Below are 57493 nucleotides of genomic sequence, written 5' to 3'. Positions count from 1 at the left end.
CAATAGGTGAAGCCGAAGAAGACCAGGGTCCATTTCCCGTTCAGGATCGTCTGGTCGACGACCTGGCCGTCCTGATTGGTCAGGGTGAAGTCGCCGCCGACCAGGGGCTGGCCCGTCGCGACGTCCGTGGTCTGGGTCGCCTGCTGGCGGCTGCCGACGACCACCATGGTGATCAGGCCCAGCGCCAGGGCGATGACCGCGCAGGCGGCGGCGAACAGGATCACGGGACGGCGGGGCATGGCGTCTCCTTATCGGGAACGGAAGTCGTTTCGGCGGCCGCGACACGGCGAACCGTGCAGCCGCTCTTCGCCCGGTCTATAGAAGAGCGGTGAGCCGTACAGAAGCCCCCATCCCGTCGCACGCCCATCCCCACGCCCCGCCGCATCTGCTGGCCCAGGCGGGCGGCGAACTGGCCGGTCTGCCGGAACTGCCCCGGCGCGGGCGGGGCCTGTCGCTGCGCACCTTGATCGTGCTGCGCTGGCTGGCGGTGATCGGCCAGACCTCGGCCATCCTGACCGCCTATTTCGCCCTGCACTTCCCCTTGCCCTTGTGGGAGTGCCTGACCGTGATCGGCGCGGGCGTGGTGATGAACCTGGCCACCATGGCGCGGGCGCGGCGCATCGACGGCAGCCTGCCCGACGGGCCGAGAACCGCCGCCCAGCTGGGTTTCGACATCCTGCAGCTGGCGACGTTGTTGGCCCTGACCGGCGGTTTGGCCAACCCCTTCTGCCTGCTGCTGGTCGCGCCGGTGACGATCGCGGCGGCGGCCCTGCCTGCGCGTCAGGCCGTCATTCTGGGCGTCATGGCGCTGATCGCCGTGGGCTTCCTGTTTTCCTGGTCCCTGCCGCTGCCGTGGCGGCTGCATGAGCATCTGGAGCTGCCGGGCCTCTATCGCCTGGGGCTGGGGCTGGCCCTGGTGACGGGGGTGCTGTTCACGGCCGGCTACGCCTGGAAGGTGGCGGCCGACGCCGACAAGCTGGAGCTGGCCCTCGCCACCACCCAGGACGTGCTGCAGCGCGAGCAGAGGCTGGCGGCCCTGGGCGGACTGGCCGCCGCCGCCGCCCATGAGCTGGGCACGCCCCTGGCCACCATCCAGGTCGTCGCCAAGGAGATGTTGCGCGACGCGCCCGCGGGCAGCCCGGCGGCCGAGGACGCCGCCCTGATCCTGCAACAGGCGGAACGCTGCCGCGCCATCCTCAAGCAACTGTCGTCCCAGCCTGAGGAAGGCGACGCTCTGTTCGCCGACATCGGCCTGAAGGCCCTGCTGGAGGAGGTGGCGGAACCGCATCGGGGCTTCGATCTCGATTTCGACATCGCCCTGAAGATTCCGCTCGGCCAGGAGGCCCCGCGCCTGCGTCGCCTGCCCGAGATCGTCCACGGCCTGTCCACCCTGGTCGAGAACGCCGCCGATTTCGCCACCGCTCGCGTCCAGCTGACCGGGGTGGTCGACGCCGGGTGGATCGAGATCGACATCGTCGACGACGGCCCCGGCTTCGCTTCCGAAATCCTGCCGCGTCTGGGCGAGCCCTATGTGACCAGCCGTCCTCAGGCCAAGGCCCGCCGCGCCCTGGCCGCCCAGATCGCCTCGGCCACCCGTCCGGCCCGCCGGGAACGCCGCGCGCCGCCTCCGCCGGTCACCGCCCCCATCGCTCCCAGTCAGGGCGGCATGGGCCTGGGCTTCTTCATCGCCCGCACCCTGCTGGAACGGTCCGGCGCCAAGGTTTCGGTGGGTTCAGGCGACGCCGCCAAGGGTCAACCGGGGGGCGCCCGCGTCTCGGTCCGCTGGCCGCGCCAGGCCCTGGAAGTCACCGCCTCGGCCATGGAAGGCGATGGAACCTGATGTCGCAGTCGCGAGCTTGGCCCTTGACCCTGCGTCCCTGACGCACGACCTGAACCCGCAGGAGAATTTCATGTCCGAACTCGAGACCCAGATCACGGAACAGATTGCGGCCCTCAGCGACAAGTCCTTGTTGCTGCTGGACGATGATCAGGCCTTGCGCACCCGCCTGGGTCGGGCGCTGGAATCGCGCGGTTTCGTCGTCGCCCTCGCCGGCTCCGTGGCCGAGGCGAACGACGCCCTGCGCCAGTCGGTCCCCGCCTTCGCCGTGCTGGACATGCGCCTGGAGGACGGCAACGGCCTGAAGGTGGTCGAAATGATCCGCGAGCGCCGCGAGGACGCCCGCATCGTCATGCTGACCGGCTACGGCGCCATCGCCACGGCCGTCGCGGCGGTGAAGGCCGGCGCCGTCGACTATCTGCAGAAACCCGCCGACGCCGACGACGTGGTCAAGGCTCTGCTGTCGACCGGCGAGGCGCCGGAGCCGCCGGAAAACCCGATGTCGGCCGACCGGGTGCGCTGGGAGCATATCCAGCGCGTCTATGAGCTGTGCGACCACAACGTGTCGGAGACCGCTCGCCGCCTGGGCATGCACCGCCGCACCCTGCAACGCATCCTGGCCAAGCGCGCGCCGCGATAGGCCTTTTTTGCGCGCTATGCTCGCGGCGCGGTCGCTCGCGGCTTGAGCGCGCGCCTTATTGTCCTTCTCCCCTTGTGGGAGAAGGTGGCAGGCGAAGCCTGACGGATGAGGGGTCTTGCGTCCTCAATCCGTCTGCCTGTTCTCAGCGTGCAGAAACCCCTCATCCGGCCCTGGCGGGCCACCTTCTCCCACAAGGGGAGAAGGGAGACTCTAGAAGAACAGCGCGTCCGGTTGGCGCTCTTGCGGCGGGGCGGGGCGCGCCGCCGGGGGCTGTTGCGGCTGCGGGGCCTGGCCGTCGATGACGACGGGCGGCGGCGCGTCCTCATAGGGCTGGGCCGTGGCGTAGGGATCCTCGACCTGACCCATCAGGTCGCCGACGGGATCGGGCGGGATCCAGCCTTCGGGCAGGGGCGGGCCGTTGGGGATGGCCTGAACCGCCAGCTTGGGCAGGGCCGCCTCCATGAAGCCGCGCCAGATGGCGGCGGGCGAGGAGCCGCCGGTGACGCGGGCCATCGGCTTGTTGTCGTCCTTGCCGACCCAGACGGCGGCGACGAAGCCGCCCGTGTAGCCGACGAACCAGGCGTCCTTGTAGTCCGAAGTGGTGCCGGTCTTGCCTGCGATGTCGCGCCCGCCGATGGCGGCCGAGCGGCCGCTGCCCGAGGTGATCACCCCGCGCAGCATCTGGTTCATGTAGTAGAGCGGCGGATTGTTGATGGCCTGGCCGCCTTCGGACGGGCCGTGGGTGTAGATGACTCGGCCGGACGGGGTGCGGATGCGGCTGATGCCATAGGCGTCGACGCGGCGGCCGCCGTTGGCGAAGGCGTCATAGGCCTGGGCCATCTCCAGCGGGCTGACCTCGACGGCGCCCAGGGCCATGGACGGCTGCAGGCCGATCTCGCTCGAGATCCCCAGACGGCGTGCGGCGCGGGCCACGCTGTCGCGCCCGACCTGATCGGCGACATAGGCGGCGACGGTGTTGGTCGACTGGGCCACGGCCTGGGCCAGGGTCATCTGACCGGAGAAGCGGCCGGAATAGTTGCGCGGCGACCAGCCGCCGATGGTCACGGGCTGGTCGACCACCGGGGTCTCGGGCGTATAGCCGGCCTCGACCGCCGCCAGATAGACGAAGGGTTTCCAGGCCGAGCCGGACTGGCGACGCGCATCGACGGCGCGGTTGAACTGGCTGTCGCCGTAAGAGGCGCCGCCGATCATGGCGCGCACCCGGCCGTCGCCGTCCAGGGCGACCAGGGCGGCCTGTTCGACGCCCTTGCCCTTGTCGCGATCCAGGATGCGGCGCACGGCGCGCTCGGCGTCGGTCTGCAAGGTCAGGTCCAGGGTGGTCTCGACCACGAGGTCTTCGGTCGGCTCGCCGACCAGCCCGCGGATCTGCTTGTCCAGCCAGTCGATGAAGTATTGGGCGTGCTGGCTGGCCAGGGTCTTGGACACCCGCACCGGTTCGGCCACGGCGGCTTCGCGCTGGGCCGGGGTGATGGCGCCGACCTCGACCATTTCGTTCAGCACGACGTTGGCGCGGGTGGCGGCGCGCTCGCTCTCGGATACCGGCGAATAGCGCGAGGGCGCCTTCAGCAGGCCCGCCAGCAGGGCGGCCTCGCCGACCGTCAGCTTGTCGGCGCTCTTGTCGAAATAGCGCTGCGAAGCGGATTCGATGCCATAGGCGCCGGCGCCGAAATAGACGCGGTTCAGATAGAGGGCGAGGATCTCCTTTTTGGAGAACTTCATCTCCAGCCACACGGCCAGCATCAGCTCCTGAACCTTGCGCTTCATGTTCTGATCGGGCGTCAGGAACAGGTTCTTGGCCAGTTGCTGGGTGATGGTGGAGCCGCCCTGGACCACGCGCCCGGCCTTCAGGTTCGAGGCCATGGCGCGGCTCATGCCGATCGGGTCGAAACCTGGGTGGTGATAGAAGCGGCGGTCCTCGATGGCCACAAAGGCGGCGGGGACGTAGTCGGGCAGGGCGTCCAGATCGACCGGCGGCGCCATCTGGGTGCCGCGCACCGCGATCAGGGCGCCGGAGCGGTCCAGATAGGTGATCGAGGGCTGGCGATCGACCTCATACAGGCTGGAGGTGTCCGGCAGGTCGCGCGCGAAGACGGCGAAGAAGACGACGGCGAAGATCAGGCCCCAGACGGCCAGCACCGCGCCCCAGTAGAAGAGGCGGCCCATGAAGGTCCGGCGCGGTTTTCCTCCGCCCTGATCGTTCCTGTCGGGTCCGCGGTCTTTGCGCGCCATGAACATCCCTCTATGCCAGCGGCGCGAACCCTAGCCGTTCGCATCGCCGACGAAAACGCCCCCGTTTCCGATCACGGCAGCGTGAGCGCCTATTTCGCCGAAAGAATGGCGCGCCGGGCCAGCCAGACGCCGTTGTCGCCAGCGTTCTCCACCGTCAGATCGGCCTCGGTCAGCAGGGCGCGATAGGCGTCGGGGTCCAGACTGCCGTGATAGAGCGCCTCGCCGCGCCATTCGCCGATCGCCTCGCCGTGGGCGGGGCCGGCGGTGAACATCAGCCGTCCGCCGGGCGTCACACGGGCGGCCAGGGCGGGCAGGACGGCCGTCTGGGCCTCCGGCGTCAGATGGAACAGGCTGTGCCAGGCCAGCACGCCGTGAAAGGCCCCCTCTGGCAGGCCGTCGCGCATGTCGCCGATGCGCCAGTCGCCGCCGGGCAGGGTCTCGCGCGCATGGGCGATCAGGTCGGGCGAGGCGTCGAGGCCGACCACCTCGAACCCACGTTCCAGCAGGGCGGCGCCCATCGGCCAGCCCGAGCCGCAGCCGACGTCCAGCATGCGGGCGCCGGGCGGCCAGCCTTCTGTGAAGCGATCCAGCCAGGCGGCCTCGTCCCAGTCGCCTTGGTGCCGGCTCAGGGCGTCGCCCCGGTCGCGAATCCAGTCCGCCGCCTTGTCCTGATACAGGCCGACGATCCGATCCGCAGCTGGGTGGCTCATTTGGCCAGGAAGGCGTCCAGTTCGCCGTAGAAGGCCGTCGGCTGGTCGAACATGATGAAGTGGGCGCTGTCGTCGATGCGCTTCAGCTTGGCGCCGGGCAGGGTTGCGAAGGACATCTGATAGATGGCGTCGGTGACGGCGTCGGTCATGCGGGCGTCGTTGAACTTGACGTAGAGCACCTCGGTCGGGGCGGTGATCTTGGCCAGTTCGGGGCGCAGGTCGGTCGTGACCAGTTCGCGGAAGGCGGCGGCCGAGACCTTCTGGTCGCTGTCGCGCATGTCCTCAAGCGCTTCCTCGCGGCGGCTTTCCGTATTGATCATCCCGTTGATGGCGGTGGTGGCCTGGGCGACGTAGGCCTCGCGCGGGCTGGCCGACTGGGCGGCCCAGATTTGATCGGCGACGGGGGTCACGCTTTCGGCCGTTGCGCCGGGCGCGCCGAACATGGCGCCCATGAAGGGGATCATGTCCACGACCATCAGCTTGCCGACCAGGTCCGGGTGACGCGCGGCCAGCATCATGCCCATGGTGCCGCCCATGGAGTGGCCGACGACGGCGGGCTTGTTCAGATGTTGTTCGCGGATGTAGCGGGCGATTTCCTCGGCCACGGGGGCGCCGACCGGCTGGGGCGCATCGCCTTGCGCATTGGCCTGCGGCGCGGCGCCCGCGAAGCCGGCGACGTGGATGCGGTGGACGCGATAGCGCCCGGCCAGGTGATCGACCGCGCCCTGCCAGATGTCGGGCGAGGACGACAGGCCGGGGATCAGGATCAGATCGGGCGCGCCCTCCGGCCCGTCGACGCGGACGCTGAGGCGGTCGGAGGCGAAGGCGGCGTGCGCCGCGTCGTGGGCCGCATGGTTGACGTGACCGTCCTGAGCCAGGGCGGGCGCAGCGGCCAGCAACAGGGCGGCGGCGATGAAGGCGGCTGAGGCGGTGCGGATCAAGGCGTCTCTCCCAAAGAGAATTTGCGCCAGATTAATTCATCGGCTGAGGAAGGGAATGGCCTTTGGACGGCCGCCCGTCCCTGCTGCTACAAGGCGGCCATGATCGCAGACGCCGCGCCCGCACCTTCCGCCACGCCCGAAGCCAAAGCCCCGCCGACCGCCTTCGGCAAGGGCTTCATCACCGACGCCTGGTATTTCGTCGCCCTGGCGCGCGACGTGCCGGTCGCCAGCCTGAAACGCTATGAGATCATGGGCGAGCCGGTCTTGATCGGCCGCACCCGCGCGGGCGAGGTCTATGGCATGCGCGACATCTGCCCCCATCGCGCGGCGCCGCTGTCGGCCGGGCGGCTGGTCGAAAAGCCCGGCGAGGGCGAGACGATCGAATGCCCCTATCACGGCTGGCGCTTCCGGCCCGACGGGGTGTGCGCGGCCATTCCGTCCCTGGTCGAGGATCAGGCGTTCGAGGCTGAGCGCATCAAGGTCCGCGCCTATCCGGTGCGCGAGAGCCAGGGCATGGTCTTCGTCTGGATGGCGGCCGACGCCCGCAACCCGTCCGAGCCGGATCAGGAACCGCCGCAGTTCCCCGGCGCCGTCGGCCAGCCGCGTTTGGTCGAGTGGATGGATTTCGACAGCCATATCGACCACGCCGTCGTCGGCCTGATGGACCCCGCCCACGGCCCCTATGTCCACCAGCAGTGGTGGTGGCGTTCCGAACATTCGATGCACGAGAAGGCCAAGACCTTCGCCCCGGTCGACTTCGGCTGGGCCATAGTGCGTCACGCGCCGTCGTCGAACAGCCGCCTGTACAAGGTGCTGGGCGGGGCGCCCGCGACGGAAATCACCTTCCGCCTGCCGGGCTATCGCTGGGAGCATATCCAGGTGGGCGAAAAGCAGGTGCTGGCCCTGACCTGCCTGACGCCGGTGAATGAGACCAAGACCCGCATCACCCAGATCTTCTGGTCCGACCACTGGGTGTTCGGCATCGCCAAGCCCTTCCTGCGCATGGGCGTCGTGGCCTTCCTGAAGCAGGACGGCGGCATGGTGAACCTGCAGAACGAGGGGCTGAAATACGACCCGGCCCTGATCTGGATCGACGACGCCGACAAACAGGCGAAATGGTACCAGCAGCTGAAGCGCGAATGGCTGAAGAGCCGCGCCGAGGGCCGCGCCTTCGTCAATCCAATCAAGGAGACGGTGCTGCGCTGGAAGAGCTGACGGTCAGGGCGGGCGGGGGCTCTGGTCGTCGGCGCGGAACAGCGTAATCATGCGGCCATGAAGCGGATCGCGCGCATCTTCCGTCTGCATTTCGCCCTGTGGCTGGGGCTCGCCGTCCTGGCGGTCGCGGTGATTTTAACGCCTGCCGCGTGGGACTGGCCGATGCGGATCGCCGCCGCCTGGGACGCCAGCGTCTGCATCTTCCTGACGCTCACCTTCATCCGCCTGTATCGCCATCGCACGACGGCGGCTATCCGCAAGCGAGCGGCGGACCTGGATCAGGCGGGCGGCGCCGTCCTGCCGCTCAGTTTGCTGGCGGCGGCGGCCAGCGTTTTCGTGATCGTCATGGAGACGGCGGACGGCGGAAAGCCGAGCCTGGGCGAGGCGTTGTTCTCCATCGGCACCATCGCCGCCTCCTGGCTGTTCACCCACGTCCTGTTCGCCCTGCACTACGCTCATGAATTCTATGCGCCCGCCCACGGCGGCGGCGATCGGCGCGGGCTGATCTTTCCCGGCGAAGAAGAGGCGGACTACGGCGACTTCCTGCATTTCTCCCTGATCATCGGCGTGGCCAACCAGACGGCCGACATCCAGATCAGCAGCCGTAAACTGCGCCGGATCGCCACCGTGCACAGCCTGATCGCCTTCGTCTTCAACACGGTGATCCTGGCCCTGGCGGTGAATATGGCCGTGAGCCTGCTCTAGGCTTTCGCACGCCCATTCCAGCCGGGCGCCTTGACTTGGCCGCTATTGAGGCCCATCTGCGCTGCATCGCACAATGCGATGACCGGCGCGTTCCAGCGCGTGTTGGGCTTCCCTCCCCGGAAGGCCTGTCTGTCGAGCGGCCGGATCATTCGATTTCATACGTCGTCCATACACGCGGGGCGGCGCCCGTTCCCCGCCCGAGCTTCGGGCAGGCGACGTGCGCCCTTTGTGAAACCGGCCTGTCCGGCTGCGCCCGTCGTCGTTCGTGAAAGATAGACGTGAGCGAAATTACCTTTGAATCCATGGGCCTGAACAAGGCTCTCCTGACCGCCCTGGCTGCGACCGGCTATGAGAAGCCGACGCCGATCCAGGCCAAGGCCATCCCCGACGTGATGAAGGGCAAGGATCTGCTGGGCATCGCCCAGACGGGCACCGGCAAGACGGCGGCCTTCGCCCTGCCGATCCTGCATCGCCTGGCCGAGAACCGCGTGGCGCCGCGCCCGCGCACCACGCGCGCCCTGATCCTGAGCCCGACGCGCGAGCTGGCCACTCAGATCGGCGACAGCTTCAAACAGTACGGCGCCCACCTGGGCTTCCGCGTGGCGGTCATCTTCGGCGGCGTGAAATACGGCGCCCAGGAACGCGCCCTGCAGCAGGGTCTGGACGTTCTGGTGGCCGCGCCCGGCCGCCTGCTGGACCACATCCAGCAAAAGACTCTGGACCTGTCGACCTGCGAGATCTTCGTTCTGGACGAAGCCGATCAGATGCTGGACCTGGGCTTCATCAAGCCGATCCGCCAGATCGTCAGCCGCATCCCGGCCAAGCGTCAGAACCTGTTCTTCTCGGCCACCATGCCGTCGGAGATCGGCAAGCTGGCCGGCGAGCTGCTGAAGGATCCGGTCAAGGTCCAGGTCACGCCGCAGGCCACCACGGTCGAGCGCATCAAGCAGTCGGTGATCTGGGTCGAGCAGGGCAAGAAGCGCGCCCTGCTGACCGAACTGTTCTCCGACCCGGCCTATACGCGCTGCCTGGTCTTCACCAAGACCAAGCACGGCGCCGACAAGGTCGCGGCCTATCTGGAAGCGGGCGGCGTCGAGGCCGGCGCCATCCACGGCAACAAGAGCCAGCCGCAACGCGAGCGCGCGCTTGAGGCGTTCAAGAACGGCAAGTTGCGCGTCCTGGTCGCCACCGACATCGCCGCGCGCGGCATCGACGTGGACAAGGTCACCCACGTGGTGAACTTCGAGCTGCCCTATGTGCCGGAAGCCTATGTCCACCGCATCGGCCGCACGGCCCGCGCGGGCAAGGACGGCACCGCCATCAGCTTTGTCGCCGGCGACGAGATGAAGCTGCTGAAGGACATCGAGAAGGTCACGCGCCAGAAGATCCCCGCGATCGACCGCCGCAACGACAAGGCGCTGGCCCAGCTGGACGCCTCCATCATGTCGGCGGGCGTGGCCAAGAAGGCGACCCTGCCCGAGCGTGAAGGCAAGCCGCAGGGCGAAGGCCGGGGCGGCCGTGGTCGCGGCGGTCGCAATCCGCACCGCGAGGGCGTCAAGCTGGAGGGCGGCGGTCAGCCGCACCGTCAGCGTCGCGGCCGCAACGGCGCGCCTGCGGCCGAGCGTCCGGCGGCGGCCTATGATCCGATGGCGGGCGACCGCGCCCGTTCGGCCGCGCGCGCGACGCCTGCGGCCGAGCCCAAGCCGGTCGGCGAACTGCAGCGCCGCCCGCGTCGTCGTCGCCCGTCGAACGGCGGCAAGGGCCACGCCGCCCAGGGCTGAGGTCGAGATTTCCTCCCCATGATAGGGGGAGGGGGACCACGAAGTGGTGGAGGGGCTTGACCGTCTGCGGAACCAGGCAGCCCCTCCGTCTCGTTCGCTGCGCGACCGATCCACCTCCCCATGACATGGGGAGGACATAAAAACGGCGGCTCCTTTGCGGGAGCCGCCGTTTCCTTGTCCGCCGTCAGGCCGGGATCAGAAGGCCCAGCGCGCGCCGATCGAGGCGACCAGGGCCGAGCCTTCGGCCTCGCCGCGCAGGTGCGAGGTCACGGCCGCCGGGGTGCCGGCGTAGAAGGTGCGGTCGTCGTGGATGGTCGAGTCGCTGAAGGCGATGTAGGTCAGACCGGCGTCGAAGGTGACGCCTTCGGTCACTTCGGTCGAGCCGCCGACCGAGAACAGCCAGCGGTCGGCGTCGGGGATGCGGGCCGTGCGCAGGCTGTCGCGGGTCGGGGTCGGGTCATAGCCGACGCCGGCGCGCAGCGTGGTCTTGTCGCTGAGGGCGTAGTCCAGGCCGATGGCGCCGGTGGTCACGTCCTTGTAGTTCTGATGGATGACGTCGCCGCCGCCCGTGTATTCGACGGTGATGGCGTCGAACTCGGACCAGCCGATGCGATTGACCTGGGCGTTCAGGGTCAGCTTGTCGTTGACGGCGTAGCGGACCGAGGCCGAGGCGAACCACGGGGTGTTGAAGCTGGCCTTGCCGCCGGTCGAGACGTTGGCGCCCGCCAGCGGACCCAGCAGGCCGGCCACGGTTACGTCGCCTTCCAGTTCGTGCTCGATCTTGGAGCGGTAGCTGAGACCGAAGTCCCAAGGCCCCTTGTGCACCTGGGCGCCGACGTTCCAGCCGAAGTCCCATCCGTCGCCTTCCAGGCTGTTGGAGCCGTCGGGCAGCAGCGGGGACAGGTTCGGCATGGCCGAGGTCAGCTTGGCCTTGACGAACTGGGCGTTCAGCCCGGCGCCGACGTCCAGCCAGTCGTTGACTTGATAGGCCACGGTCAGGCTGGCGTCGCCCGAGCGCAGCTCCGACGTCAGGGCGTCATAACGGGCGAAGGAGCCCTGTTCGTACTTGGTGGTGAAGTTGTAGGGGGCGGCCACCGAGACGCCGACGGCGAAGCGGTCGCCGATCGGCGTGGCGAAGGCGAAGTTCGGCACCAGGCCGCTTTCGATCGGATCGACTTCGGTGTTGCGCGGGTTGCGCACCGGCGCGTCCACGCCGCCCGGATAGGTCAGGTAGGAGCCGGCGTTCTTCACTTCGGAATCGATGCGGATGGCGTGCAGTCCGACGGAGACTTCGCGGCCGCTGCGGGCGATGGAGGCGGGGTTCCACCACATCGAGCCGACGCCGCGATCGGCGGCTTCGCCCGAGAAGGCGCGTCCAGCGCCGCGCACGGACTGTTCCTGCAGATAGAAGGAGCCGGCGAAGGCCGGGGCGGCGACGCCCGTCATCAGGGCGGTGGTCAGTGCCAGGCCGCCGAGGCGGGCCATATTCCTGGGGGTCATTACGCTTCACCTATGTCGTGGGCCGGCCATTGGAAAAGCGGACGGCCTTGGTTCGGGGAGAGCCGCCACGCTACTCATCACAGCGTCCGTGTCATGAAAGCGTTGCGTCCAAGGCCGGTGTCGGACCGCTTCTCGGCGAAAGAGTGGCGCAAAAATCGCACAATTTCACACCTTGGTGAGGTTACGTAGCGGCAATTTCGATGCCTGCAGAGCGTAGGTTTGCAACAAGATCGTGTTCCGCTGCGTTAACTTCGGCCGAATCCCGTCCCCGGATCACCAGGTGGGTTCCGACCTGGCCAGGCGTCTGATCGACGCTGAATCCGAAGGGGTAGGAGCCGAAGGACAGGTGCGGCCGCGCCTCGGCCGCGGCGCGCAGGATGTCGGCCACCGCGCCTTCGCCGACGCCGGCGACGCGCAACGAACGGCTATGGACCGGGACGCCCGTCTTCAGGCGCGGCGCCACGTCGTCCAGCATGGCCTCCATGATCTTGGGCACGCCGGCCATGACGAAGACGTTTTCGACCTGAAAGCCCGGCGCGCCGCTGACCGGGTTGGCGATCAGCACGCCGCCGTCGGGCACGCGGGCCATGCGGCGCCGCGCGGCGTTGAACTCGCCCGGCGCATAGCGGCGCGCGAGGATGGCGAGCGCTTCGGGGTGTTCGCTGACCGGAACGCCGAAGGCGGCGCCGACTGCATCGGCGGTGATGTCGTCATGGGTCGGGCCGATGCCGCCGGTGGTGAAGACATAGTCGTGGGCTGCACGCAGGGCGTTCAGGGCCCCGACGATCTGATCCTGACGGTCGCCGACCACCCGCGCCTCCATCAGATCGACGCCCAGCGGCGCCAGAAACCGGGCCAGGGTGTTCAGATTGGTGTCGCGCGTGCGGCCCGACAGGATTTCGTCGCCGATGATCAGGACGGCGGCGGTGGGGGAGGGGGCGATCTGGGGCATGGCTCGTAGATAGGATGGGCGCGGCCCTGCGTCAGCGGCGAACCCTGACGGGCTTGAGGTTTTGTGCTAGTCTGACCATCTGAAGTCCTCAAAGCAGCCTCTTCGCCCGTTCCGCGCCCTTGCGGAGCGCGCGCCTCCCCGAAAGCCGAGCATGTACGAGACCCCCGACCTGGAAACCGACGTCTTCGTCCGCAGCCACGAAATCCGCATCTATGACGCGGAAGGGTTCGAGGGCATGCGCAAGGCCGGCCGTCTGGTCGCCGAGGCGCTGGACATGATCGGCGAGCATGTGAAGCCGGGCGTCACCACGGGCGAGTTGGACGACCTGGTGCGCGAGTTCACCCTGGACAACGGCGGCGTCCCCGCCTGCCTGGGCTACAAGGGTTACACCAAGACGGTCTGCACCTCGATCAACCACGTCGTCTGCCACGGCATTCCGGGCGACAAGGTTCTGAAGGAAGGCGACATCGTCAACATCGACCATACGGTCATCGTCGACGGTTGGCATGGCGATAGCAGCCGCATGTATCCGGTCGGCGAGATCAACGCCCGCGCCAAGAAGCTGATCGACGTCACCTATGACTCGCTGGACCTGGGCCTGGCCCAGATCAAGCCGGGGAACACCTTCGGCGACATCGGCTTCGCCATTCAGAAATTCGTCGAGGCCCAGCGCATGAGCGTGGTGCGCGACTTCTGCGGCCACGGCATCGGCCGGGTCTTCCACGACAGCCCCAACGTACTGCACTACGGCCGTCGCGGCGAGGGCGCGGTGCTGAAGCCGGGCATGTTCTTCACGGTCGAGCCGATGGTGAACCTGGGCAAGCCCGCGGTGAAGGTGCTGTCGGACGGCTGGACCGCCGTGACCCGCGACAAGTCGCTGTCGTCGCAGTGCGAACATTCGATCGGCGTGACCGAGGACGGGCTGGAAATCTTCACCGCCTCGCCGAAGGGCCTGTTCCGCCCGAAATTCTGAGTTAGTCTCCCCCTTGGGGGAGGCTGATGCTGGATCAACCGCCGGAACAACCGAAGGCCAAGCCGCACCACGCCGGGCATCGCGAGCGGCTGCGCGAACGCGCGCGCACGGCGGGCCTCCATCATCTGCCGGACTATGAGCTGCTGGAGCTGTTCCTGTTCCGCAGCCAGCCGCAGGGCGACGTCAAGCCGGTGGCCAAGGCCCTGCTTGCGCGGTTCGGGTCGCTGGCGGCGGTGCTGGCGGCCTCGGTCGAGGATCTGATGACGGTCAGGGCCGAGGATTCGCGCGGGCGGCCCAAGGGGGTGGGCGCCGAGACGGCGCTGGACCTGGCCGCCCTGCATGAAGTCTCGCGCCGGGTGGCCAAGGAAGAGGCGAACAAGCGCACCGTCATCTCGTCGTGGACGGCCCTGCTGGCCTATGTGCGCCTGTCGTTGCAACACGAGCCGCGCGAGCAGTTCCGCGTCCTCTATCTCGACAAGAAGAACCAGTTGATCCTCGACGAGATCCAGAACCGGGGCACGGTTGATCATGCCCCCGTCTATCCGCGCGAAGTGGTGCGCCGGGCGCTGGAGCTGTCGGCCAGCGCCATGATCATCGTCCACAACCATCCCTCGGGCGATCCGACGCCCAGCCGGGCCGACATCGACATGACCAAGCAGGTGGTCGAGGCGGCGCGCGCCCTGTCGGTCCAGGTTCACGACCACCTCATTGTCGGCCGCGAAGGCGTGGCCAGCTTCAAGCAACTGGGATTGATGTGACTGTTCTTTCGACCGCGCGCCTGACGCTGACGCCTGTCGCCGTCGGCGACATGGACGACCTGACCGCCCTGTGGGCCGACGCCGAGTTCACCCGCCACATCATGGGGCGCGGTCTGTCGGAGGAGGAGGTCTGGTTCCGCCTGCTGCGCGACATCGGCCACTGGCAGGCCAAGGGCTACGGCAACTGGTCGATCCGCGAGACGACGACGGGCGCCTATGTCGGCAGCGTCGGGGTGCTCGACTACCGCCGCGAGATCGACCCGCCCTTCGACGCGCCGGAGCTGGGCTGGGGCGTGGCGCCGGCCTTTCAAGGCGCGGGCCTGGCGCGCGAGGCGCTGGAGGCGGCCCTGGCCTGGACCGACGCCTATCGGCTGGAGCCGCGCACGGTCTGCATGATCTCGCCCGAGAACGCGCCTTCGGTGCGTCTGGCCGAACGGGTGGGCTATCGCCCCTACGCCCGCGCCGACTACAAGGGGTCGACCGTCGACCTGTATGAGCGTCCCCGCGTCGGATGACCGGCTGACAGAAGGGACGCGGGGCGATAAGCTTTACAATTCAGGCCCTGAGACGGCCTTCTGCCTTCTAGGAGTTCTGTGATGCCCATGTCCGTCGACGACCTTCGCGCCCATCTGGTCGAGGCCTTCCCCGACGCGGACATCGCCATTGAGGATCTGGCGGGCGACGGCGACCACTATCGCGCCCGCATCGTGTCCGAGGTCTTTCGCGGCATGAACCGCGTGCGCCAGCACCAGACCGTCTACGCCGCGCTCAAGGGCAAGATGGGCGGCGAACTGCACGCCCTGGCGCTGGAGACCTCGGCGCCGGTCGAGGCCGGCTGATCCCGTGCGCTATCGCCCCTTCGGCGCCACAGGGGCCGCGGTCTCCAGCCTGACGCTCAGCCTGGGTGCCGAGGCGACGGCGCGCGGGCCGAACGCTGTCCGCGACCTGGTGTTCGCGGGGCTGGAGGCGGGGGTGAACGCCTATCATCTGGAGCGGCTGGACCCGACGTTGCTGCAGTCCGTCGGCGAGGCCTTGGGCCATGTCGAGCGGCGGTTGGTGTGGGTCAGCGTCAGCCTGGGGGCCGACCGGGATTTCTCGGCGATGGCCCTGGGGCGTTCGATCGAACAGGGGCTGCACGCCTCGGGCCTGGGCTGGTTCGACATGGCGGTGCTGGAGCGCCCGGCCGAGAATGAGCTGCCGCAGACCTCCCTGACCGCCCTGAAGGCGATGCGGAAGGCCGAATATGTGCGGATGCTGGGGGTGTCGGGCGACGAGCCGGTGACGGATCTCTATGTCTCGACCGGGGCCTTCGACGTCCTGTTCACGCCCTTCCACGTGAATGTGCCCTGGCAGGTGCGCTCGCGCATGAGGGCCGCGCGCGATCGAGAGATGAGCCTGTTCGCCGACGACTACTTCCCCGACAGTCTGGCGACCGAGCGCCGCGCGGCTGATGCGGGCGGGCCGAAGAAGCGGGGCCTGTTCGGCGCCTGGGGCGCGAGGCGCGGCGAGGCCGATCTGGAGCGGCCGGGCTCCTTCGCCTTCCTGCACCGGACGCCGGGCTGGACCGGCGAGGCCATCTGCCTGGCCTACGCCCTGGCGGACCCGGCGGTGGCCAGCGTGCTGGTCCGGCCCAGGGACCGGGCGCATCTGGAGGAACTGGCGAGCGTGCCCGAGCGCGACCTGCCCGCCGGCCTCTCGGCCCAGATCGAGATGGCGCGGGTGGACGCTTCGGCCTGACCGCCCTCAGGCGCCGATGGCGGAGAAGGGGCCGTTGAGGAAGCTGGGCTTGCCATAGGCCAGGGGACGGCCGTCCTCGGCCAGGACGCGGCCGCCAGCCGCCTCCAGCACGGCCTGGCCGGCGGCGGTGTCCCATTCGCTGGTCGGGCCGGTGCGCGGATAGGCGTCGAAGCGGCCCTCGGCGATCAGGCAGAATTTCAGCGAGGAATCCATGCCCTGCCACTGGATGCAGCCGTTGCGGGCGGCCAGGCGTCGGGCGTCGTCTTCGCTGATGCTGTGGCTGACCAGGGCGACGGCGTCGGCCGGGCGTTCGCGCACCCGGATCGGGCGCCACGGCTCGCCGAAGGCGCGGCGAAGGGCCCCCTGGCCCGGCGCAGCCGAGCGCCAGCTGATCCCCAGGGCCGGAGCCGTCACCACGCCGGCTACGGGCGCGTCGTCGCGGATCAGGGCGATGTTGACCGAATAGCTCTCGCGCCCCTGCACAAAGCCCTTGGTGCCGTCCAGCGGGTCGATCAGCCAGAACCATGCGCCGACCGACGGCGGGGCGCCGTCGGCGGCGACCGCCTCTTCGGCCACGGCCTCGACCTGGGGCCAGTGTTCGGCCAGGCGGCTCAGGATCAGGGCCTCGGCGGCGCGGTCGGCCTCGGTGACGGGGCTGGCGTCGGCCTTGGTCTCCACGGCCGTGTCGGCCCGCCAGTAGGGCAGGATCAGGCGGGCGGCCTCCTCGGCGATGTCGGCGATGACCTCGGCCAGGCGGCCGGAGGCGAGGTCGGTTTCGAGGTCGGCGTAGGCGGAGACGATCATGAAGCGCTCGATAGACCATGCGGCCGGTTTAACGAACCGGCAAATCAGGCCACCTTGGCCTTAACCTTTTTGAAAACCTGCGCGCCGCGCCTTGGCATCATGACCGTTTCCGACGACCCCGCCTCCCTATCCGCCGCCGATTTGCCTGTGGAAGGCGCCGAACTGGCCGCCTTCATCGCCGCCAAGCTGTGCCACGACTTCATCAGCCCGGCGGGCGCGGTGATGTCGGGTCTGGACCTGCTGGACGACCCCAGCGCTCAGGACATGCGCGACGACGCCTTGGGCCTGATCCGTCAGAGCGCGGCCAAGATGGTGGCCCTGGTGCATTTCGCGCGCGTGGCCTTCGGCGCGGCGACCAGCAGCGAACAGTTCTCCGGCGCCGAACTGCACGGCCTGGTCGCGGGCCTGACCGACGGCGGGCGCGCCACGCTGGACTGGCGCGTCGGCGAGGAAACCTTCACCAAGATTCAGGCTCGCGCCCTGATCAACCTGGCCTATCTGACCGTTTCGGCCCTGCCGATAGGCGGGGCGGCGGTGGTGACGGTCCGCCGCGAAGGGGACCAACTGTTCCTGGTCGGTTCGGCCGAGGGCGCGCGCGCCCGGCTCAAGCCCGAGGCCGTGGTCGGCCTAAAGGGCGAGCGGCTGACCGAGGGTCTGGCGGGCCAGTGGATCCAGCCCTATTGGCTGTGGCTGACGGCGCGCGAGGCGGGCGGACGGCTGGACCTGGCGACCGAAGAGGGCCGCGTGGCCTTGATGGCGCGTCTGCCGGGCGCTAATGAGCAAACCGCGTTCGTCGATCCAACGCTCCGTTAACCCGCCTGAACGACTATGGCGAGAGCGTGATTTCGATCTCGCGCGAAACGGGAAATGACCCAGTGGACCCCAGAACCTGTCTGATCGTTGATGACAGCCGCATCATCCGCAAGGTGGCGCGCCGCATCCTGGAGGATCTGTCCTTCGACGTGGCCGAGGCGGCCGACGGCGCCGAGGCGCTGGACTATTGCCAGGCCGCCATGCCGCAGGTGGTGCTGCTGGACTGGCAGATGCCGGTGATGGACGGCCTGGCCTTCCTGCGTCGTCTGCGCGATCTGCCGGAGGGGCGCGCGCCCAAGGTTCTGTTCTGCTCGGTCGAGACGCGGGCCGATCGAATCGCCGAAGCCCTGTCCGCAGGGGCCGACGAATATGTTATGAAGCCTTTCGACGGCGAGATCCTGCAAGCCAAGCTCGCCGAAGTGGGAGTGGTGCAGTCGCCGTCATGACGCCGGAGGATTTCGATCGTCTTCAGACCCTGCTGGCGTCCCGCGCCGGCTTCCGGCTGACCCGAGACCGGATGCAGCTGGCCGAGCACCGGCTGGGGCCTGTGGCGCGGCGCGAGGGCTATCACAACGTCGAGGCCATGCTGACCAGCCTGTGGAGCCGCCCGGTCGCCTCCCTGGGCTGGAGCGTGATCGAGGCCCTGCTGAACGGCGAGACCTGGTTCCGGCGCGACCGCGCGGCCTTTGAGGTGATGGAGCGCGAACTGCTGCCCGCCCTGACGGCGGCGCGGCCGGGCGGTCGGGTGCGCATCTGGTGCGCCGGCGCCTCGACCGGGCAGGAGGCCTATTCCCTGGCCATCGCCGCCCTGGAGGCGGGGGCTCAGGTCGAGATAGAGGCCACGGACCTGTCGCGTCAGGCGATCGAGAAGGCCATGTCGGGCCTCTACACCTCGTTCGAGATTCAGCGCGGCCTGTCGGCGCGCGCCATGCTGCGCTGGTTCGAACAGGTCGACGACCAGTGGCGGGCGCGCCCCGAACTGCGCGCCGCCATCGCCTTCACGCGCGCCAACCTGCTGGACGAGCCGACGGATGAGGGTCGGTTCGATGTGGTCTTCTGCCGCAACGTCCTGGGCGACATGGCGCCGGAGCGTCGCGCCCGGGTGCTGGACGGGCTGGAGCGGCGGATGGTTGACGACGGCTGCCTGTTCCTGGGCCACGACGAACGGCCGGACGGCGACAGCGTGGCCTTCCGCCCGGTGGCCGGGCGCAAGGGCCTCTATGTGAAAAGCGCGGCCGCCGCGCGCCGCGCCGCCTGAACCGTCAGGCGACTGACAGCAGGCCCTGGGCGGCGACGGCCTTTACGCCGGGGCCGGGAACCTCGGCGAAGGCCAGGTCCGTGACGCCGAAATACTCATGCTGGTTCAGGGCGCACCAGTCGGTGGTGACGATGCGGACCGTCTCGCGTTGTTCGCCGCCTTCGACCGCGCCATAGACGAAGTCGCCGGTGCGGCGTGCGAAGGGCATGACCCGGTCCTGATTGGCCAGGGCGGTCAGTTCGGCCAGGCGCGCGGCCGGAACCTCGGCGGCCATCAGCTTGCCGTCGAAGCGCACCACGGCGTCGAAGGCGTAGCGGCTGACCGGACCGGCGGCCAGGCCCGTGCCCAGGGTGGTGTGGCCGATGAAGCCCGCCTGGGCCCCGGCGAAGCGGGCGAAGGTTGCGGCCACGGCGCGGCCGGTGTCGCCCAGCGACAGGGAGGTCGAACTGATCCCGAGGACGGCGCGCTCCTGATCGGTCAGATGCCGGTCCAGCGTCGTGCGGATCAGGACGGCCAGGGCCGGGTCGGCGGGGCCGTCCAGGGCGACGGTGCGCGACTGCGCCCGGACGCTTCCGTCGCTGAGATAGTCGGCCGCCGTATAGGCGTTGCTCCACGATCCGGTGTGGGCGTAGAGGCCGCGCCCCAGCTTCTCCTGGAACAGCAGGTGGTTGTGCCCGCCGATCATCAGGGCGCCGTCGGGCAGGGCGGACAGCATCCCACGATCGCCCGCCACCCCGGCGTGGCTCATCACCAGGGTCAGGTCCACGTCGTCCGTCAGGGTCGGCAGCTGAGCGTTCGCCCATTCGCTCGGCTCGGGGATCGACAGCCAGTCGCGGCTGGCCTTGGGATAGGTGTTCAGCGCGTTCGTGCCGAAGCCGATGATGCGCAGCCGTCGCTCGCCGAAGGCCAGTTCGGTCGCCGCCGGCGCATAGGGCTGACCGGTTCGGGCGTCGATGATGTTGCTGATGACGGTGATCCCCAGGCCGCGCATGCGCGCGACCACCTCATGCAGGTCCGGCGTCAGGTCGTTGTCGTGGTTGCCCAGATTGACCACCGTCGGGGCGATGGCGGGCAGGGCGGCCAGGAAGGCCCAGTCGATCGCGCCTTCGGAGCGCACCGAGACGACGTTGCCGTGCTCGAAGATGTCGCCGTCGATCGCGATCAGATGCGGAACCGGCCGGCTGCGGACCTCGGCGCGCAGGGCGGCCAGCAGCTGGGCGCTGCGCTCATAGGCGGAGTGCAGGTCGGACATGGCCAGGACGCGGCCGACGACGGCTCCCTCGCGAGGCTGGCCGAGGGCGGGCAGGGCGCCGCCGATCAGCGGCAGGGCGGCTGCGGCGCTTAGGAAGCGGCGACGGGAGGGGAAGGCGAAGGTCATCTGAAAGTCTCCGGTGCGCGACCCTGCGGGAGACGACGCAGCCGATCTGCATGGCACGGCGGGTTGCACTGCACAACTTGAGGGGCGTCTCATATGTGAAACGAACGGCGGTTTGTTCCGGCCTGTGTCCCTGTCGCGAAAGGTTCACGGTGAAGGGCGTTTCGGTGCTGGAACCGGCGACGCTTCAGGCCTAGGGGCTGCGGCGATTCACCCGCCCAAGATCATCAAGAAGGGGATATCTCGATGACGCGTCTCTCGGTTCTCGCCGCCTCCGCCAGCGGTCTGGCCCTGCTGCTTTCCACGCCGGCCCTGGCGCAATCCGCCGACGTCCAGGCCGAACAGGCCGCCGCCGTCGGCGACATCGTCGTCACCGCCCAGCGTCGCAGCGAAAGCATCCGCGACGTGCCCTTCGCCGTCACGGCGATGAACACCGAGACGCTGAACGCCGTGAACGCCGGCGGCGGCGACATCCTGCAGCTGTCGGGTCGCGTGCCCAGCCTGCAGGTCGAAAGCTCCAACGGCCGCTACGCCCCGCGCTTCTACATCCGCGGCCTGGGCAATGTGGACTTCGACTTCACGGCCTCGCAGCCGGTGTCGATGGTGATGGATGAGCTGGTTCTGGAAAGCGTCTATCTGAAGGGCTTCCCCCTGTTCGACGTGAAGCAGCTGGAAGTGCTGCGCGGGCCGCAGGGCACCCTGTTCGGCCGCAACACTCCGGCGGGCGTCATCAAGATCGACACGACCAAGCCCGGCGACGAGTTCACCGGCTTCGGCTCGCTGACCTACGGAAACTACGGTTCGACCCGCGCGGAGGCGGCCGTGACCCTGCCGGCGTCGGATACGCTGTCGGTGCGCGTCGCCGCCCTGTGGAACCACCGTGATGACTGGGTCAACAACGCCTATGACGCCCCCTTCGCCAAGAAGGACGGCAAGGATCTGGGCAATTTCGACGATGTGGCGGGCCGCATCCACGTCGCCTGGACTCCGACCGATCGCCTGTCGACCCTGCTGACCCTGCAAGCGCGCGACTATGTGGGCACGGGCACGATGAACCGGGCCAACGTCCTGACCAAGGGCTCGAACAAGCTGAACGACAACTTCGACCGCGACACGGTTTGGTATGACGGCGGCCGCAACAACTTCCAGAAGCAGAAGACCACCTCGCAGTCGCTGCAGGTCGCCTATGACTTCGGTCCCGCGACTCTGACCGGCGTGGTCGGCTCCTTCCAGGGCTGGTCGCAGGGCAATGGCGACATCGACGGCGGCGTCTCGAAGGGCGCGCCGGCCGGCGCCGGCTATAAGACCCCGTTCGCGGTCGAGTCCGGCACCCTGTCCAGCGACCTGCTGCAAAACACCTATGAGCTGCGCCTGACCTCGAACGGCGCGGGCCGTCTGGGCTGGCAGGTCGGCGCCTTCTATTGGGACGAGCGCATCAACCTGGTGTCGGGCGGCTTTGACGGCGTCGGCGGCGTCATGCCGACTAAGGTCACGGACATCGTGCAGAAGTCGGACTCCTGGTCGGTCTTCGGTCAGGCCAACTATCAGGTCACGGAGGCTCTGAAGCTGACCGGCGGCCTGCGCTACACCGACGACAGCCGCGACTATCACGGCCGCCTTCTGGTCGGCACGCCGGCCGGCGCCGAGGGCAAGGTCTCGGTCGGCGACGAGCAGGTCAGCTGGGACGTGAGCGCCCTGTACGAAGTCAACGACAGCCTGAACCTGTTCGCCCGCGTGGCCAGCGGCTATCGCGGCCCGTCGATCCAGGGCCGCAACCTGCCGGTTCTGACCACGGCGGATTCGGAAACCGTCATGTCCTATGAGGCCGGTTTCAAGGCCCGCCTGTGGGACGGCCGCGCCCGCCTGAACGCCACCGCCTATCTGTATGACGTCAAGGACATGCAGTTCACGGCCATCGGCGGCATCGACAACTCCAACCGCCTGATCAACGCCGACAAGGGTCAGGGCTACGGTCTGGAGATCGACGGCGACGTCTATCTGGGCGCGGGCTTCACCCTGGCCGGCGGCGTGGCGTGGAACCACACCGAGATCAAGGACAAGGATCTGCTGGTCGCCATCTGCGGCAACCACCTGTGCACCATCACCGATCCGATCGTGAAGGTCGGCGCCAATGACCGCGCCAACATCGACGGCAACCCCTTCCCCCAGGCGCCGGAGTATTCGGCCAACCTGACCCTGTCCTACGTCCGCCCCATCGGCGACGCTCAGGAGCTGTTCGCCTCGACCGACTGGGTGATGCAGAAGGACTTCAACCTGTTCCTCTATGAGGCGGTCGAGTTCCGTCAGGACACCAACTTCGAAGGCGGCCTGCGTGCGGGCTGGCGCGACCTGAACCAAGGTCTCGAGGCGGCCGTCTATGTCCGCAACATCACCGACGAGGCCAACATCCTCGGCGCCATCGACTTCAACAACCTGACGGCCTTCGTCAACGAACCGCGCATGTACGGCGTGGAGCTGTCGAAGCGCTTCTAAGCCTTTACGACTGATCGCATCGGAGGGCGGCGGCGGGGAGACCTGTCGCCGCCCTCTTGCCATTCCGGTCCAGCTTGGTCCTACTGCGGACCGGATCGGGGAGGATCTCATATGCGGCTGGCCTTGCTGTTCGGATCGCTGACGCTCGCCTTCTTGCTGGCGGTGTGGACCACCCAGGCGCCGAAGCCGCGCGCGGCGGACGCGCCCGCCGTCGCCTTCTCGGCCGCGCGGGCCATGACCGACATCGAACAGATCGCCCGCGCGCCGCACCCGGTCGGTTCGCCCGAGCACGCGCGGGTCCGCGCCTATCTGAGCGCCCGGCTGACGCAGCTGGGACTGGAAGTCAGCGAGCAGGCCGGGCCGTTGTCGCCCGCCTCGGTCAAGCGGCTGGCGCGCGCGGGCGGCGATCCGGCGGCGGCGGACAATCAGGCGGTCAATCTGATCGGCGTCCTGCCCGGAAAAGACCGCAGCCAGCCCGCCGTCATGCTGATGGCCCACTATGACACCGTGGTCGGCTCGCCCGGCGCGGCCGACGATTCCGCCGGGGTCGCCGCCATTCTGGAAGTAGTGCGGGCGATCAAGGCGCGCGGTCCGGTCGAGCGTGATCTGGTCGTCCTGCTGACCGACGCCGAGGAGCTGGGTCTGGACGGGGCGCGGGTCTTCTTCGGCGGCCATCCCCTGCGCGACCGCATCGGGGCGGTGGTGAACCTTGAGGCGCGCGGCGGCGGCGGCCGCGCCGCCATGTTCGAGACCGGGCGTGAGGCCGGCCCGACCGTGCAGCTGTTCCGTCGTGCGGCGGCCAGGGCCGACGGCGGGACCACCGCCACCTCCATCGCCGCCTTCATGTACGAGCGGATGCCCAACGGCACCGACTTCACCGTGCCCAAGGATCGGGGGATCGGCGGGTTGAACCTGGCCTTCATCGGCCGCCCGGATCAGTACCATTCGGCCAACGCCACGCCCGCCAACCTGGATCGGGGCGCGGTCCAGCATCTGGGCTCCCAGGCGCTGGAGGCGGCCGATGCGCTGGCGCGCGCGTCCAGCCTGCCGGCCAAGGGCGAGAACCTGGTCTACTCAGACGTCTTCGGTCGCTGGATGATCGCCCATGCGCAAGGAACCGGCTGGGTTCTGCTGGCGCTGGCGGCGGCGTTCGGCGGTTTCGCCGCCTGGCGGGCGCGGCGCCGGGCGGGACTGACGGCGGGGCGGGTCGGCTTGGGCGTGTTGGACGGGCTGTGGTTCCTGACCGGGGGCGTGATCCTGGTGCAGGCGGCGCGCCTGCTGGCCGGGCCGCTATCGAGCCGCGCCGATTCGCCGGACGTCTACTACACTCTGCTGCGCCGCCTGCCGTGGATGGAGGCGGGGGCGACGCTGACGATCATCGCCCTGGCCTTGGTCCTGCTGACCGGCGCGCGCCGGGCGCGGCCGCGCGTGATCGGGGGGGCGTTCGCCGTCTTGACCGCCGTCGTCCTGCTGGTCGGCGGGTTCAGTCCGGTGATGCTGGGGCTGGGCGTGGCCGCCATCATCCTGTCGCTGTGGCCAGGCCGCGCTGAGCGTTCGGCCTGGGGCGGCTGGCTGGGTCTGATCGCCCTGATCTTCGTCTTTGGTTGCGCCTTGCAGGGCGCAGCGCCTGAAGCGGCCCTGCTGTTCGTCTGGCCGGTGTTGCTGGCCGCGACGGCGGCGGCCCTGGCGGCCTTGATCGACCCCGACCTGACGCGGCCGCTCGGCCTTCTGCCCGTCGTCGTGGCGACCGTACTGGGCGGCGCCTGGCTGCTGGGGATCGGCCATTTTGTCTTCCTGGGCGTCGGGATGGACATGCCGGGCGCCCTGGCCTTGATCGCCTTGCTGGTCCTGCTGTTCGCCCGGCCTCTGGCGCCGGGCGCGAAGGCGGCGCGCCTGGTGCTGTTGGCGGCGGCGGCCTGTCTGATCGCGGGCGTCGGGCTGAATGTTTCGGCCCAGCTGCTGGCGCCGTCGCCCGCCGTGGCGGAGGCCTTGCCCTAGACGGGCGCTGGCGTCGGACCGCGCGACCGTTTATCGCAGCCGATCATGAGCGATCCTGTCCTGGTCACCGGCTCCGCCGGCTTCATCGGTTTCCACACCGCCCGGCGTCTTCTGGAGCGGGGCGAGAGCGTCATCGGCCTGGACAACCTCAACGCCTATTACGATCCGGCGCTGAAGCAGGCGCGGCTGGCCCAGCTTCAGGCCTATCCGAACTATCGTCATTACACGCTGGACCTGGCTGATCGCGACGGCGTCGCCGCCCTGTTCGCCGAGCACAAGCCGCGCCGGGTGGTCCACCTCGCCGCCCAGGCGGGCGTCCGCTACAGCCTGGAAGCGCCCGAGACCTATGTCGATTCCAACGTCGTCGGCTTCCTCAGCATCCTGGAAGGCTGCCGCGCGGTCGAGGCGGCCAACCTGGTCTTCGCCTCGACCAGTTCGGTGTTCGGGGCCAACCGCGCCCTGCCGTTCTCGGTGCGCCGGCCGGCCGATCATCCGCTGACCGTCTATGCCGCGACCAAGCTGGCCAATGAGGCCATGGCCCACTCCTACGCCCACCTGTTCGGCTTTCCGGCGACGGGCCTGCGCTTCTTCACCGTCTACGGGCCGTGGGGCCGCCCGGACATGGCCCTGTTCAAATTCACCCGCGCCATCCTGAAGGACGAGCCGATCGACGTGTATGGCGAGGGACGGATGAGCCGCGACTTCACCTATGTCGACGACATCGTCACCGGCGTGATCGCCGCTCTGGACCGTCCCGCCGCGATCGATCCGGCGTGGGACGCGACCGCCCCCAATCCGGCGACCAGCGGCGTCGCGCCCTGGCGCATCCTGAACCTGGGCGCGGGCCGTCCCGTGCCGCTGATGCGCTACATCGAAGTGCTGGAGACCAAGCTGGGCCGCAAGGCCAAGCTGAACCTGATGCCCATGCAGGACGGCGACGTGGCCGACACCGAAGCCGACGTGACCGACACCCTGGCCGCTCTCGACTACGCCCCGTCGACCCCCGTGGAGGAGGGCGTCGCCCGCTTCGTCGACTGGTACTGCAACTTCTACCGCGAAAATTGAGGCGCACAGGCGGTCGCCCTGGAGGGCTGGCTCACGTAATGATTTCGCAGAGATGCCTTGGTGGAGCCGAGGGGAGTCGAACCCCTGACCTCGTCATTGCGAACGACGCGCTCTACCAACTGAGCTACGGCCCCGACCGACAGGCAGGGGCGGGACATAGAAGCGTCCAGGGGGGCGTGTCAACGGGCCGCGCACGAATCCTTGGCGATCCGCGGCGGGGCCGCTAGAAGCGGCGTGAACGAAGCAGGAGTTTCTCATGGGTTTCGCCCTTGTCTGGCTGGTGAACGCCGTCGTCACCTTGATGATCTGGTGCATCATCGCCTCGGCGATCCTGAGCTGGCTGTTCGCCTTCGACGTGATCAATCCGCGCAATCGCTTCGTGGGCCAGATCGCCTATGTGCTGGATACGGTGACGCGGCCGATCCTGGGACCGCTCCAGCGGGTGGTGCCGTCGCTGGGCGGCATCGACATAACGCCGATCATCGCCTTGCTGGCGCTGCAGTTCCTGAGCGTGCTGTTCAATCGGACGGTCGCGCCCATGCTCATCATGTCGCTGGGCTAAGGCGGGCGAGACGGGGCGCCGTTGAATGCGGGCCACGGGGGCGAGGGATTCGGCGTTCGGCCTCCATTTCCGCCCTTGCGTGGCGCGAACGGGCTCCTAAGGTGCCGAGGATGGGTTCCCTAACGGACCGGATTTTACGCGTAATTCATGACCACGATCAGGACAGTCGCCGTCATCGGCGCCGGGCAAATGGGTTCGGGCATCGCTCAGGTGGTGGCCGCCGGCGGCTATGAGGTGAAGCTGTACGACATCGCGTCGGACCGCGTGACCCTGGCCCTGGGCGAGATCGCGGCCAGCCTGGCGCGACGCGCGGCGCGTGGCCTGTCGAGCGAGGCGGAGGCCCAGGCCGCGCTTCAGCGCATCACCGCCGTGAAAACCCTGGCCGAGGCGGCTGAGGCGGATCTGATCATCGAGGCCGCGTCCGAGGAGGAAGCGGTCAAGAAGGGCGTCTTCACCGAGCTGACGCCGCTTCTGGGGCCCGATACGCTGCTGGCGTCCAACACCTCCTCGATCTCCATCACCCGCCTGGCCTCGGTTACCGATCGGCCTGAGCGCTTCATCGGCCTGCACTTCATGAAGCCGGCGCCGACGATGAAACTGGTCGAACTGGTGCGCGGCATCGCCACCTCGGCCTCGACCTTCGAGACGGCGGTCGCCTTCGCCGAGAGCCTGGGCAAGATCATCACGGAGTCCGAGGACTTCCCCGCCTTCATCGTCAACCGCATCCTGGTGCCGATGATGAACGAGGCGGTCTATGTGCTGTACGAAGGCGTCGGCGACGTGGTCTCGATCGACAAGGCGCTGAAGCTGGGCGCCAACCATCCGATGGGACCGCTGGAGCTGGCGGACTTCATGGGGCTGGACGTGGCCCTGGCCATCATGAACGTGCTGTATGACGGCCTGGCCGACAGCAAGTATCGGCCCTGTCCGCTGCTGGTGAAGTATGTCGAGGCCGGCTGGCTGGGCAAGAAGAGCGGGCGCGGCTTCTACGACTATTCCGGCGAGACGCCGGTTCCGACCCGCTGATGGCCGTCGCTTTTCCTTCTCTTCCGGGCCTGAAGCGCGTGGCGCCGCGGCGCGGTGCGGGCGCCCTGGTTCCGGCCGCCCTGGCGGCGGCGGCCTGGCCTCCGGTGATCCTGACCCTGTTCATCTGGCCGCCCGAGAACTGGTGGTCGGGCGTGGATACGGACTGGCGGCTGGTGATGCTGGCGGTCGGACTGATCGCGGCGCCGACAGGTCTCTGGCTGCTGCTCGACAGCCACGGCAAGACCGGGCGCCCGTCGACGCGGCTGGGCGTGGTTTGCCGCTTCACCGTGTTCGGCGGCCTGCTGGCGGCGGCGATGCAGACGGTCATGGCCGTGATCATGGCGGGCCTGGCGGGCGCCGCCTCGCAGAGCCTCGTCCAGGGCGTGGGCGCGATCGAGACGGCCTTGCTGATCTATGGCGTCGGCGGCCTGCCGCTGGCGGTCATGATGGGCGTCAGCTACGCCCTGTGGGGCGGCCTGTGCGTGGCCTATCTGGGCTTTGTCCCGGCGCCGACGGTCAAGAACCGCATGGGCGTCCTGGCCGAACGGGACGTTACGGGGATTTAACGTGAAGCGAAGCGGCCGTCCCGACTAAGCCTCGACCTCTTCACCAGAACAGGGACGAGCATGAGGGATCAGGTCGAGACGGTTCAGCCGAAGCCGGTGGCGGCGGATCAGCGGGTCGTGACGCTGGACGTGCTGCGCGGCGCGGCGGTTCTCGGAATCCTAGCGGTCAATGCCGCCTTCTTCTCCTTGCCGCTGGAAGCTCTGGACATGGCGCCGGAGCAGTCGCCCTTTCCCGCCGTGCCGGGCGCGTCGGGCGTGGCGCAGTGGGTCGTCGATGTCTTCTTCACCCAGAAGTTCGTGACCCTGTTCTCCATGCTGTTCGGCGTGTCCATCTTCCTGGTCGGCGGCGAGCGCGGTGATGAGGCGAAGGGGCGCGTTCTACGCCGTCGCCTGATGTTCCTGGCGCTGTTCGGCCTGATTCATGGTGCGGCCTTCTGGTACGGCGACATCCTGCTGCTCTACGCCTGGTCGGGGCTGTTCGTGATGTTGATGCGATCCATGTCGGCCAAGTCGCTGATCTGGATCGGCGCCGGCGCCACAGTGTTTCTGGCGACCTTGCAGGCGGCCTTTGTGCTGGCCATAGTTCACTTCCCGGAGGTTATGGCCGGCCTGAACGAAAGCGTATCCGACACCGCGGTCGCTGATGCGATCGCCGCCTATCAGAGCGGCTGGGCGGGGGCGATGCTGCAGAACCTGAAGGCCTGGGGTTTCGCAACGACTGCGAGCCTGTTGATGTATGTCTTCTCGATCGTGCCGTTGATGATGCTGGGGATGGGCCTGTTCAAGGCCGGCTTCTTCCACGGCCGGGTTCCGACGTGGATCTATCTGGCGCTGATCGCAGGCGGGGCGACGGTGCTGACTCTTCTGGGCGTGCTGCAATGGCGCGAGCTCCAGGTCGGGCCGGTTGCGGAGGGGACGGGCGGATGGGCCGCCGTGGCGGAGTCCTATCCGCTGATCATCACCCTGGCCTACGCTTCGGCGCTGATCCTGGCGACGACGCGCGGCGTGGGTTGGCTGCGCAAGGCGTTGGCGCCGGTGGGGCGGATGGCCTTCACCAACTATCTGACCCAGACCCTGATCATGACGACGATCTTCTACATGCCGTGGGGGCCGCGTCTGTTCGGTCAGGTCGACTATCCGATGCAGTGGGCCATCGTCGTCGGCGTCTGGGCGCTGCAGCTGATCTGGTCGCCGCTGTGGCTGTCGAAGTTCACCATGGGGCCGTTGGAGTGGCTGTGGCGGCGTCTGAGCTATGGACGCGGTCTGCCCCTGCGCCGTACGACCTGAGCGGGAAGGGGCGGCGGCGAGTTGCGGCGACGGAACTGATGGCTTAATCGCCGCTTCATGACCGACGAAGCCTCCAACCGCCCCGAAGCTCGCGCGCCGCGCGGGTTCGCCGACCGTCGCGGCCGCGACCTGACCGCCGAGCGCCGCATCGTCGCGCGCGTGTCCGAGGTCTATGAGCGCTGGGGCTTCGAGGCGCTTGAGACGCCAGCCTTCGAATACGCCGACGCGCTGGGCAAATTCCTGCCGGACGCCGACCGCCCGAACGAAGGCGTATTCGCGCTTCAGGACGACGACGATCAGTGGATGGCCCTGCGCTACGACCACACGGCGCCGCTGGCCCGTTTCGCCGCCCAGAACTGGGAGACCCTGCCCAAGCCGTTCCGCCGCTACGCCTATGGGCCGGTGTGGCGCAATGAGAAGCCGGGGCCGGGCCGCTTCCGCGAGTTCTGGCAGTGCGACGCCGACACGGTCGGCTCCGACCGACCCGAGGCCGACGCCGAGATCATCGCCATGGGCTGCGAGGGCCTGCGCGCCGCGGGTCTGGCGGCCGGGCAGGCGGTGATCCGCGTCTCCAACCGCAAGCTGTTCGACGGCCTGTTCGACGCGGGCGGGATCACGGATCCTGTGCAGCGGCTGACGGCCCTGCGCGCGGTGGACAAGTATGACCGCCTCGGCGTCGAGGGCGTGCGCCTGCTGCTGGGCGAGGGCCGTCTGGACGAGTCCGGCGACTACACCAAGGGCGCGAACCTGCCTTCCTCGGTGATCGGGGCGATCGAAGCGTTTCTGGCTTCGGCCGAGACGCCGGGGCTCAGCCGCGCGGGCGTGCTGGACGCCGTGTCCGGCGCGGCCTTGGGCGCGGCGGGCGAAGAAGCGCTGAAGGAGCTGGCCGCCATCGACCGCGCCCTGAACGCCATGGGCGTGTCGCAGGACGACGTGCGCTTCGACCCGACCATCGTGCGCGGGCTGGAATACTACACCGGCGCGGTGTTCGAGGCCGAACTGCTGCTCGACACCAAGGACGAGAAGGGCCGCACAGTGCGCTTCGGCTCGATCGGCGGCGGCGGGCGCTATGACGACCTGGTGTCGCGTTTCACCGGCCAGTCGACCCCGGCGACGGGTTTCTCGTTCGGCGTGTCGCGTCTGGCCTCGGCCCTGCGCGCGGCCGGTCGCGGCGCCGAGGACGAGACGCGCGGGCCGGTGGTGGCCATCGTCTTCTCCGAGGACGACATGCAGCACTATCTCGACGCCGTGTCCGAACTGCGCGCGGCGGGCGTTCCGGCCGAGCTGTATCTGGGCCGGGCGGGCATGAAGGCGCAGATGAAGTACGCCGACCGTCGCGGGGCCCCTGCCGCCGTCATCCTGGGCGGAGACGAGATCGCCGCCGGGCAGGTGACGATCAAGGATCTGGACGCCGGACGCGCCCGCGCCGCCGCCATCACGGACAATAACGCCTGGAAGGCCGAGCGTCCGGGGCAGCAGACCGTAGCCCGCGATCAACTGGTCGCGGTGGTCCGTTCTATTATCGAATAAGTTTCGATAATATCCCTGACGAAGACGTGACTTATCAACGTTCAGTTACGAAAGAACGCTCTTTCGATAGAGGCTTGATTGACTTGACCCCCTCGATGGCGTCATTTGGTCTCACTCAAGAGGCGCAGCGCTCAGCCGCAGCGACATCTTGAAGGCGTTTCGGGGAGGAAACGTCCGCTCCTGAGAGAGCGAGAAGGCCCGCTGCGATGTATCCCCCGCAGCGGGCTTTTTCATGCCTGGAAGCCAAGAATTTTATCGAAGAGTGTTCGATATAGGGGCGGTTTTGGCATGGAGGAGCGTCGGGAGACAGCGCCATGAAAAAGGGCCGGAGCGTCGCCGCTCCGGCTCTCTTCGTTCAGCAGGCGCGGCGTCCTACCAGATGCGGACGCGCTCTTCCGGCGACAGGTAGTATTTGGTCCCCGGCTTGACGCCGAAGGCGTCGTACCAGGCGTCGATGTTGCGGACCGGACCGATCACGCGGAATTCGGCCGGGCTGTGCGGATCGGTGGCGATCTGATTGATCAGCGCGTCGTGACGGTATTTGGACTGCCAGACCTGGGCCCAGCCGTAGAAGAAGCGCTGGTCGCCGGTCGTGCCGTCGATCACCGGGGCGGGCTGGCCCTTCAATGACAGGTGATAGGCCTCCAGACCGACCGCCGTACCGGCGGCGTCGCCGATGTTCTCGCCCATGGTCAGGCCGCCCTGGACGGGGTGGCCGGGGACGGGTTCGAATTGGTCGTACTGGGCGCCCAGACGCTTGGTCAGGCTTTCGAAATTGGCCTTGTCCTGTTCCGTCCACCAGTTGCGAAGCACGCCGTCGCCGTCGGACTTGGAGCCCTGGTCGTCGAAGCCGTGGCCGATCTCGTGGCCGATCACACCGCCGATGCCGCCGTAGTTGACGGCCGGGTCCGCATCCGGGTCGAAGAAGGGCGGCTGCAGGATGGCGGCGGGGAAGACGATCTCGTTATTGGCCGAGTTGTAATAGGCGTTCACCGTCTGGGGCGTCATGCCCCACTCGTCCTTGTCGACCGGCTGGTCCAGGCGCGACAGGCGGTAGTTCCACTGGAACTGGCCCATGCGCTGGCTGTTGCCAAACAGGTCGTCGGCCTTGATCTCGAGCGCCGTATAGTCGCGCCACTTGTTCGGATAGCCGATCTTGACGGTGAACTTCCGCAGCTTCTCCTGAGCGGCCGCCTTCGTCTCCACGCCCATCCAGGTCAGGTTGTCGATGCGGTGCGACAGGGCGGTGCGCAGGTTGGCGACCAGCTCTTCCATCTTGGCCTTGGATTCGGCCGGGAAGTATTCGGCGACATAGAGACGGCCCGCGGCCTCGCCCAGGGCGCCCTCGGCGAAGCTGATGGCGCGCTTCTCACGGCTGCGCTGTTCGGGCTGGCCGGCCAGGTCGCGCGAATGGAACGCCCACTGGGCGTCCGAGAAGCGTTGCGACAGCATGGGGGCGGCGTCGTCCGTGGTGTGGAAGGCCTGCCACGCCTGCAGGGTCGCCACCGGCGTCTCGGCGAAGATGGCGGCCATCTTCGGCATGGCCGTGTTCTGGCGCACGATCACGCGGTCGACCGCGCCCAGACCGGCGGCGTTGAAATAGCCGGCCCAATCGAAGCCGGGCGCTTCGGCGGCCAGGGTCTGGATCGAATAGGGGTTGTAGGTCTTGTCGCGGTTGCGGTTCTCGATCGGGGTCCAGTGCGCCTCGGCGATCCGGTCTTCCAGGGCGACGATGGCGGCGGCCGAAGCGGCCGGGTCGGTCCAGCCGATGTAGGTCAGCATCTGCTCGATATAGGCCTGATACTTCTGCTTCTTGTCGGCGAAGCGGGCGTCCAGATAGTAGTCGCGGTTGGGCATCCCTAGGCCTGACTGGCCCGTGGTCACGGCGTAACGAGTGGGGTTCTTCTGGTCGATGGTGACGCCTGTGCCGAAGAAGGAGCCGCCTGCGCGCCCCTGGGTCTGGCCCATGTAGGCGGCGATCTTCTCATGGCTGTCCGCGGCGCGGATGGCGGCCAGATAGGGGGCCAGCGGCTGGGCGTCCAACTGGTCGACGCGGGCCTGATCGATGAAGGCGCGGTAGGCGTCGGCGATCTTCTGCTCGTCCGAACCGGAGGCCAGATCGGTGCGTGCGGCCAGGTCCGTCACCAGCTTCTTCATGCGGTTGTCCGACAGTTCGCGCAGCAGGGCGAACGAGCCGTAGGAGGTGCGGTCCGACGGGATGGTCAACTGGTCCAGCGCGGCGCCGTTGGCGTAGCGGAAGAAGCTGTCGCCCGGATCGACCGAGGTGTCGCGACCGGCCAGATCGAAGCCCCAGGTTCCGTATCGGGGCGCGTCCGTGCCCTGCCAGCCGGAGGCGCCGCCCTGGGCGGCCGGTGTCTGGAACAGTTCGAAGACGGTGCAGGCCTCGTCGATGCAGGCGTGGTCATGGCCGTCGTGGGCCAGGGCGGCAGCCGGCGCCAGAAGGGCGGCCGCAGCGACCCCCGCGAACAGTTTCTTCATTCTTGTTTCCTCATCTCGGACCCCAAGGGGCGCGCTGCCCAAAGCCTAGAGGCAGGGGCGATCCAGCGGTCTTAAAAAATTTTAGCGCGCCGCGCGAGGGCGGACTGAATTCCCTCTTCTGGGCCTTTGACCGCCGCAATGATGCTGAAGCGAAATAGACTGAGGCATAAAGCCAAGCTTTGAGCTGGAGAGCTTTCCTGACCTTGCGGCATCAGTAGAACTCCTTAGTCGTGTTGAACTCCTAAGCGTGGTGCGGCAGAGTTTTCTGCCGCCTGTGACCCATTTTGGTCATTGTTCGGTGATGAAAGTTCACCACTTCCTCCTAGGAGCATTCTCCCTTGTCCCAGGCTCGCGTCAGATCGACGGCGAGCCGCGATGAGGCGAACGCCGCACATAGATGAGTTTAGAGCCGCCGCCGATGCGTGAATCTTCCCAGTCCGCCCCTGCCGTCGCCGAAGCCGAAGTCCAGCCTCGGCTGAACCGCCGCCAGGCCGCCAAGGTGCGCACGCGTCAGAAGGTTCTGGACGCCGCCCGCACCCTCTTCGCCGAGCGCGGCTATGACGCCGCCACCATTCGCGACATCGCCAAGGGCGCCGGCATGTCGACCGGCGCGGTCTTCGCCAACTTCCAGGACAAGGCCGAGCTGTTCGAAGCCGTCTTCTCCGAAGAGATGGAAGGCCTGCTGCTCGACATCCGCACCGCCGCCGCCGAGGGCCGTGTCCTGGACCGCCTGTCGAACGGGCTGACTGCGGGCTATCACCGCTCGCTGGGCCATCTGCCGCTGATGCAGGCCATGGTGGCGCGTTCGTGGTTCCAGCCGGAAGACGCCGATTTGCGCTCGCGCGCGTTCGTCCGTCCCCTGGTCGAGGCCGTGGCCGAGATTCTGCAGGCCGGCGTGCGTGAAGGCGAGCTGCGCCAGGACGTGGACCTGCCCATGTTGGCGCGTCTGATCTGGGACGTCTTCATCAACAACTTCCGCTTCGCCGCCTATGACAACTGGGGCATCGAAGAGCTGACGCCGCATATCCGCAAGCAGCTGGAACTGATCCTGTCCAGCCAGCTGGCGCGCCAGTAAGGCTTAGCCAGAACCTGATTGAGGGCCGTACGCCGAACGGGCGTGCGGCCCTTTTTCCATGCGCTGATCGGATCGACTGGCGGTTTCTCCCGCCCCGATGGAACGGCGGTCTTGCTGGCGGGTTGCAGTCAAAGGCCAAGCTGAACGATGGGAGGGCGCCATGTCGTCCATTGAGCGCGGACGGGGCTTCGGCAGCGTTCTTGTCAGACTTCTAGGGATCATCATGGCCCTGATCGGGCTGGCGCTGACCATCGGCGGAGGCCAGCTGATCATGCTTGGCGGCTCGGCCTACTATCTGATTGTCGGTCTGTTGATGATCGTGTCGGGCGGGTTACTGGCCCTGCTCAGACCGTTCGGCGCATGGCTCTATGTCGCCATCTTCATCGGCACTGTAGTGTGGGCGCTGTGGGAGGTCGGGCTGAACGGCTGGGCTCTGGTCCCACGCGTGGTGGCGCCGCTGGTGCTGCTGATCGCCGTGGTGTGCAGCTTCCCGGTTCTAAAGCGCGAAGACGGCGGAGGCCGGCTGATGCTGGGCGGTCTGGCGGCCGTCGTGGTCTTCGGCCTGATCTCCGGCGTAGTGGTGGCCCAGGCGAACAAGGCGCGGGTGCTCAGCCCGGTTCCGGGCGCATCGAACGGCGGCGTGGGCGATCCTGCGATCCTGAAGGTCGGCGCCGACTGGCCCGCCTGGGGCGGCTCGGACAGCGCCCAGCGTTATTCCCCCCTGAAACAGATCAACAGGGACAATGTGAAGGGCCTTCAACGGGCCTGGACCTTCCGCACGGGCGACCTGCCGGATGAACGCTGGGGCGCCGAAACGACGCCGCTGAAGATCGGCGACACCCTTTACATGTGCTCGGCGCGTAACCGGCTGTTCGCGATCGACGCGGCGACGGGCAAGCAGAAGTGGACCTATGATCCCAAGGTCGCTGACGACCAGATTCCCTATACCGCCGCCTGCCGGGGCGTGACCTATTACGCCGCGCCTAATGTTGATGCGGCCCAGCCCTGCGCCACGCGGATTATCGAGGGCACGCTGGACGGGCGGTTGGTGGCGGTGGACGCGCGCACGGGCCTTCCCTGCGCGGGTTTCGGGACCAATGGCTCTGTCAGCATCAAGCACGGCATGGGCGATCCCTATCCGGGGATGGTGTCGATCACTTCGGCACCGGTCATAGTGCGCGGCGTGGTGGTTACGGGCCATCAGGTGCTGGACGGTCAGAAGCGGTGGAACGCCTCCGGCGTGATCCAAGGCTTTGACGCGGTGACGGGCGAGCTGCGCTTCGCCTGGGACATGATGCGGCCGGACATCACGACCCTGCCGCCGGAAGGCGAGACCTATACGCCGGGCACGCCGAACATGTGGACTACGGCCACGGCGGACGAGGCGCTGGGTCTGGTCTTCCTGCCGATGGGCAACTCCTCGGCTGACTATTATTCCGGCCTGCGCCGCCCGGCGGAGAACGAATACTCGACCTCACTGGTCGCGTTGGACGTGACCACGGGCAAGCCGCGCTGGCATTTCCAGACGGTGCGCAAGGATGTCTGGGACTATGACCTCGGCTCGCAGGCGACCCTGGTCGACATGCCGATCAACGGAGCCATGGTTCCGGCGGTGATTCTGCCGTCCAAGCAGGGCGACCTCTACATCCTGGATCGTCGCACTGGCCAACCGCTGCATAAGGTCGAGGAGCGTCGCGTGCCCCAAGGCGGCGTCGAGCCGTCGCAGCGCAGCCCGACCCAGCCCTTCTCCCTGTTCCACACGCTGAGGAAGGCGGACCTGACCGAACGCGACATGTGGGGCATGTCTCCGATCGACCAGATGGTCTGCCGCATCCAGTTTCGTCAGGCGGCCTATGATGGCTATTTCACGCCGCCGACGGCGGACCGCTATTGGATTCAGTATCCGGGTTACAACGGCGGCTCAGACTGGGGCGGCGTGGCGGTCGATCCGGCGCGCGGCGTGATCGTCGCCAACTACAATGACATGCCTAACCATAACCGCCTGGTGCCCCGCGCCGAGGCCGAACGTCTGGGCTGGTTCGCGCGCGACGATCCCCGCTATATCGAACGCGAGAAGGTTGCGGCGAACCGCGGCGGCAGTCTGTCGAAATCCAAGGCAGAGGGCGCGGGCGATCCGCAGATGGGCGTGCCCTACGCCATCGACGTCAACGCGGGCTGGCGGGTCAAGTTCACCGGCCTGCTGTGCAAACAGCCGCCTTATGGCGGGATGCGCGTCATCGACCTGAAGAGCGGCCGCACCCTGTGGGATCGGCCATTCGGCACGGCTAGGAAGAACGGGCCGTTCGGCATTCCGTCGATGTTGCCGCTGGAGATCGGCACGCCGAACAACGGCGGCTCGGCGGTGACGGCGGGCGGACTGATCTTCATCGCCGCCGCGACGGACGACCTCATCCGCGCTATCGACATCGAGACCGGCAAGACGGTGTGGTCGGACGTGCTTCCGGCAGGCGGCCAGGCCAATCCGATGATCTATGAGCAGAACGGCCGCCAGTATCTGGTCATCATGGCCGGCGGGCATCACTTCATGGAAACGCCGCGCGGGGACTACGTCGTCGCCTATGCGCTGCCGGAGAACAGATAGCCTTCACCCTCCCCTTCATGGGGAGGGTGGTTGAGATCGTTAGGCCGGAGCCGGGTGGGGCGCCCAGGGAGATCGAGCGCCGAGGCCAAGCTTGTTTGGTCCTCCCCACCCGGTCTCCGCTTCGCGTCGACATCCCTCCCCATGAAGCGGAGAGAGAAGGCGCATTACGGCCGAGTCTGGCCTTCTCCGCGCACCACATATTTGTAGGTGGTCAGTTGTTCGGCGCCGACCGGGCCGCGTGCGTGCAGCTTTGACGTTGAAATGCCGATCTCGCCGCCGAAGCCGAACTCTCCGCCGTCGGCGAACTGGGTCGAGGCGTTGATCAGGACGATGGCGCTGTCCACGCCCTCAGCGAAGCGGTCAACCGCCTTCTCGTCGGTGGTGACGATGGCCTCTGTGTGGCCCGAGCCGTATGCGCGGATGTGTGCGATCGCGCCGTCCACGCCGTCCACCACGCGCACGGACAGGATGGGGGCCAGGTATTCGGTCGTCCAGTCGGTCTCGACCGCCTCGACCATGTTCGGAACCAGTGCGCGCGCTTCGGCGTCGCCGCGCAGTTCGCATCCGGCGGCCGTCAGGTCGGCGGCGATGGCGGGCAGCAGGCGGCCCGCCATCGCGCGGTCCACCAGCAGGGTTTCGGTCGCGCCGCAGACGGAAACGCGGCGCATCTTGGCGTTCAGGGTCACGCGGCGGGCGACATCGAGGTCTGCGGCGGCGTCCAGATAGGTGTGGCACAGGCCTTCCAGATGGCCCAGCACCGGCGCCTTCGCCTCGGCCTGAATACGGGCGACCAGACTCTTGCCGCCGCGCGGGATGATCAGGTCGACGGCGCCGTTCAGGCCCGACAGGATGGCGCCGACGGCCTCGCGATCGGGGACGGGGACCAACTGGACGGCGTCGGCGGGCAGGCCCGCTTCGGCCACGGCGCGGGCGACGACGGCGGCGATGGCGCGTGATGAGTCCAGGCAGTCAGAGCCGCAGCGCAGGATCGCGGCGTTTCCGGACCGAATGCACAGGGCGGCGGCGTCGGCGGTGACGTTGGGGCGGCTCTCATAGATGACGGCCAGCACGCCGATCGGGGTGCGGACGCGGGCGATGTCCAGGCCGTTGGCCGGGGTCCAGCGGGCCATTTCGACGCCGACGGGATCGGGCTGGACGGCGATGGTTTCGACCGCGACGGCCATGCCCTCGATACGGGCAGGCGTCAGGGCCAGGCGGTCGATCAGGGCTTCGGACAGGCCGCCGTCGCGGGCGCGGGCCACATCGCGGGCGTTGGCGGCCAGGATGTCGGCCTCGGCGGCGCGCAAGGCTGTGGCGAGGCGGTGAAGCGCCTCGGTGCGGGCGTCGGGCGTCGTGGCGCGCAAGGCATCGGCGGCGGCGCGGGCGCGGCGGCCCATGTCGATCATCATGTCCAGCATGGCGGCGTCGAGGTCGCTCATCGGTCCTCCAGAACCAGATCGTCGCGGTGAATGACGACCGAGGGGCCGCGATAGCCCAGCAGGCTTTCGATCGCGTCGGAATGACGGCCGCGGATCAGGGCGATCTCATCGGCGGCGTAGGACGCCAGACCGACGCCCAGTCGCGCGCCGTCAGGCCCCGTCAGGCGTACGCTGTCGCCCTTGCCGAAATCGCCGCTGACGGCGACGACGCCGGAGGGCAGCAGGCTCTTTCCGGCCTGGAGAGCGGCGACGGCTCCGGCGTCCAGCGTGAGGGCGCCGCCGGGCGCCACGCTGCCCGCGATCCACTGCTTCCACGCCGCCAGGGGAGTGGCGGGGGCCAGGATCAGGCTCGCGCGGGCGCCGTCCAGCACCGCCCTCAACGGATGGTCGGTCAGGCCCGAGGCGATGACGGTGGCGCATCCGGCCGAGGCGGCGATCTGGGCCGCCGCCAGCTTGGTCGCCATGCCGCCTGTGCCGACCCCGGCCTGGGCGTTGGCGCCCGACGCCATCGACAGCACCTCGGGCGTCAAACGTTCGACCAGCGGCAGGTGTCGGGCGTGCGGGTCGCGACGCGGGTCGGCGGTGTAGAGGCCGTCCACATCGGACAGCAGGATCAGCAGATCGGCTCGGCCGAGTTGGGCCGCGCGGGCGGCCAGTCGGTCGTTGTCGCCATAGCGGATCTCTTCGGTGGCGACGGTGTCGTTTTCGTTGACCACAGGGATGACGCCGTGGGCCAGCAGGGCCTCCAGCGTGGCGCGGCCGTTGAGCCAGCGGCGCCGCCGTTCGGTGTCGTCGCGGGTCAGCAGCACCTGGCCTGCCATCAGGCCGTGGGGCGCCAGGGCCTCTTCCCAGGCGTGCATCAGCAGGGATTGGCCCACGGCGGCGGCGGCCTGTTTGTCCTGAAGGCGGCTGGTCGAGAGGTTCAGGCGTCCGCGTCCCAAGGCGACGGCGCCGGAGGAGACGACGATCACCTCGCGTCCGTCGCGGCGCAACTCGGCGATGTCGCCGGCCAGGTCGGCCAGCCAGTCGGCGGCGACGGCGCGACGCGCAGCGTCGAACAGCAGGGACGAGCCGATCTTGATCACCACTCGGCGCGCTTGGGCCAGGGCGGCGGCAGGCGAGGCGGCGGCCTCAAAGGCTGCGGGGAGGGGCGCTAAGGAGGTCACACAGCCTCCCTATCGCAAGATCGTCGTTTGAGCCAAGCTGTGAGCGACGATTATTCATATGAGTGCTGGCTTGTCGGTACTTGAATGAAGAATATTCTGTCTGTGCGGCGGCTTGGCGGAAAACCGCCAAAGAAAACGCCCGGCGGGCGAACCAGCCGGGCGTCCTAGTTTCAGCTTGAGGCTGAAGTTCAGGCTTCGGGATCGGGAGCCTGTTCCCAACCACCCGCCAAGGCCTTGAACAGGCCGATCTGGTAGGTGACGACCTGGGCTTCCGAAGCGGCCAGGGCGGCGTCGGCGCCGGCCAGGGTGCGCTCGGAATCGAGCACCGTCAGGAAGCTGTCGGCGCCGGCGTCGAAGCGCAGGCGCGACAGGCGCGCCGCCGTAGCCGCTTGATCCCGCGCGGTGCGCAGGGCCGTGCGGCGGTCCAGCTCGTTGGCGTAGGCGCTGAGCGCCGTCTCGGTCTCCTGCAGCGCCGTCAGCACGGTCTGGTCGAAGGTCGCCAGGGCCGCGTCCGACTGGGCGCCGGCCTGCTTGATCCGGGCCCGTGCCGCCCAGACGTTGGGGAAGGACCAGGAGATCAGCGGGCCGACGCTGAAGCGGAAGTTGGCGTCCTCGCCCAGGTCCGAGGCGTCGAGCGCCGTCGAGCCCAGCGACCCGCCCAGGCGGATGCTTGGGTAGAGGCCGGCGGTGGCGACGTTGACGCGAGCGGCGGCGGCCGACAGGCGGGCCTCCGCCTGACGCACGTCGGGACGACGGGCCAGAAGCGCGGCGCCGTCGCCGACCGGAATCGGCTGCGACAGCTGCGGCGGGGACTGGCAGGCGCGAGCCGCCTCGCTGGCCTCGGCCGGGGTGCGGCCGGTCAGGGTGGCCAGGCGGAACAAGGCGCCGTCGCGCGACGCCCGCAGGGGCGGCAGGCTGGCGCGGGTCTGTTCCAGGGCGGCGCGGGCGCGGGCGACGTCCAGGCCGTTGCCGGCGCCCCCGTCCAGCAGGCGCTGGGTCAGGTCGACCGTTTTGGCCTGCAGGTCGATGGTCCGTTCGGCCACGGCGATCTGGGCGTTGGCCGAGCAGGTGTCGGCGTAGGCCCGGGCCGTTTCGGCCGCGACCGTCACCCGCACGACCTCCAGGGCGGCGGCGGCGGCGGCCACGTCGCCCCGCGCGGCGCGGATGGACGACTCCACCCGGCCGAACAGGTCGATCTCATAGGCCACGTCCAGGCCGACGTCATAGGTGTCGACCTCCGGCAGCTTGGCGCCGCCGGCGGTGGGCACGGTGTCGGTCGAGGCCCGGCTGCGGTTGTAGGCGGCCGAGGTCGTGGTGGTCGGGAACCGGCCCGAGCGGGCTTCGGACAGCGAGGCCCGGACGGCGCGCAGATTGGCCGCGGCCGCCTCCAGCTCGTTGTTCTCGGTCAGGGCTTGCTGGATCAGGCCGTCGAGGGTCGGATCCTGATACAGCCGCCACCAGTCGTCGCGGGCCGCCTCGGTCGAAACCGAGGCGGATTGCGAGCCGACGAAGGCGCCCTGGCCTTCGGCCGGGATCGTGGGGAGCGGCGCCTTGGGGCCCACCGCGCAAGCGGCGAGCAGGGCCGCCGACCCTGCGGCGGTCAGCAGAGTGCGGAGTTTGCCGTTCATTTTACGCATCTCCCTGGCGCGGAGCGGCGGGAGCCGGTTCCGGGCCGTCGGGGTCAAAGGGGTCGTGCGGCGGAGCGCCGAAGCTGGTGGGGAGCTCGCGCTCCTTGCCCGGCGCCTTGGGCAGCTTGCCCGCCATCCAGCGACAGATGACGTAGAAGACGGGGGTGAAGATCAGACCGAAGAAGGTCACCCCCAGCATCCCATAGACCACCGCGATGCCCAGGGCGTTCTGCATCTCCGAGCCGGGGCCCGTGGCGATGGCCAGGGGCAGCACGCCGAAGATGAAGGCGAACGAGGTCATCAGGATCGGGCGCAGACGCTGGCGCGCGGCCTGGACGGCGGCGTCCCAACGGTTCAGGCCCTCTTCGTCCTCGGCCTGCTTGGCGAACTCCACGATCAGGATGGCGTTCTTGGCCGCCAGGGCGATCAGGACCACCAGGCCGACCTGGGTCAGGATGTTGTTGTCCAGACCATGCAGGTTCACCCCGATAATGGCCGCCAGGATACACATCGGCACGATCAGGATGACCGCCAGCGGCAGGGTGAAGGCCTCATACTGAGCGGCCAGCACCAGGAAGACGAACACCACCGCCATGATGAAGATGATGGTCGCGCCGCCCGCCGCCTGCTTCTCCTGCAGGGCGATTTCGGTCCACTCGTAGCTGAAGCCTTCCGGCAGGGTCTGGGCCGCCAGCTGCTCCATCGTGGCGATGGCGTCGCCGGTCGACACGCCGGGCGCCGCTTCACCCTGCAGTTCCGAAGCCGGGAACAGGTTGTAGCGGACCACGCGCGCCGGGCCGGAATCGTCGGCCAGGGTCGCCACCGAACCGATCGGCACCATCCCGCCCGAGCCCGAACGGACCTTCAGGTTGGCGATATCGGCCAGCTCGTCGCGATAGGCGGGCTCAGCTTGGGCGGTCACACGGAAGGTGCGGCCCAGGAAGTTGAAGTCGTTGACGTAGGTCGAGCCGAGGTAGGTGCCCAGGGTGCTGAACACGGTCGAGGGCTGGACGCCCATCAGCAGGGCCTTGTCGCGGTCGACTTCGGCGGCGATGCGCGGCGAGCCGGTGTTGTAGAGGCTGAACACCTGCTGCACCTGATCCGGCGCCTGGGCGGCCGCGCCCATCATGGCGAAGGTCGCGCCTTCCAGAGCCTTGAAGCCGGCGCCGGAACGGTCCTGGATCATCATCTTGAAGCCCGAGCCGGTGCCCATGCCCTGAACGGGCGGGGGCGACAGCATGAAGATGCTGGCTTCCTCGATGACGCCGGTCGCCCCGCTGAGCGCGCCGGCCAGGGCCGAGGCTTCCAGTTCGGGCGTGGTGCGCTCTTCATAGTCCTTGAGCTTGATGAACATGGTGGCGGCGTTGGACGACAGCGAGAAGCTGGAGCCGTCCAGGCCGGCGAAGGCGGTGACTTCCTGCACGCCGTCGGCCTTGCGGACGATGTCCACGGCCTTGTTCATGGCGGCCTTGGTGCGTTCCAGCGAGGCGCCCGGCGGAAGCTGGACGACGCCGATCAGCACGCCCTGGTCCTGGTCCGGGATGAAGCCGGTCGGGGTGTCGGCCATGCGCCAGCCCGTCAGCGCCAGCAGGGCGGCGTAGATGACGAGCATGATGGTGACCATGCGGATCAGCTTGGCCGTCAGGCGGCCGTAGCGGTCCGAGACCCAGTCGAAGCCTTCGTTGAACTTGGCCCCGGCCCAGCCGAGGTAATAAGTCACCGTGCCGAACAGGCCCGGCTTGCGGTGATGGTCGTGCTCCTTGTGCGGCTTCAGCAGAAGCGCGGCCAGGGCTGGCGACAGCGTCAGCGACACCAGAAGCGAGATCAGAGTCGCCGAGGCGATGGTGACGGCGAACTGACGGAAGAAGATGCCGGGGATGCCGGGAACGAAGGCCGTCGGCACGAACACCGAGGTCAGCACCAGGGAGATGGCGATCAGGGCGCCCGACACTTCCTGCATCGAGCGGTAGGCCGCTTCCTTGGGCGTCAGACCCTCGCGGATGTAGCGCTCGACGTTCTCGACCACGATGATGGCGTCGTCGACGACGATGCCGACGGCCAGAACCAGGGCGAACAGCGACAGGGAGTTGATCGAATAGCCCAGGGCCAGCTGCACCGCGAAGGTGCCGACCAGGGCCACCGGGATGGCGATGATGGGGATGATGGCCGCGCGCCAGGTCTGCAGGAAGACCAGGATGACGATCATCACCAGGAAGACGGCTTCGATCAGCACGTGCTCCACGGCCGAGACCGAGGCGGCGACGTATTCCGTCGGGTTATAGGGGATGGCGTACTTCACGCCGGGCGGGAAGTCGGCCTTGATGGCGTCCAGCTCGGCGATGACCGCCTTGGCGGTCGACAGGGCGTTGGAGCCCGGCTGCTGGATGACGGCGATGCCGACGCCGCGCTGGCCGTTGAAGTAGCCTTCGACGCCGTAGATTTCCGAACCCAGCTCGATGCGGGCGACGTCGCTGACGCGGGTCACGCGCCCTTGAGCATCGGTCTTGAGCACGACCTTGCCGAACTCTTCCGGAGCCGACAGACGGCCCTCGACCTGAACCGGCAGCTCGAAGGCGGCGGCGTTGGTCGGGAAGGGAGGCTGGCCGATCGAACCGCCGGCGGCCTGGACGTTCTGGGCCTGCAGGGCGGCGACGATCTCGGGCGCGGTCAGGTCGCGTGCGGCCGCCTTGGCCGGATCGATCCAGATGCGCATGGAGTAGTTGCCGCCGCCGAAGACCTGGATGCCGCCGACGCCGTCGATCCGCAGCAGGCGGTCGCGGATCGTCGACTGGGCCATGTTGCCCAGATAGTCGCTGTCGATGCCGGGATCGTCGGACGTCAGCGAGGCCAGCATCAGGAAGCCGGTCGACTCCTTGTTGACGACGACGCCGACCTGACGGACCTGCGCCGGAAGGCGCGGCTCGGCCAGGGCGACCCGGTTCTGGACCAGCACCTGGGCGGTGTCGAGGTCGGTGCCGGGCTGGAAAGTCACGGTCACGGTGACCCGGCCGTCCGAGGTGGACGACGAGGTCATGTAAAGCATGTTCTCGACGCCGTTGATCTCCTGTTCGAGCGGCGCGGCGACCGTTTCGGACAGGGTTTCAGCCGAAGCGCCGGCGTAGGAGGCGTTCACGCTGATCGTCGGCGGCGCGATGTCCGGATACTGCGCGAGCGGCAGCATCGGCATGGCGAAGGCGCCGATCAGGGTGATGAAGACCGAGATCACGATCGCGAAGATCGGCCGGTCGATGAAGAAGCGGGATATGTTCATGGATCAGGTTCCGGCTCGTGAGCCTCCTCCTCAGCCGGCGCTGGCGACGAAGGTGGCGGACGAAGCGACGGGGGCCGTGGTCGCGGGCGCGTCGGCCTTGGTTTCCTCAGCCTTGATGGTTCCGTTCTGGGCGGTGACCTTCTGGCCCGGGCGGGCGCGCTGAAGGCCGTTGATGATGACGCGGTCGTCCGGCGTCAGGCCCGTGCGCACGACGCGCAGGCCGTTGGCCAGCGGACCCAGCTGGACCGGCTTGGCGCCGACCGTGCCATCCTTGGCGACGACGTAGACCACCTTGCGCGGGCCGTCGGTGACGACGGCGGAATCCGGCACCAGCATGGCGGCGTACCCGCCCGAACCGGCCAGTTGGGCGTGACCGAACATGCCGGGCTTCAGGAAGCCGTCGGCGTTCTGCACCACGGCGCGCAGGCGAATGGTGCCCGAGGAGGCGTCGATGGCGTTGTCGGTGAAGTCCAGCGTACCGGTGCGGTCGTAGCTGGTCTCGTCCTGCAGGCGGATGCGGATCGGGGCCGAACCGTTGCGGGCGTCGCGCTGGTACTTCAACGCCAGGGCTTCGGAGCCGTCGAAGACGAAGTAGATCGGCGAGGACGAGACGATGGTGGTCAGGACGTCGCCGGCCGACGAGCCGCCGCCGATCAGGTTGCCCGGATCGACCCGGCGGTCGGACACGCGGCCCGAGATCGGGGCGGTGACGCGGGTGAACTCCACGTCCAACTGACGGGCGCGGATGGCGGCGTTGGCGGCGGCCACGGCGGCCTCGGCGGTCTGGACGGCGCCGCGCTTGGCGTCGACCTCGGCCTGGGACACGGCCTGCGAGGCCAGCAGGCCCTCGGCGCGGGTCAGTTCCGTACGGGCCAGCGTCAGCTGGGCCTGGCCCTGGGCCAGTTGTGCGCGGGCCGAGGCCAGGGCGGCCTGGGCCGGACGCGGGTCCAGGGTGAACAGCAACTGGCCCTGGCGCACGAAGTCGCCGTCCTTGAAGTGGACCGACTGGATGTAGCCGCCGACGCGCGCCCGTACGTCGACCGAGCGAGGCGCCTCGAAGCGGCCGGTGAATTCGTCCCAGTCGACGACCTGTTGCGACAGGGGCGCGGCCACCGTGACGGGCGGCGCGCCCTGGGCGGGCGCCTCCTGTCCCTTGGAACAGCCATAGAGGGCGGCCGCCATCAAAGCGGACGCGGCCGCGATCTTAACCGTGCGCATCGGCGCAATCTCCTTGGGAGTAACGTGATCAGAGAGACTGTCGCTCTTTGGGGAGAAGGCGTCCAGTCAACACCGGCTGACTTAAAGACGACGAAGGCGACGCTTGTCAACGCCTGATGACAAGGCCATATAGTCCGTAAGGTTTATTGGAGTGCGACCAATTGGTCCTTTGCGACGTTCCCCGGCCGCGTAACGCCAACGCCACCCGCCAGGCCATTCTGGAGGCGGCGCGCGAGCGTTTCTGCGCGGAAAGCTATGATGATGTCGGCATGCGCGACGTGGCGCGCGACGTCGGCGTCGATGCGGCGCTGATCAGCCGCTATTTCGGCTCGAAGGAAGATCTGTTCCTGGCGGTGCTGGACAGCTGCAAGAACGGGCGTGACCTGATGGAAGGCGACCGCGCCGATTTCGGCCAGCGCCTGGCGACGGAAGTCGTCTATGGCGAGGCGGCTCGGTGCGAGGCTGACCCGACCGGCGAGAAGATGCGCGGCCTGTTGATCCTGTTGCGCTCGATCGGCTCGACCAAGGCGATGGACGTGGTGCAGCGCACGGCGAACAACCGCTTCTTCGATCCCCTGACTCAGTGGATCGGCGGCGAGGACGCGGCCGTGCGGGCGCGCCTCGCGTCCGGCCTGATCATGGGCATGGCCATCGGCCGCGAGCTGTCGGACGGCTTTTCGGCTCTGACGGATGAACAGCGGGGCCGCCTGCGCGACCGTATGGCCAAGGCGCTTCAGGGCCTGATCGACGGCTGAATTGAAAAGAGGCGGACCGCGGCCCGCCTCTTGTCTCTGTCTTATGGCAACCCCGTCTAGGCCCAGTGCATCGGCACATGGCGCGCCGCCGCCCAGTGGATGGCGCGGATGGCGTCGACGATGGCGCGGGTGGCCGACACCGTGCCCAGCGGCCCGCCCAGATCGGCGGTGACGGCGCCCGAGGCCAGGACGGCGGCGACCGCCGCCTCGATGGAATCGGCCTCATCCTCCAGATCGAAGCTGTGGCGCAGCATCATGGCCGCCGACAGCACCATGCCGACCGGATTGGCCAGATCCTGTCCGGCGATGTCGGGCGCCGAGCCGTGGATCGGCTCGAACAGGCCCGGCCCGTCGGCGCCCAGGGAGGCCGAGGGCAGCAGGCCGATGGAGCCGCCCAGCACAGAGATCTCGTCTGACAGGATGTCGCCGAACATGTTCTCGGTCAGGATGACGTCATAGTCGCGCGGCTTGCGGATCAGGTGCATGGCCATGGAGTCGACCAGGGCGTGCTCCAGGGTGATCTGCGGATATTCCTCGGCGTGGATGCGGGTCACGACCTCGCGCCACAGGCGACTGGTCTCCATGACGTTGGCCTTGTCGACCGAAGTGACCTTGCCGCGCCGTTGTTCGGCGGCCTGGAAGGCGGCGCGCGCGACGCGCTCGATCTCCTCGACCGTATAGACGCACAGGTCCGAGGCGCTGGTTTCGGTGCGGGTGCGCTCGCCGAAATAGACGCCGCTGGTCAGTTCGCGGAAGACGATCAGATCGACGCCCTCGACGATCTCCTTCTTCAGCGGCGAGCGGTGGGCCAGGACCGGCGAGACCTGCAACGGGCGCAGGTTGGCGTACAGGCCCATGGCCTTGCGGATGGCCAGCAGGCCCTGTTCCGGCCGCACCGGGGCGCCGTCCCACTTGGGCCCGCCGACCGCGCCCAGCAGCACGGCGTCGGAGGCCAGACAGGCGGCTTTCGTCTCTTCCGGCAGGGACTCGCCCGTCGCGTCGATGGCGGCGCCGCCGATCAGGTGTTCGGTGAAGTTGAAGCGGTGCCCGTAGATGTCGCCGATGCAGGTCAACACCCGCTGGGCGGCCAGGGCGACTTCGGGACCGACCCCGTCGCCGGGCAGGACGGCGATGTCGAAGGTGCGGGCGACGGGCGTTTCATGGGCGGTCATCAGGCGGTCTCCGGCTGAAAGGCGTCGTTTCTCAGGCGTTCAAAGGTGGTGACGTAGGGCAGTTTCGACTGAAGCCAGCCGAGGGCGTCGACCCCGTCCAGCAGGCACTGACGGGCGAAGGACTCGACCTTGAACGGCACGGCCGGGGCGTTGCCGCGCCGGATCTCACTGGCGTCCAGATCAATCGTCACCGGCTGTTCCGGGTGGGCGGCCAGGTCGTCCCAGGTCGCCTGATCGACGACGATGGGCAGGAAGCCGTTCTTCAGGGCGTTGGAGGTGAAGATGTCGGCGATCTCGGTCGAGATCACCGCCCGGAAGCCGTAGTCCAGCAGGGCCCACGGCGCGTGTTCGCGCGACGAGCCGCAGGCGAAGTTCGGCCCCGCCAGCAGGATGCGCTGTTCGGTCGGGTCGATGCGGTTCAGCACCGCCTCGGGCTTGGGCGAACCGTCGGCCTCATAGCGCCAGTCGTGGAAGGCGTGGGCGCCCAGACCCTCGCGCGTCGTGGTGGTCAGGAAACGCGCGGGGATGATCTGGTCGGTGTCGATGTTGGCCTGACTCAGGGTCAGGGTCTTCGACGTCAGGGTCTTGAAGGGCTCAGACATGGGCGGCCGCCTCCAGATAGACGCGCGGGTCGGTCAGGACGCCCGCCACGGCGCTGGCGGCGGCGGTGGCGGGGCTGGCCAGAATGGTGCGGGCGCCCTTGCCCTGGCGGCCCTCGAAATTGCGGTTGGAGGTCGAGACGGCCAACTGGCCCGGCGCGACGAAGTCCCCGTTCATGGCGATGCACATGGAGCAGCCGGGGATGCGCCATTCGGCGCCCGCCTCGGTGAAGACCCGATCCAGACCTTCGGCCTCGGCGTCGCGGCGGACGGCTTCCGAGCCGGGGACGACCAGCATCCGCACGCCCGGCTGGACCTTGCGGCCGCGCAGGACGTCGGCGGCGGCGCGCAGGTCGGGCAGGCGGCCGTTGGTGCAACTGCCGATGAAGACGACGTCGACCTTGTGGCCGGTGGCCGCCTCGCCGGCGGTGAAGCCCATGTAGTCGATGGCCTTCTGGTCCGAGGCCGAGCGCGGCTGCGGCACGGGCGCGCCGACGGGGGCGCCTGCGTCCGGGGTGGTGCCCCAGGTGGCCATCGGGCGGATGGCGGCGCCGTCCAGCACGACCTCCTTGTCGAAGACCGCGTCGGGGTCCGAGGCCAGACTCAGCCAGTCGGCTGCGGCGGCCTCATAGTCGGCGGGGACATGGCGACGGCCGCGCAGCCAGTCGACAGTGGTCTGGTCAGGGGCGATCATGCCCGCCCGCGCGCCCGCCTCGATGGACATGTTGCACAGGGTCATGCGACCTTCCATGTCCAGCGACCGGACGGCTTGGCCGGCGTATTCGATGACGTAGCCGGTGCCGCCGCCGAAGCCGATGGCGGCGATGACGGCCAACGCCACGTCCTTGCCGGACACGCCGGGGCGCAAGGCTCCGTCGACCGTCACCCGCATGGCCTTGGCCCGTCGCTGCAGCAGACACTGGGTCGCCAGCACATGGCCGACTTCCGAGGTGCCGATGCCGAAGGCCAGCGCCCCGAAGGCGCCGTGGGTGGCGGTGTGGCTGTCGCCGCAGACGACGGTCATGCCCGGCTGGGTCAGGCCCAGCTCCGGCCCCATGACGTGGACGACGCCGCGCTGGTCCGAGCCCCAGCCCGCCAGTTCGACGTTATGACGGGCGCAGTTGGCCTCCAGCGTCTCGACCTGACGGCGCGCCTGTTCTGTGACATAGGGGCGTTGCCCGTCCGGCCCGGCGGGCAGGGTGGGGGTCGAGTGGTCCAAGGTGGCGAAGGTGCGGTCGGGGCGGCGGACCTTCAGCCCGCGCGCCTCGATTTCGGAGAAGGCCTGGGGCGAGGTGACTTCGTGGACCAGATGCAGGTCCACATACATGACGCCCGGAGTCTCGGCGGTTTCCGGCACGACGACGTGCCGGTCCCAGACCTTCTGATACAGGGTTTTAGGCTGGCTCATGCGCGCGCTCCCTGGTTGGGGCGGCGGCCGCTTCGCCGATGGGCTCCAGCCAGCCGAAGCGGTCGGGCGTCGTGCCGTCGAACAGGCCGCGGAAGGCCTTGTTGACCGCCTTCGTCACCGGGCCGGGGCCGCCTGCGCGGGTCATGATGCCGTCGATGGAGCGGACGGGGGTGATCTCGGCCGCCGTGCCGGTCATGAAGACCTCGTCGGCGACATAGAGGGCTTCGCGCGGCAGCACCTGTTCGCGCGCCTCATAGCCCAGGCCGCGCGCCAGCTTCATCACGCTGTCGCGGGTGATGCCCTGCAGGATGGAGGCGGCGGCGGGCGGGGTCATCAGCACCCCGTCCTTGACGATGAACAGGTTCTCGCCCGCGCCCTCGGACAGCAGGCCGTCGGCGCCCAGGGCGATGCCTTCGCCGAAGCCGCGCACGCGGGCCTCGCGTCCGATCAGATAGGAGGACAGATAGTTGCCGCCCGCCTTGGCGCCCGCCGGGACGGTGTTCGGGGCCACGCGGTTCCAACTGGAGATGCAGGCGTCGACGCCCTTCTCCAACGCTTCTTCGCCCAGGTAGGCGCCCCAGGCGAAGGCCGAGATCATCACATCGCTGCGGATCGCCTCGGCCGAGGGGCTGACGCCCATGCCGCACTCGCCCAGGAAGGCCAGCGGCCGCAGATAGGCCGAACGCAGACCCTCGGCGCGCACCACCTCCTTGCAGGCCTGAACCAGCTCGTCCTCATTATAAGGCATGGGGAAGTGGTAGATGCGCGCGCTGTCGAACAGGCGGCGGATGTGGTCGGTCAGGCGGAAGCCGCACGGACCGTTGGGGGTGTCATAGACGCGGATGCCCTCGAACACCGAAGTGCCGTAGTGCAGGGCGTGGCTCATGACGTGAACCGTGGCGTTCTCCCACGCCGTCAGTTCGCCGTTGATCCAGATGTTCTTAGCCAGCGGTTGCATAGGTCGTATCCTGTGGTGCGGAGGCCGTGACGGCCGCGATGATGGCGGTCAGTTCCGCGTCATTGATTTCGCCGATTTGGTCGGCGCGTTGCTTGAAGCCGGCGAAGACGTCGGCCAGGCGCTGGCCTTCCAGCACATGGCCCAGAGCCTCGGCCCGCTTGCCGACCGCATGGCGGCCGGAATGCTTGCCCAGCACGAAGTAGCTGCCCTCGAAACCGACGTCCTCGGGACGCATGATCTCGTAGGTGCGGGCGTCGGCCATCATGCCGTGCTGGTGGATCCCGGCCTCGTGGGCGAAGGCGTTCAGGCCGACGATGGCCTTGTTGCGGGCGATGACCGTCTCGGTCACGTCGCGCAGGGTCTGGGAGGCGCGCACCAGATGGCGGCTCTCGGCGGCGACGGTCGCCCCATAGCGGTCCGCGCGGGTGCGCAGGGCCATGATGACTTCTTCGATCGAGGCGTTGCCCGCCCGTTCGCCGATGCCGTTGATCGCGCCCTCGATCTGGCGCGCCCCGCCCTCGACCGCGGCCAGGGAGTTGGCGACGGCCAGGCCCAGGTCGTTGTGGCAATGCGAGGAGAAGATCACGTCCGCGTGGCGCGGGCGGATGATCCCGTCCAGATAGGCGAACCGCTGGCGCGCCTCTTCCGGCGTGGCGTAACCGACCGTGTCGGGCACGTTCAGCGTCTGGGCACCGGCATCGGCGGCGGCCGTCAGGGCTTCGGCCAGGAACTCCGGCTCGGTGCGGAAGGCGTCCTCGGCCGAGAACTCGACGTCGTCGAACATCGAGGCGGCGTATTCCACCGTGCGCGAAATCGTGGCCAGCACCTCGTTGGTGCTCATGCGCAGCTTGGCCGAGCGGTGAATCGGGCTGGTGGCCAGGAAGACGTGGCAGCGACGATGCGATTTCGGCGCCGGAGCCAGGGCGCGGAAGGAGGCGTCGATGTCCTTCTCGTTGGCGCGCGACAGGGAGGCGAAGACCGGGCCCTCGATCTCGCCCGCCACACGGCGGATGCATTCCTCGTCGCCCGGCGAGGCGGCGGCGAAGCCCGCCTCGATCACGTCCACGCCCAGGTCGCGCAGAACATGGGCCATCTTCAGCTTGGCCACGGCCGACATGGAGAAGCCGGGGGCCTGTTCGCCGTCGCGCAGGGTGGTGTCGAAGATGATGACGCGGTTGGGGTCGGACGCCGCAATCTGGGCGGTTTTGGATACGCGTTCTACTCGGGACATTACGCCGCCTCGGACTGGAAGGTTTGGGCCTGGATGCGCGCGACGCCGATCAGGCGGTCGATCTGGCGGCCCAGGTTGTCGATGGAGCGGGCGGCGTCACGCCCGCGAACGGTCAGGGCGATGCGGCGCATCGCGCCTTCATCGGCCATGCTCATGCCGTCGATGTGGAAGCCGCGGCGCTCCACCAGGCCGATGAGACGCTGAAGCGAGCCGTCGGCTCGGTCGATCTGGATGTGAATGGTGTCGCTCATGATCATGCGCCTTCCATCATTTCAGCGTTGCTCTTGCCCGGCGGCACCAGCGGCCAGACGTTTTCCTTGGGGTCGATGACGACGTGGGCCAGACAGGCGCCTTCGGCGGCCAGCAGGCGGGCCAGACCGGCCTCGACCTGGTCGCGGCGGTCGATGCGGAAGGCCTCGACGCCGAAGGCCTCGGCCACCTTTACAAAGTCCGGATTGTCGGACAGGTCGATCTCGGAATAGTTCTCCGAGAAGAACAGCTCCTGCCACTGGCGCACCAGACCCAGCGATGAGTTGTCCAGCAGGACGATCTTCAGCGGCACGCCATAACGACGCAGGGTCGCCAGCTCCTGAACGTTCATCATGAAGCCGCCGTCGCCGGCGATGGTGACGACGACCGCATCGGGGTCGGCCATCTGGGCGCCCAGACCGGCAGGCAGGCCGAAGCCCATGGCGCCCAGACCGCCCGAGGTGATGTGGGCTTCAGGCCGGGCGAAGCGGCAGTGCTGGGCGGCCCACATCTGATGCTGGCCGACGTCGCAGGCGGCGACGAAGCGGTCGCCCGCCATTTCGGACAACTGCTTCAGCAGGGCGGGCGCGTAGACGCCTTCGCCCGGCGCGTCATAGCGGGCGGCGTGACGCTCGGCCGCCGAGGCGCAGCGGATGACCCACGGGTCGATCGCCAGCGGCGCCGCCGACATGCGCGCGGTCAGGGCCTCGATAGCCGGACGGATCTCGCCGCCGACGGCGACGTGGGTCTCGCGCAGCTTGCCGATCTCGGAGGCGTCGACGTCGAAGTGGATGACGCGGGCATGAGGGGCGAACTCGGCCAGCTTGCCGGTGGCGCGGTCGTCGAAGCGGGCTCCCATGACGATCAGCAGGTCGGACGCCTGAACCGCCTCATTGGCCGCGCGGGCGCCGTGCATCCCCAGCATGCCCAGGAAGCCGGGCGCGTCCGTCGGCACCGTGCCCAGGGCGTTCAGGGTGGCGACGACGGGAATGCCGGTGGTCTCGGCGAAGGCGCGCAGGGCCTCGGTCGCGCGGCCGATCTTCACCCCGCCGCCGATGTAGATCAGCGGGCGCTCAGACGTGCGGATGAAACGCTCGGCCTCGGCGATGGCGTCGGCGTCGGCGGCGGGCGTCTCATTGGGAATGTTGAAGCCGAACGGGGCGACGGTTTCGGCGAACTGGACGTCCTTGGGCAGGTCGACCAGCACCGGGCCGGGGCGGCCCGAGGCGGCGATGTGGAAGGCCTGTTCGATGGCGGCCGGAATCTCGGCGGCGTCACGGACCAGGATGGAGTGTTTCACGATCGGCAGGGTGACGCCCAGGATGTCGATCTCCTGAAAGGCGTCGGTGCCCATGACCCCTTGGGGGACATTGCCGGTGATGCAGACCATCGGCGCCGAATCCATCATGGCGTTGGCGATGCCGGTGATCAGATTGGTGGCGCCGGGGCCCGAGGTGGCCATGCAGACCCCGACCCGGCCGCTCAGGCGGGCATAGGCGTCGGCGGCGAAGGCGGCGGCCTGTTCGTGGCGGACCAGGATGTGCTTCAGCGACGAGCCGGTCAGGGCGTCGTAGATCGGCATGATGGCGCCGCCGGGATAGCCGAACACCACCTCTACGCCCATCCGCTCCAGGCTGGAGACAAGCAGGCGCGCGCCGGTCATGACGGCCGGGGCGGGGGGTGTTTTCAGGGCGGGCGCGGCGGCGCTCATCGGATCAGTCTCTCTTTATATATACAGAGGGTCAGGCGGCGGCCTGCTTGGCCGTCTGCAGCCAGGCCATTCGGTCGCGCAGACGGGCGCCGACCTGTTCGATCTGACTGTTGCGATCGGCGTCCAGCAGAGCCTCGTACTTCGGCTTGCCGGCCTCGTTCTCGGCGATCCACTCGCGCGCGAACTGGCCGCTCTGGATCTCGTCCAGCACGGTCTTCATGCGGGCGCGGGTCTCGTCGGTGATGACGCGCGGGCCTGAGGCGACGGCGCCCCACTTGGCCGTTTCCGAGATGAAGTGGTGCATCTTGGAGATGCCGCCTTCGTAGAACAGGTCCACGATCAGCTTCAGTTCGTGCAGGCATTCGAAATAGGCGATCTCGGGCTGGTAGCCGGCCTCGACCAGGGTGTTGAAGCCCTGGATGACCAGTTCCTTGGCCCCGCCGCACAGGACGGCCTGTTCGCCGAACAGATCGGTCTCCGTCTCTTCGCGGAACGAGGTCTCAAGCAGGCCGCCGGTCGCCCCGCCAATGCCCTTGGCGTAGCCCATGGCGCGGTCGCGCGCCTTGCCGGTCGCGTCCTTTTCGATGGCGAACAGGGAGGGGACGCCGCGGCCGCGCGTGAACTCGCGGCGGACCAGATCGCCCGGCCCCTTGGGCGCCACCAGGATGACGTCCATGTCGTCGCGCGGCGCGATGCGGCCGTAGATGATCGAGAAGCCGTGCGCGAACAGCAGGGCCGAGCCGGGCTTGGCGTTCGGCTCGATGACGTCGCGATAGATCTCGTTCTGGATCATGTCGGGCGTCAGGATGGCGATGATGTCAGCGCCGCGAACGGCTTCGGCAGGCTCGGCCGTGGCCAGGCCGTCCTCGGTCGCGTGCTTCCAGCCCGTGCCGCCGTGACGGACGCCGACGATCACGTCGTGGCCCGAATCCTTCAGGTTCTGGGCGTGGGCGCGGCCCTGCGAGCCGTAGCCGATGACGGCGATGCGTTGCCCGGCGATGGCGCCCGGCTTGATGTCTTCATTAGTGTAGATGGTGATGGCCATGGGAGGACGTCCTTAGGAAGCAGCGGTTTCGGTGGAGCAGGCGGCCAGATCGGCGGGGATCTGGGCCGGCGGCGGATTGGGAATGGTCACGGCCCCTTGCGAGGCGGAGGCGACGGCGGCGCGGTATTTCGCGAAGACGCCTTGCGCCGGGCGGATCCGGTTGGGGGCGAAGTCCGCCCGGCGCGCCTCCAGATCGACGAGCACATCGATCCTTCGGTTGGTGACGTCGATGACGATCGGATCGCCATCGCGAATGAGAGCGATCGGGCCGCCCGCCGCCGCTTCGGGCGAGACGTGGCCGGCGACGAAGCCGTAGCTGGCGCCCGAGAAGCGGCCGTCGGTCAGCAGGGCGACGTTCTCGACCTTGCGGCCCTTCAAGGCGGCGGTGACCTGCAGCATCTCGCGCATGCCGGGGCCGCCCTTGGGGCCTTCGTAGCGAATGATGATGACGTCGCCTTCGCCGACCGAGCCGTCCTGAACCGCGTGGAAGGCGTCTTCCTCGCAGTCGAAGACGGCGGCCGGACCTTCAAAGCGGTCGACCTTGTGGCCGGTCAGCTTGATGACGGCGCCTTCAGGCGCGACATCGCCATAGATGACGGCGTAGGAGCCGCGCGCCATGACCGGCGCCTCGAAGCGGGTCACGACCTGTTGGCCGGGCTGCTCCTCGGCGTCGCCGGCTTCGGCGAACAGGCTGCGGCCCGAGACGGTCGGGACGTTGGCGATCTTGCCCGCCTCGGCCAGACGCTGGGCGACCAGGCGCGTGCCGCCCGCCGCATACAGGTGCGAGGCCAGGAAACGCCCGCCCGGCTTCAGGTCGCAGATGACCGGCGCCTCGACGCAGGCCTGGTGGCAGTCCTCGACGCCGAAATCGACGCCCGCCTCGGCCGCGATGGCGGTCAGGTGCATGACGGCGTTGGTCGATCCGCCCGAGGCCGAGACGGCGATGGCCGCGTTCTTCAGGCTGGCGCGGGTGATGTATTTGCGGGCGGTGTCTCCGGCGAAGACGCGCTCGACGATCAGGCGGCCGCAGCGCTCGCCTTCCGCGCCCTTGGCCGGATCGACGGCGGGCACGTCATTGGCGCCCATGGGGCTGATCCCCATCATCGACAGGGCCATGGCCATGGTGTTGGCGGTGAACTGGCCGCCGCAGGCGCCGGCGCCGGGGCAGACCGCGCTCTCGACCGCCTTCAGGCCCGCATCGTCCAGCGAACCGGCGGCGTGGGCGCCGATGGCCTCGAACACTTCCTGGACCGAGACTTCCTTCGTGCCGATGACGCCGGGCAGGATGGTCCCGCCGTAATAGACCAGGCCGGGGATATCCATGCGGGCCAGGGCCATGGCCGCGGCGGGAATCGTCTTGTCGCAGCCGACGATGCAGACGACGCCGTCCAGCTGATGCCCCTCGATGGCCAGTTCGATGGAATCGGCGACGATTTCGCGGCTGATCAGCGAGGCCTTCATCCCCGCCGTGCCCATGGAGATGCCGTCGGTGACGACGATGGTGTTGAAATCGACCGGATAGCCGCCTGCGGCGACGATCCCGGCCCGCACGTCTTTGGCCAGACGGTCCAGGTGCATGTTGCAAGGGGTGACGGTCGACCAGGTGTTGACGATGCCGATCATCGGCTTGTCGAAATCGGCGTCCTGCATGCCCGCCGCGCGCAGATAGGACCGCGCCGCCGCCCGGTTTGGGCCCTGGGTGACGGCCGCAGAGCGGCTGTTAGGTTGTTTCGTGCTGTCAGAAGGCGTCGTCATTGTGATGTTGGAACTTCTTGCCTGTCGGTGTTGGGCTGGGCACAAGAAAAACCCCGCGTCCGGAGCCGGAGCGGGGTGAATGGGCGAAACTGGCTGGGTTCAGGTCAGGTCGCAGGCATCCACACCGCTTGGCTAAGCGGAATGAGAATTACCGAGAGAAGGAGTACGCCCAGCGACAGCACGCGCAGATCGGCCGCCGCTTGCGCGGGGCTAGGGATCGCAACGATGGCGGCGCGGTGGGACAAGGAAAGACCTTTCGAACTGGCGCTCTTATGCCTCGCCGAATGTTGCGGCGCAACCGTGGATGCACGAATTATGGAAGAAAGAACCCTGCGGCGGCGTCGCTGCGGGATTTGAACGCCAAAAACAGTCGCTCAAGTGCGTGTCTGGGATAAAAATTTCATCCTGAGGCCGATTTCTCTTTAGCTCTCCCGACGCGCGCGTACGTGAAGGGCGCCGGAAGTAAGGCGCGGACGACTCTGGTTCGTTGAGTTTCTTGGACTTTTTGTGAAAAGCCTATTGCCACCCGCAAAGAGCGGACGTATATCGCCGCCTCGCTCGGAGACGGGCTGGCCCAGCGGGCTTCGGAGACGGTGTTTTCGGGGTTTTGTTCGGGGCAAGGGTTTGGAAAAGCGTCTTGCTTCGGGTGGTTGGATCGGTTAGCTTCCGCGCTTCAATCGAATCGCTGGATTGAGTTGAGGGATAGCCTCTCGGTTTTCCCGGCGGTTTACTGCGGCCTTCGGAGCTTCGGTTTCGGAAAAAGCAGAAAGGCTGAAAAGCCCGGTTGACAAGGAGATCGGCTCTCACTAGATAGCCGCCTCCGCCGCTCCTTCCGGAGCGGTTTCGTGAAAAGAAAGTTCTTTAAAAAGAACTGCTTGACACGAAAAACTGGGTCGGCTAGATAGCCGCCTCCGCCGCGGACCCGGCGCTAAACGG

47 protein-coding genes and 1 tRNA gene (1 of these 48 only partly in view) are annotated in these 57493 nt (G+C 68.3%); 24 read left to right on the top strand and 24 right to left on the bottom strand.

What is annotated here, in order from left to right; genetic code table 11:
- Positions 1-239, bottom strand: the 5' end (the start) of a protein-coding gene (locus tag FGL25_RS15000; protein WP_167493361.1) for an SCO family protein. Its footprint begins 382 nt before the window's first position; 239 of the gene's 621 nt are visible here — the first part of the coding sequence; its start codon is at positions 237-239; the stop codon falls past the left edge of the window.
- Positions 240-328: 89 nt separating this feature from the next.
- Between FGL25_RS15000 and FGL25_RS14995 the strand changes: the two genes are divergently transcribed.
- Complete coding sequence (locus FGL25_RS14995) at positions 329-1840, top strand: ActS/PrrB/RegB family redox-sensitive histidine kinase (protein ID WP_138142143.1); 1512 nt, start codon at positions 329-331, stop codon at positions 1838-1840.
- Positions 1841-1910: 70 nt separating this feature from the next.
- Positions 1911-2477, top strand: coding sequence for an ActR/PrrA/RegA family redox response regulator transcription factor (locus FGL25_RS14990; protein WP_076224487.1), 567 nt, complete (start codon positions 1911-1913; stop codon positions 2475-2477).
- Positions 2478-2687: 210 nt separating this feature from the next.
- Here FGL25_RS14990 and FGL25_RS14985 read toward each other — a convergent pair whose 3' ends face one another.
- The 3 genes from FGL25_RS14985 to FGL25_RS14975 form a co-directional block, all read right to left on the bottom strand.
- The gene (locus FGL25_RS14985) at positions 2688-4733 is read right to left on the bottom strand and encodes a transglycosylase domain-containing protein (RefSeq protein WP_138142142.1); all 2046 of its coding nucleotides are present in this window, start codon (positions 4731-4733) and stop codon (positions 2688-2690) included.
- Between the two features lie 83 nt (positions 4734-4816).
- Positions 4817-5437, bottom strand: a complete 621-nt coding sequence (locus FGL25_RS14980; protein ID WP_138142141.1) for a class I SAM-dependent methyltransferase — start codon at positions 5435-5437, stop codon at positions 4817-4819.
- Entirely contained in the window at positions 5434-6378 is a 945-nt protein-coding gene (locus tag FGL25_RS14975) for an alpha/beta fold hydrolase (protein WP_138142140.1), read from the bottom strand. The genes FGL25_RS14980 and FGL25_RS14975 overlap by 4 nt, the downstream gene beginning before the upstream one ends.
- A gap of 99 nt (positions 6379-6477) precedes the next feature.
- Between FGL25_RS14975 and FGL25_RS14970 the strand changes: the two genes are divergently transcribed.
- The 3 genes from FGL25_RS14970 to FGL25_RS14960 all read left to right on the top strand — a co-directional run bounded on the left by FGL25_RS14970 (position 6478) and on the right by FGL25_RS14960 (position 10079).
- Complete coding sequence (locus FGL25_RS14970) at positions 6478-7593, top strand: aromatic ring-hydroxylating oxygenase subunit alpha (protein ID WP_138142139.1); 1116 nt, start codon at positions 6478-6480, stop codon at positions 7591-7593.
- A gap of 57 nt (positions 7594-7650) precedes the next feature.
- Positions 7651-8298: a DUF1345 domain-containing protein gene (locus FGL25_RS14965; RefSeq protein WP_046653072.1), complete on the top strand. Its 648-nt coding sequence runs from the start codon at positions 7651-7653 to the stop codon at positions 8296-8298.
- A 278-nt stretch (positions 8299-8576) separates the two neighbouring features.
- Complete coding sequence (locus FGL25_RS14960) at positions 8577-10079, top strand: DEAD/DEAH box helicase (RefSeq protein ID WP_369822421.1); 1503 nt, start codon at positions 8577-8579, stop codon at positions 10077-10079.
- Between the two features lie 195 nt (positions 10080-10274).
- Here the strand turns inward: FGL25_RS14960 and FGL25_RS14955 are convergent, their stop codons facing one another.
- On the bottom strand, positions 10275-11579 hold the full coding sequence (locus tag FGL25_RS14955; protein ID WP_040346492.1) for an OmpP1/FadL family transporter: 1305 nt from the start codon (positions 11577-11579) through the stop codon (positions 10275-10277).
- A 181-nt stretch (positions 11580-11760) separates the two neighbouring features.
- Positions 11761-12531, bottom strand: a complete 771-nt coding sequence (locus FGL25_RS14950; protein WP_138142138.1) for a competence/damage-inducible protein A — start codon at positions 12529-12531, stop codon at positions 11761-11763.
- Between the two features lie 151 nt (positions 12532-12682).
- On the opposite strand from FGL25_RS14950, the gene map reads away from it, so the two are divergent.
- The 5 genes from map (at position 12683) to FGL25_RS14925 (ending at position 15999) form a co-directional block, all read left to right on the top strand.
- Positions 12683-13504 carry a type I methionyl aminopeptidase gene (gene map, locus FGL25_RS14945; protein WP_003166680.1) on the top strand — a complete coding sequence of 274 codons (822 nt, stop codon included), beginning with the start codon at positions 12683-12685 and terminating at the stop codon, positions 13502-13504.
- A 26-nt stretch (positions 13505-13530) separates the two neighbouring features.
- Positions 13531-14262, top strand: coding sequence for a RadC family protein (gene radC / locus FGL25_RS14940; RefSeq protein WP_046653079.1), 732 nt, complete (start codon positions 13531-13533; stop codon positions 14260-14262).
- Entirely contained in the window at positions 14259-14777 is a 519-nt protein-coding gene (locus FGL25_RS14935; protein WP_138142137.1) for a GNAT family N-acetyltransferase, read from the top strand. Before radC ends, FGL25_RS14935 begins: the two co-directional genes overlap by 4 nt.
- A gap of 81 nt (positions 14778-14858) precedes the next feature.
- Positions 14859-15101 carry a BolA/IbaG family iron-sulfur metabolism protein gene (locus tag FGL25_RS14930; RefSeq protein ID WP_003166683.1) on the top strand — a complete coding sequence of 81 codons (243 nt, stop codon included), beginning with the start codon at positions 14859-14861 and terminating at the stop codon, positions 15099-15101.
- Between the two features lie 4 nt (positions 15102-15105).
- On the top strand, positions 15106-15999 hold the full coding sequence (locus FGL25_RS14925) for a hypothetical protein (protein WP_003166684.1): 894 nt from the start codon (positions 15106-15108) through the stop codon (positions 15997-15999).
- A 6-nt stretch (positions 16000-16005) separates the two neighbouring features.
- On the opposite strand, the gene cysQ is transcribed toward FGL25_RS14925, so the two are convergent.
- Positions 16006-16803 (bottom strand): 3'(2'),5'-bisphosphate nucleotidase CysQ, encoded by a 798-nt coding sequence (cysQ, locus tag FGL25_RS14920; RefSeq protein ID WP_138142136.1) that lies wholly within the window; start codon positions 16801-16803, stop codon positions 16006-16008.
- Positions 16804-16902: 99 nt separating this feature from the next.
- Here cysQ and chpT point away from each other — a divergent pair, with 99 nt between their 5' ends.
- From chpT to FGL25_RS14905, 3 genes are all read left to right on the top strand, one after another.
- Complete coding sequence (gene chpT, locus FGL25_RS14915) at positions 16903-17616, top strand: histidine phosphotransferase ChpT (RefSeq protein WP_252970210.1); 714 nt, start codon at positions 16903-16905, stop codon at positions 17614-17616.
- Between the two features lie 62 nt (positions 17617-17678).
- Complete coding sequence (locus FGL25_RS14910; RefSeq protein ID WP_003166687.1) at positions 17679-18062, top strand: response regulator; 384 nt, start codon at positions 17679-17681, stop codon at positions 18060-18062.
- Positions 18059-18874, top strand: a complete 816-nt coding sequence (locus FGL25_RS14905; RefSeq protein ID WP_046653087.1) for a CheR family methyltransferase — start codon at positions 18059-18061, stop codon at positions 18872-18874. The genes FGL25_RS14910 and FGL25_RS14905 overlap by 4 nt, the downstream gene beginning before the upstream one ends.
- 4 nt (positions 18875-18878) lie before the next feature.
- On the opposite strand, the gene FGL25_RS14900 is transcribed toward FGL25_RS14905, so the two are convergent.
- Positions 18879-20252 carry a metallophosphoesterase gene (locus tag FGL25_RS14900; RefSeq protein ID WP_138142134.1) on the bottom strand — a complete coding sequence of 458 codons (1374 nt, stop codon included), beginning with the start codon at positions 20250-20252 and terminating at the stop codon, positions 18879-18881.
- A gap of 243 nt (positions 20253-20495) precedes the next feature.
- Here FGL25_RS14900 and FGL25_RS14895 point away from each other — a divergent pair, with 243 nt between their 5' ends.
- The 3 genes from FGL25_RS14895 to FGL25_RS14885 all read left to right on the top strand — a co-directional run bounded on the left by FGL25_RS14895 (position 20496) and on the right by FGL25_RS14885 (position 25805).
- On the top strand, positions 20496-22742 hold the full coding sequence (locus FGL25_RS14895) for a TonB-dependent receptor (RefSeq protein ID WP_138142133.1): 2247 nt from the start codon (positions 20496-20498) through the stop codon (positions 22740-22742).
- 111 nt (positions 22743-22853) lie between these two features.
- Positions 22854-24740 carry a M20/M25/M40 family metallo-hydrolase gene (locus tag FGL25_RS14890; protein ID WP_138142132.1) on the top strand — a complete coding sequence of 629 codons (1887 nt, stop codon included), beginning with the start codon at positions 22854-22856 and terminating at the stop codon, positions 24738-24740.
- Positions 24741-24785: 45 nt separating this feature from the next.
- Entirely contained in the window at positions 24786-25805 is a 1020-nt protein-coding gene (locus tag FGL25_RS14885; protein ID WP_138142131.1) for an NAD-dependent epimerase, read from the top strand.
- 58 nt (positions 25806-25863) lie between these two features.
- Here the strand turns inward: FGL25_RS14885 and FGL25_RS14880 are convergent.
- Positions 25864-25939, bottom strand: a tRNA-Ala gene (locus tag FGL25_RS14880).
- 122 nt (positions 25940-26061) lie between these two features.
- Between FGL25_RS14880 and FGL25_RS14875 the strand changes: the two genes are divergently transcribed.
- The 5 genes from FGL25_RS14875 to hisS all read left to right on the top strand — a co-directional run bounded on the left by FGL25_RS14875 (position 26062) and on the right by hisS (position 30776).
- Positions 26062-26367, top strand: coding sequence for a YggT family protein (locus FGL25_RS14875; RefSeq protein WP_046653094.1), 306 nt, complete (start codon positions 26062-26064; stop codon positions 26365-26367).
- Positions 26368-26514: 147 nt separating this feature from the next.
- Positions 26515-27393, top strand: a complete 879-nt coding sequence (locus FGL25_RS14870) for a 3-hydroxybutyryl-CoA dehydrogenase (protein ID WP_046653095.1) — start codon at positions 26515-26517, stop codon at positions 27391-27393.
- The gene (locus FGL25_RS14865) at positions 27393-27959 is read left to right on the top strand and encodes a hypothetical protein (RefSeq protein WP_252970209.1); all 567 of its coding nucleotides are present in this window, start codon (positions 27393-27395) and stop codon (positions 27957-27959) included. Before FGL25_RS14870 ends, FGL25_RS14865 begins: the two co-directional genes overlap by 1 nt.
- 60 nt (positions 27960-28019) lie before the next feature.
- Entirely contained in the window at positions 28020-29246 is a 1227-nt protein-coding gene (locus FGL25_RS14860) for a DUF418 domain-containing protein (RefSeq protein WP_138142130.1), read from the top strand.
- Positions 29247-29303: 57 nt separating this feature from the next.
- Positions 29304-30776, top strand: a complete 1473-nt coding sequence (hisS, locus tag FGL25_RS14855; RefSeq protein ID WP_138142129.1) for a histidine--tRNA ligase — start codon at positions 29304-29306, stop codon at positions 30774-30776.
- A 372-nt stretch (positions 30777-31148) separates the two neighbouring features.
- On the opposite strand, the gene FGL25_RS14850 is transcribed toward hisS, so the two are convergent.
- On the bottom strand, positions 31149-33275 hold the full coding sequence (locus FGL25_RS14850; RefSeq protein ID WP_138142128.1) for a M13 family metallopeptidase: 2127 nt from the start codon (positions 33273-33275) through the stop codon (positions 31149-31151).
- Positions 33276-33693: 418 nt separating this feature from the next.
- Between FGL25_RS14850 and FGL25_RS14845 the strand changes: the two genes are divergently transcribed.
- Positions 33694-34350 (top strand): TetR/AcrR family transcriptional regulator, encoded by a 657-nt coding sequence (locus FGL25_RS14845; RefSeq protein WP_076224466.1) that lies wholly within the window; start codon positions 33694-33696, stop codon positions 34348-34350.
- Positions 34351-34510: 160 nt separating this feature from the next.
- A complete protein-coding gene (locus tag FGL25_RS14840) occupies positions 34511-36952 on the top strand; it encodes a membrane-bound PQQ-dependent dehydrogenase, glucose/quinate/shikimate family (protein ID WP_138142127.1) in 2442 nt (813 codons plus the stop codon).
- A gap of 164 nt (positions 36953-37116) precedes the next feature.
- On the opposite strand, the gene FGL25_RS14835 is transcribed toward FGL25_RS14840, so the two are convergent.
- From FGL25_RS14835 to FGL25_RS14815, 5 genes are all read right to left on the bottom strand, one after another.
- Complete coding sequence (locus tag FGL25_RS14835) at positions 37117-38391, bottom strand: glutamate-5-semialdehyde dehydrogenase (protein ID WP_138142126.1); 1275 nt, start codon at positions 38389-38391, stop codon at positions 37117-37119.
- Entirely contained in the window at positions 38388-39557 is a 1170-nt protein-coding gene (proB, locus tag FGL25_RS14830) for a glutamate 5-kinase (protein WP_138142125.1), read from the bottom strand. Before proB ends, FGL25_RS14835 begins: the two co-directional genes overlap by 4 nt.
- Positions 39558-39745: 188 nt before the next feature.
- Positions 39746-41185, bottom strand: coding sequence for an efflux transporter outer membrane subunit (locus FGL25_RS14825; RefSeq protein ID WP_138142124.1), 1440 nt, complete (start codon positions 41183-41185; stop codon positions 39746-39748).
- Between the two features lies 1 nt (position 41186).
- Entirely contained in the window at positions 41187-44456 is a 3270-nt protein-coding gene (locus tag FGL25_RS14820) for an efflux RND transporter permease subunit (RefSeq protein WP_040346509.1), read from the bottom strand.
- A gap of 30 nt (positions 44457-44486) precedes the next feature.
- Positions 44487-45674, bottom strand: coding sequence for an efflux RND transporter periplasmic adaptor subunit (locus FGL25_RS14815; RefSeq protein WP_138142123.1), 1188 nt, complete (start codon positions 45672-45674; stop codon positions 44487-44489).
- Between the two features lie 161 nt (positions 45675-45835).
- On the opposite strand from FGL25_RS14815, the gene FGL25_RS14810 reads away from it, so the two are divergent.
- Positions 45836-46429 (top strand): TetR/AcrR family transcriptional regulator, encoded by a 594-nt coding sequence (locus FGL25_RS14810; RefSeq protein ID WP_003166716.1) that lies wholly within the window; start codon positions 45836-45838, stop codon positions 46427-46429.
- Positions 46430-46485: 56 nt separating this feature from the next.
- On the opposite strand, the gene leuB is transcribed toward FGL25_RS14810, so the two are convergent.
- The 9 genes from leuB to ilvD are packed head-to-tail and all read right to left on the bottom strand — an operon-like array spanning position 46486 to position 56557.
- Entirely contained in the window at positions 46486-47601 is a 1116-nt protein-coding gene (gene leuB, locus FGL25_RS14805) for a 3-isopropylmalate dehydrogenase (RefSeq protein ID WP_088410875.1), read from the bottom strand.
- The gene (gene leuD / locus FGL25_RS14800; protein WP_138142122.1) at positions 47601-48203 is read right to left on the bottom strand and encodes a 3-isopropylmalate dehydratase small subunit; all 603 of its coding nucleotides are present in this window, start codon (positions 48201-48203) and stop codon (positions 47601-47603) included. The genes leuB and leuD overlap by 1 nt, the downstream gene beginning before the upstream one ends.
- Positions 48196-49608 carry a 3-isopropylmalate dehydratase large subunit gene (gene leuC, locus FGL25_RS14795; protein WP_138142121.1) on the bottom strand — a complete coding sequence of 471 codons (1413 nt, stop codon included), beginning with the start codon at positions 49606-49608 and terminating at the stop codon, positions 48196-48198. The genes leuD and leuC overlap by 8 nt, the downstream gene beginning before the upstream one ends.
- Positions 49595-50566, bottom strand: coding sequence for a branched-chain amino acid transaminase (locus FGL25_RS14790; protein ID WP_138142120.1), 972 nt, complete (start codon positions 50564-50566; stop codon positions 49595-49597). The genes leuC and FGL25_RS14790 overlap by 14 nt, the downstream gene beginning before the upstream one ends.
- Positions 50550-51797, bottom strand: coding sequence for a 2-isopropylmalate synthase (locus tag FGL25_RS14785; protein WP_138142119.1), 1248 nt, complete (start codon positions 51795-51797; stop codon positions 50550-50552). Before FGL25_RS14785 ends, FGL25_RS14790 begins: the two co-directional genes overlap by 17 nt.
- The gene (locus tag FGL25_RS14780) at positions 51797-52048 is read right to left on the bottom strand and encodes an ACT domain-containing protein (RefSeq protein WP_046653132.1); all 252 of its coding nucleotides are present in this window, start codon (positions 52046-52048) and stop codon (positions 51797-51799) included. The genes FGL25_RS14785 and FGL25_RS14780 overlap by 1 nt, the downstream gene beginning before the upstream one ends.
- 2 nt (positions 52049-52050) lie before the next feature.
- Positions 52051-53757: an acetolactate synthase 2 catalytic subunit gene (gene ilvG / locus FGL25_RS14775; protein WP_138142118.1), complete on the bottom strand. Its 1707-nt coding sequence runs from the start codon at positions 53755-53757 to the stop codon at positions 52051-52053.
- Positions 53758-53788: 31 nt separating this feature from the next.
- Positions 53789-54802: a ketol-acid reductoisomerase gene (ilvC, locus tag FGL25_RS14770; protein ID WP_138142116.1), complete on the bottom strand. Its 1014-nt coding sequence runs from the start codon at positions 54800-54802 to the stop codon at positions 53789-53791.
- A gap of 12 nt (positions 54803-54814) precedes the next feature.
- A complete protein-coding gene (gene ilvD / locus FGL25_RS14765; RefSeq protein WP_138142114.1) occupies positions 54815-56557 on the bottom strand; it encodes a dihydroxy-acid dehydratase in 1743 nt (580 codons plus the stop codon).
- Positions 56558-57493 lie beyond the last annotated feature (936 nt).

This window comes from Brevundimonas vancanneytii, from assembly GCF_901421975.1.
GTDB classification, from domain to species: Bacteria; Pseudomonadota; Alphaproteobacteria; order Caulobacterales; family Caulobacteraceae; genus Brevundimonas; species Brevundimonas diminuta.
Note: the sequence above shows the minus strand (reverse complement) of the source record. Positions and strands in the feature narration are given on the sequence as shown.

What these genes read in the sequence shown, in the direction of transcription:
- FGL25_RS14785 (WP_138142119.1), bottom strand. Translation starts at nt 51,797, where the DNA reads ATGTCCCGAGTAGAACGCGTATCCAAAACCGCCCAGATTGCGGCGTCC.
- FGL25_RS14930 (WP_003166683.1), top strand. Translation starts at nt 14,859, where the DNA reads ATGCCCATGTCCGTCGACGACCTTCGCGCCCATCTGGTCGAGGCCTTC.
- FGL25_RS14865 (WP_252970209.1), top strand. Translation starts at nt 27,393, where the DNA reads ATGGCCGTCGCTTTTCCTTCTCTTCCGGGCCTGAAGCGCGTGGCGCCG.
- leuB (WP_088410875.1), bottom strand. Translation starts at nt 47,601, where the DNA reads ATGACCGCCCATGAAACGCCCGTCGCCCGCACCTTCGACATCGCCGTC.
- cysQ (WP_138142136.1), bottom strand. Translation starts at nt 16,803, where the DNA reads ATGATCGTCTCCGCCTACGCCGACCTCGAAACCGACCTCGCCTCCGGC.
- FGL25_RS14825 (WP_138142124.1), bottom strand. Translation starts at nt 41,185, where the DNA reads ATGAACGGCAAACTCCGCACTCTGCTGACCGCCGCAGGGTCGGCGGCC.
- ilvG (WP_138142118.1), bottom strand. Translation starts at nt 53,757, where the DNA reads ATGAGCGCCGCCGCGCCCGCCCTGAAAACACCCCCCGCCCCGGCCGTC.
- FGL25_RS14905 (WP_046653087.1), top strand. Translation starts at nt 18,059, where the DNA reads ATGACGCCGGAGGATTTCGATCGTCTTCAGACCCTGCTGGCGTCCCGC.
- FGL25_RS14950 (WP_138142138.1), bottom strand. Translation starts at nt 12,531, where the DNA reads ATGCCCCAGATCGCCCCCTCCCCCACCGCCGCCGTCCTGATCATCGGC.
- leuD (WP_138142122.1), bottom strand. Translation starts at nt 48,203, where the DNA reads ATGTCTGAGCCCTTCAAGACCCTGACGTCGAAGACCCTGACCCTGAGT.
- FGL25_RS14985 (WP_138142142.1), bottom strand. Translation starts at nt 4,733, where the DNA reads ATGTTCATGGCGCGCAAAGACCGCGGACCCGACAGGAACGATCAGGGC.
- FGL25_RS14890 (WP_138142132.1), top strand. Translation starts at nt 22,854, where the DNA reads ATGCGGCTGGCCTTGCTGTTCGGATCGCTGACGCTCGCCTTCTTGCTG.
- FGL25_RS14895 (WP_138142133.1), top strand. Translation starts at nt 20,496, where the DNA reads ATGACGCGTCTCTCGGTTCTCGCCGCCTCCGCCAGCGGTCTGGCCCTG.
- FGL25_RS14870 (WP_046653095.1), top strand. Translation starts at nt 26,515, where the DNA reads ATGACCACGATCAGGACAGTCGCCGTCATCGGCGCCGGGCAAATGGGT.
- FGL25_RS14840 (WP_138142127.1), top strand. Translation starts at nt 34,511, where the DNA reads ATGTCGTCCATTGAGCGCGGACGGGGCTTCGGCAGCGTTCTTGTCAGA.
- hisS (WP_138142129.1), top strand. Translation starts at nt 29,304, where the DNA reads ATGACCGACGAAGCCTCCAACCGCCCCGAAGCTCGCGCGCCGCGCGGG.
- FGL25_RS14965 (WP_046653072.1), top strand. Translation starts at nt 7,651, where the DNA reads ATGAAGCGGATCGCGCGCATCTTCCGTCTGCATTTCGCCCTGTGGCTG.
- map (WP_003166680.1), top strand. Translation starts at nt 12,683, where the DNA reads ATGTACGAGACCCCCGACCTGGAAACCGACGTCTTCGTCCGCAGCCAC.
- chpT (WP_252970210.1), top strand. Translation starts at nt 16,903, where the DNA reads ATGACCGTTTCCGACGACCCCGCCTCCCTATCCGCCGCCGATTTGCCT.
- FGL25_RS14860 (WP_138142130.1), top strand. Translation starts at nt 28,020, where the DNA reads ATGAGGGATCAGGTCGAGACGGTTCAGCCGAAGCCGGTGGCGGCGGAT.
- FGL25_RS14815 (WP_138142123.1), bottom strand. Translation starts at nt 45,674, where the DNA reads ATGCGCACGGTTAAGATCGCGGCCGCGTCCGCTTTGATGGCGGCCGCC.
- FGL25_RS14885 (WP_138142131.1), top strand. Translation starts at nt 24,786, where the DNA reads ATGAGCGATCCTGTCCTGGTCACCGGCTCCGCCGGCTTCATCGGTTTC.
- FGL25_RS14850 (WP_138142128.1), bottom strand. Translation starts at nt 33,275, where the DNA reads ATGAAGAAACTGTTCGCGGGGGTCGCTGCGGCCGCCCTTCTGGCGCCG.
- FGL25_RS14820 (WP_040346509.1), bottom strand. Translation starts at nt 44,456, where the DNA reads ATGAACATATCCCGCTTCTTCATCGACCGGCCGATCTTCGCGATCGTG.
- FGL25_RS14845 (WP_076224466.1), top strand. Translation starts at nt 33,694, where the DNA reads ATGCGTGAATCTTCCCAGTCCGCCCCTGCCGTCGCCGAAGCCGAAGTC.
- ilvC (WP_138142116.1), bottom strand. Translation starts at nt 54,802, where the DNA reads ATGGCCATCACCATCTACACTAATGAAGACATCAAGCCGGGCGCCATC.
- FGL25_RS14790 (WP_138142120.1), bottom strand. Translation starts at nt 50,566, where the DNA reads ATGCAACCGCTGGCTAAGAACATCTGGATCAACGGCGAACTGACGGCG.
- FGL25_RS14970 (WP_138142139.1), top strand. Translation starts at nt 6,478, where the DNA reads ATGATCGCAGACGCCGCGCCCGCACCTTCCGCCACGCCCGAAGCCAAA.
- FGL25_RS14835 (WP_138142126.1), bottom strand. Translation starts at nt 38,391, where the DNA reads ATGAGCGACCTCGACGCCGCCATGCTGGACATGATGATCGACATGGGC.
- FGL25_RS14990 (WP_076224487.1), top strand. Translation starts at nt 1,911, where the DNA reads ATGTCCGAACTCGAGACCCAGATCACGGAACAGATTGCGGCCCTCAGC.
- leuC (WP_138142121.1), bottom strand. Translation starts at nt 49,608, where the DNA reads ATGAGCCAGCCTAAAACCCTGTATCAGAAGGTCTGGGACCGGCACGTC.
- FGL25_RS14875 (WP_046653094.1), top strand. Translation starts at nt 26,062, where the DNA reads ATGGGTTTCGCCCTTGTCTGGCTGGTGAACGCCGTCGTCACCTTGATG.
- FGL25_RS14900 (WP_138142134.1), bottom strand. Translation starts at nt 20,252, where the DNA reads ATGACCTTCGCCTTCCCCTCCCGTCGCCGCTTCCTAAGCGCCGCAGCC.
- FGL25_RS14955 (WP_040346492.1), bottom strand. Translation starts at nt 11,579, where the DNA reads ATGACCCCCAGGAATATGGCCCGCCTCGGCGGCCTGGCACTGACCACC.
- ilvD (WP_138142114.1), bottom strand. Translation starts at nt 56,557, where the DNA reads ATGACGACGCCTTCTGACAGCACGAAACAACCTAACAGCCGCTCTGCG.
- FGL25_RS14780 (WP_046653132.1), bottom strand. Translation starts at nt 52,048, where the DNA reads ATGAGCGACACCATTCACATCCAGATCGACCGAGCCGACGGCTCGCTT.
- FGL25_RS14980 (WP_138142141.1), bottom strand. Translation starts at nt 5,437, where the DNA reads ATGAGCCACCCAGCTGCGGATCGGATCGTCGGCCTGTATCAGGACAAG.
- radC (WP_046653079.1), top strand. Translation starts at nt 13,531, where the DNA reads ATGCTGGATCAACCGCCGGAACAACCGAAGGCCAAGCCGCACCACGCC.